Source organism: Frondihabitans cladoniiphilus (assembly GCF_039544345.1).
Lineage (GTDB): Bacteria > Actinomycetota > Actinomycetes > Actinomycetales > Microbacteriaceae > Frondihabitans > Frondihabitans cladoniiphilus.
Window position 1 is genome coordinate 167,510 of record NZ_BAABLM010000005.1, and the last position, 55,717, is coordinate 223,226.

Genomic DNA, 55,717 nt, shown 5'->3' on the forward strand with positions numbered 1-55,717 from the left:
CCCTGGTCGACGAGGGGTCGGCAGCGGGCACGAGGGTGCGGCTCCGCGCGACGAGGGTGCAACTCTGCGCGAGCGGGGTGCAGCCAGCCCGGCCACCCGCGTCGCCGGCAGCCCGGCCGGCATCCCGACCGACAACGGCGCACAGCCGCCCAGCATCGCGCGCACCGGAACCGCATCGGCACCTCACAGGTTCCCGACGGCTCAGGCCCCGGCTGCGGACAGGCGGCCCGGCGAGAGTGGCAGTCCGACGAACGGAAGGACGAGCACCATGAACCCGACCACGACGCCCCCCGACGCATCCCAGCCGGCCGAGCCGAGCATCCCCCGCTCCGCCTCGCGCACAGACCGCACAGACCGCACAGACAGCACAGACCGCACTGACCGCGCAGACCGCACTGACCGCACAGACCGCACAGACCGCACAGACCGCACAGACAGCACAGACCGCACTGACCGCGCAGACCGCACTGACCGCGCAGACCGCACCGACCGCGCAGACCGCACCACCGCGACCACCGCCCGCAGCACCGCGACCGCGCCCCGCACCACCGCGACCGCCGCCCGCACCCTCACGGCCGCCACCGACTGGAGCATCTGGAGCACCTCCGCCCGCCTCGTCGTCACCGACGCCGCCAAGCTCACCCGCGCCCGCCGCATCGCCGACCGGATCCTCGCCGACGTCGAAGGGGCGTGCAGCCGGTTCCGCCCGGACTCCGAGCTCAGCCGTCTCGGCGGCCGTGCCAGTGAGGGCGTCGAGGTGAGCGAGATGCTCGCCGCCCTGGTCGAGCGCGCCCTCGACGCTGCCGAGGCCACGCACGGCGACGTCGATCCGACCCTCGGCGGCGTACTCGACGGGTTGGGCTACGACGAGGGCGTGAGAATGCTCCCCCACCCGCAGCACGGAGACGAGGCCTCGTTCTCCCTCTCGGTCGCCACGCCTCGCGAACCGGGCTGGCGGAGGGTCTCCCTCACCGGGCGCCTCCTCACGGTCCCGGACGACCTCCGCCTCGACCTGGGAGCCACCGCCAAGGCCATCGCCGCCGACCTCTGCGCGCGGGCCATCGCCCTCGAGCTGCACTGCGGCGCTCTCGTGAGCCTCGGCGGCGACATCGCGACCGCCGGTGTCGCCCGCGACGGCGGCTGGCAGATCACCGTCCAGGACCTGCCCCACGACCCGCAGGCCTCCATCGCTCTGGCCGACGGCTATGCCATCGCGACCTCGTCCACCCAGAAGCGCCGGTGGATGCACGACGGCCGTCAGGTGCACCACATCCTCGACCCGCGGCTCGGCCTCCCGGTGCCGCCCGTGTGGCGAAGCGTGACCGTCGCCGCGACGAGCTGCCTCCGGGCGAACGTGCTTTCGACGGCCGCGATCGTCAAGGGTCGGCGTGCGACCGAGTGGCTCGCCTCGCAGGGGGAGTCGGCGATGCTCGTCGACACGCAGGGCCGCGTGGTCCTCGTGGGCGGCTGGCCGGAGTCGTCCGTCGACGAGCACCCTCGTCGCGAGCACCGGGCGGGCTGAGATGGACGAAGCGCTCTGGGCCGTCGGGCGAGGGACGGGTGTCGCGGCCCTCGTCCTGTTCACCGCGTCGGTCGTTCTCGGGATCATCACCCGCTCGGGCCGGCCGCTGCCGGGCCTCCCCCGCTTCTCGGTGACGCTGGTGCACCGCAACGTCTCGCTGGCGGCCTCGTTGTTCCTGGTCGTCCACGTCGTCACGCTCATGTTCGACCCGTACGCGCTGCTGAACCTGCTCGACGTCTTCGTGCCGTTCTTCGGCAGCTATCGGCCGGTCTGGCAGGGCCTCGGCACGGTCGCGTTCGACCTCCTGATCGTGATCGTGGTGACGAGCCTTCTGCGCAACCGCCTCGGCCCGCGGGTGTTCAAGGCGATCCACTGGCTGACCTATGCGATGTGGCCGATCGCTCTCGCGCACGCGATCGGCAACGGCACGAACGGCGTCGAGGGGTGGTTCCTGGTCCTCTCGGGCGTCTGTGTCCTCGCGGTCCTCGCGTCCTTCGGCTGGCGCCTCTCGTCGCGGTTCGTGGAGTTCCGCAGCGTCCGACTCGGGGAGATCTCGTGACCATGACCCAGACCATCCGCACCAGCGTCGCCGGCCCCTCCGGATCCCGCCGCCTGTTCGCGGCTCGCGACTCCTCGCTCGCCGCCCACCTCGAGCGCTTCGGGCCGATGCCCGGCGACTTCGACGAGGGGCACCTGATCGCCGAGGTCGAGGGCTCCGGGCTCGCAGGGCGCGGCGGGGCGGGCTTCCCCGCCTGGCGCAAGCTGATGGCGGCGTCCACCGCGTCGGCGGCGATCGCTTCGGCCACGTCCTCGCCGGCCGCGCGTCGTCTGGCGAAGGCCGGGGGACCGGTCGTGATCGCCAACGGCGCCGAGGGCGAGCCCCTCAGCCGCAAGGACGAGACCCTGCTCCGCGCTGCTCCGCACCTCGTGCTCGACGGCCTGCTGCTCGCGGCGGCGACCGTCCGAGCGACCGAGGTGTTCGTCTACACCACGGCCGCCTCGCTGCCCTCTGTCTCGAAGGCGATCGGCGAGCGGGGGGACGCGGCCCACGTCCGTCTCTTCCAAGCGCCCGAGACGTTCCTGTCCGGCGAGGCCACCGCCGTCGTCAACGCCATCGGCGGGGGTGCGGCGATCCCGCGCGACCACATCGCGCGGATGACGTCGCACGGCCCGTCGGTCGGCGGCCTCCGCGGGCGCCCGACCCTCGTGCAGAACGTCGAGACGCTCGCGCACCTCGCTCTGATCGCGCGGTTCGGGGCGACCTGGTTCCGGTCGATCGGCCGCGACGGCGAGACCGGCACCCGGCTCGTCTCGGTGAGCGGCGACGTGCCCTCGCCCCTGGTGTTCGAGACCGAGGCCGGAGCGCCGCTCTCGGACACCCTCCTTGCGGCCGGCGTCGTCCCCGATCAGCTCCGGGCGGTGCTCGTCGGCGGCTACCACGGGGCGTGGGTGCCCTCGGGAGAACTCCGGCGGCCTCTGTCGCGCGACTCGCTCGCCCCCTTCGGCGCCGCGCCCGGGGCGGGGATCCTGATGGCCCTCGGCACCGAGCGCTGCGGCCTCGAGGCTTCGGCCGAGATCGCGACCTACTTGGCCGGGCAGTCGGCGAAGCAGTGTGGCCCGTGCGCCAACGGGCTTCCCCGGCTGGCCGACGTGCTGCGGCGCCTGGCCGCCCGGGAGCAGACGCCTTGGCTACCGGCCGAAGTGGAGCGGCTGGCGCTGCTCGTGCAGGGCCGCGGCTCGTGCCACCACCCCGACGGGACCAGCCGGCTCGTCCTCTCGACGCTGACCGTGTTCGCCGCCGACGTCGCGCAGCACCTGCAGGGTCGCTGCGAGGTGCACGCGTGAGCCGCGCCGCAGGGCCCGGAGCGGCGATGCCCGGTGGGACGCTCCACATCGACTGGACGCTCTGCGACGGCCGGGGCCTCTGCACCGAACTGCTGCCCGAACTCCTCGATCGCGACGAGTGGGGGTACCCGCTGGCGGTGAACGGAGCGCGGGATGCCCGGTCCGACGTCCTCGTGCCCGCGGCTCTCACCGCCGACGCTCGCCAGGCCGTCGCGCTGTGCCCTCGGGCGGCGTTGCGCTTGCTCCCGCCGACGTGACGCGAGCCGTGCATCCCACCGTCTCTGAGCGCGGCCCGCGCCGAGGGGTCTACCGTCCACCGGACACACGACCGTCTGGGAGGACGTCATGAAACCACGCTTCATCGTCATCGCGATCATCGCGTTCATCGCCTACGTCTTCGGGGCCAAGGCGGGCACGTCTCGCTACAGGGAGATCACCGGCGCCTTCAGCTCGGTCTGGAACGACCCCAAGGTGAAGAAGGCCCGCAAGCAGGCGGCCAAGGACGTCGCCAAGGGCCGCAAAGTCGCCGCGAAGAAGGCCAAGCGCAAGTTCGGCTGAACGACCGGCCCCCGCCCATCCGCCACTGTGCACACGACAGCGGCACGAACCCACCGCCGAGGCGAGGTGTTCGTGCCGCTGTCGTGTGTTCGAGACGCGTGCGCCCGAGGGGCCCGCTCAGATCAGGTCGAGCGACACCGCCCAGAGCCGCTCGGCCGACTCGGGGTCGAGCGCGTACGACTTGACGCCACGCCCGGGCTTGGCGTCGTCGAACGGTTCGGCCTCGTTGGCGTCCTCGAAGTAGCGGCCCGTCACGCCGTCGACGAGCGGTGACCCGGCCAGCAGCGTCGACGTCGAAGCGCCCTCGGCCGGAGTCTTGAACGCTGGGTTCTGCGTGCCGTCCTCGTCGACCCAGCCGCGCTTCGTGAACTCGGCCGGGTCCATGTGGCGCTGCAGGTTGGTCATGATGCCGCCGGGGTGGACGGCGTTGGCCGTGATGCCGTCATCGGCCCACTTCTGGCCGACACCCACCGCGAAGAGCACGTTGGCCGTCTTCGACTGGCCGTACCCGAGCCACGGGTTGTACTCGCGGCGCTCGAAGGCGAGGTCGTCGAAGACCACGTCGGAGGTGTGGTGCCCGGTCGACGACAGCGAGACGATGCGGGCGCCGTCGGCTTCGGCGAGTGCGTCGTGCAGGGCGAGCGCCAGCGCGAAGTGGCCGAGGTGGTTGTTGGCGAACTGCAGCTCGTAGCCCTCGGGGGTGCGGGTCAGCGGCGTCGCCATGATGCCGGCGTTGTTCACGAGGATGTGCAGGGGCCCCGTCCACTCCTCGCCGAACGCCGTCAGCGTGCCGCGCTCGGACAGGTCGAGGTACTTCGCGTCGACGAGAGACGAGCCGGTGGATGCACGGATCTCCGCCACGGCGGAGGTGCCGGCTTCGAGGTTCCGCACCCCCAGCGTCACCTCTGCCCCGGCCCCGGCGAGGGCGCGGGCGGTCTCGATGCCGATGCCGGAGGCTCCGCCCGTGACGAGGGCGCGCTTACCGGTGAGATCGACCCCCTCGAGGACGTCGGCGGCGGGGGTGTGGGCTCCGAACGGGGTGGTGAGTCGTGTCATGCCGTCGACGCTACTCACCTCAGGTGACACGCCGTCGCCGCGCGTCCGAAACACCCCCGCAACACCCGGGCCCTAGGTTCAACACATGGGAGACCTCTTCGACGGCTACGCCGGCGCCACGAGCCGCGCGACACGTCGGCCCGGCAGGGACCCGTGGGACGAGATGTTCCGCGGACCGAACTCGCCGCGGGACATGTATCGCGAGATCCACACCACCCTCATGAGCATGACGCAGGACGAACTGCGCGGACGGACGGCGGCGCTCGCCGACTCCTATCTGGCGCAGGGCGTCACGTTCGACTTCGCGGGCGAGGAACGGCCGTTCCCGCTCGACGCGGTGCCGCGGGTGATCGAGCAGGCGGAGTGGCAGGGCGTCGAGAAGGGCGTCAAGCAGCGGGTGCGGGCGCTCGAGGCCTTCCTCGCCGACATCTACGGGCCGCAGCGTGCCGTGGCCGACGGCGTGATCCCCGCGGCACTCATCACCTCGTCGCACCACTTCCACCGGCAGGCGGCCGGCATCGACCCGGCGAACGGCGTGCGGATCCAGGTCTCCGGCATCGACCTGATCCGCGACGAGGCCGGCGCCTGGCGGGTGCTCGAAGACAACGTGCGCGTGCCCAGCGGCGTGAGTTACGTCATCTCGAACCGCCGAGTCATGGCCCAGACCCTGCCGGAGCTGTTCGTCTCGATGCGGGTCCGCCCGGTCGGCGACTACCCGAACCGTCTGCTGCACGCCCTCCGCAAGAGCGCCCCGGTCGGCGTGGAGGATCCCACCGTCGTGGTCCTCACTCCCGGCGTCTTCAACTCGGCCTACTACGAGCACACGCTGCTGGCACGGCTCATGGGCGTCGAACTCGTCGAGGGCCGCGACCTCTACTGCTCCGGCGGCCGGGTGTGGATGCGCACCACGGCCGGCCCGCAGCGCGTCGACGTGATCTACCGCCGTGTCGACGACGAGTTCCTCGACCCGCTGCAGTTCCGCGCCGACTCGGTGCTCGGCTCGCCCGGCCTGCTGATGGCTGCGCGCCTCGGCGCCGTGACCATCGCCAACGCGGTGGGCAACGGCGTCGCCGACGACAAGCTCGTCTACACCTACCTGCCCGACCTGATCCGCTACTACCTCAGCGAGGAGCCGCTCCTCCCGAACGTCGACACCTGGCGTCTGGAAGATCCCGGAGCCCTCGAGGAGGTCCTGGACCGCCTCGACGAGCTCGTCGTGAAGCCGGTCGACGGATCCGGCGGCAAGGGTCTCGTCGTCGGTCCGGACGCTTCGCGCAAAGAGCTCGACGCCCTGCGCATCACCCTGCAGAAGGACCCTCGCGGGTGGATCGCCCAGCCCGTCGTGCAGCTCTCCACGATCCCCACGCTCGTCGACGACGGTCTCCGGCCGCGTCACGCCGACCTCCGCCCGTTCGCGGTCAACGACGGCGACGACATCTGGGTCCTGCCCGGCGGCCTCACCCGGGTCGCGCTGCCGGAAGGCCAGCTCGTCGTCAACTCGAGCCAGGGTGGCGGGTCGAAGGACACCTGGGTCGTCGGTGTCGACGCCGGCACCTGGATGTCCGGCCAGAACGTGTCCGCCCTCGTCTCCGAGCAGGCCACCCCGACCCAGTCGATCCCGATCATCGCCAGCGAGCACGTGCCCGACCAGTCGCCCTACGACGGCCCGCAGCAGGACCAGCAGTCGCAGCAGCAGCAGGAACAGATCGTCGGTCCCAAGCAGGGCGTCACCACGCGCGCCACGCGCCAGCAGGAGCAACAGCAGCAACAGACGGAAGGCCTCTCATGCTGAGTCGCATCGCCGAGAGCCTCTTCTGGATCGGCCGCTACATCGAGCGCGCCGACGGCACCGCCCGCATCCTCGACGTCCACCTGCAGCTTCTCCTGGAGGATCCGTGGATCGAGGAGGACGCCGCCTGCCGCTCGCTCCTGAGCGTCATGGGCAGCGAGGCGCCCGACGACACCGAGATCACTCGCGCCGACGTGCTCTCGATGCTCGCCGTCGACCGCCACAACCCCGCCTCCATCGCCTACTCGCTCGGGGCCGCGCGCGAGAACGCCCGGCGTGCTCGCGAGATCGTGTCGACCGAGCTCTGGGAGTGCCTCAACACCACCCGCGCCCGGATGCCCCGCAAGGTGTCGAGCGACAAGGTGCACGAGTTCTTCGCCTGGGTGCGCGAGCGCAGCGCGCTTGCCGTCGGCATCATCGAGTCGGCCACGAGTCGTGACGAGGTCTGGCAGTTCTTCACCCTCGGCCGCAGCATCGAGCGCGCCGACATGACCGCGCGACTGCTCGCCACCCGCACGCTGACCGAGGCGTCCGGGCCCTCGTGGACGACGATCCTCCGCAGTGTCGGCGCCTACGAGGCCTACCTCCGCACCTACCGCGGCGTGCCGAGCGCCCGCAACGCCGCCGAGTTCCTCCTGCTCGACCGGCTGTTCCCGCGCTCGGTGCTCTTCGCTATCACCCGAGCCGAGTCGTGCCTTCGCGAGGTCGAGCCGCACACGGCGCGCACGTCGTCGTCCGACGCCGGAGTGCGTATCCTCGGCCAGATGCGCAGCGAGCTCGAGTACAAGCCGATCCAGGAGATCCTCGACGACCTGCCGACGCACATGGACGCCGTGCAGTCCGCCACCTCGGCCGCGTCGGAGGCGATCCGCCAGCGGTACTTCCCGACCTCGGCCGCACCGACCTGGGTGGGGGAGCGCTCGTGAGCCGCCTCCGCATCCGCCACGTCACCGGCTTCCAGTACGAGGGCGAGGCGAAGGCCAGCTACAACGAGGCGAGGATGCTCCCCGCGAGCACCGAGAACCAGTTCGTCCTCTCGTCCAACCTCCGTATCGAGCCGAACTCGGGCGCGCACGAGTACCTCGACTACTGGGGCACCCGCGTCTCGTCCTTCGAGGTGCTGCAGCCGCATCGGCAGCTCTCGCTGACCGCGACGTCGCTCATCGAGGTCCGGTCGGCCCCGCACCCCGAGCATTCGTTCGGGTGGGACGACCTCGCCCGGGAGGTCACCCGCCGGGCCGAGTTCGTCGAACAGCTCGAGCAGACCCCGCTCACCGCACCGCCCGCCGAGGTCGTCGAGTTCGCTCGCGAGGCCGCTGCCTCGGCGGCGTCCCCCTGCGCCGCAGCCCTGCGCATCTGCGAGCTGGTGGGCGAGCAGGTGCAGTACCTCCGCGGCGTCACGAACGTGAAGTCCACTGCGGCCGAGGCGTGGGAGGCGAAGGCCGGCGTCTGCCAGGACATCGCGCACATCACCCTCGGCGCCCTTCGGGCCGTGGGGATCCCGGCCCGCTACGTCAGCGGCTACCTGCACCCGAAGCCGACCGCCGAGCTCCGCGAGACCATCGTGGGCGAGTCGCACGCCTGGGTCGAGTACTTCTGCGGCTCGTGGAACGGCTACGACCCCACCAACCTCATCGACATCGGGGAGCGGCACGTGGTCGTCGGGCACGGCCGCGACTACAACGACGTGCCGCCGCTGCGCGGGGTCTACGGCGGGTCGAAGACCTCGAAGCTGTTCGTCACGGTGGAGATCACGCGGGAGGCGTAGGGGCCTCCCGCGCGGCGGCCGCTCAGCGCTCCGACTGCGACCAGAATAAATATACGTAATTTGCATTAAGTATGTGAGTCCAACTAGTTTGAAGGCCTGCTCAAGCAGTCATCAAGGAGGATTCGACATGCGTTTTTCATTCAGGTCCACGGCCGTTCTTGCCCTCGCCGGTGCGTTGACGGCGGGTGGCCTTCGTGCCACACCGGCGGCCGAGGCGGCGTCAGCTCAAGGAGAGCCTCAGAGGGCTGACCACACCCTCATCACAGATCGACAGGTCCACGACGCGATCGTCGAAGCGCGTGATCTCGGATACGTCGTTTCCGAGACGACGACCTCAGGGGGTGTGCCGACGGCCACTATCGATCTGGGAGAGGGATTCACGTTCGACCTGACGGACACCTCGGGCCCCTCGGGCTACCTGTCGGCGGGTTCTGACGGCTACGGAAAGTACGTGGCCTTCAACTCGTTCGATCAGGGGGCCATCATTTCTGGTTCCGGCTGGGCCCTTTCCGCCGGTCTTTGTGCTCTCAGCGCGGGAACCTTCTGCGTGGTGGTCGGCGCCCTCATGACCGCGGCTACCTACGCGGTCTCCGTAAACGGCCTCCGATGCGGCAACAAGGCGATGCGTGTCTATCCCTTCAGTGGCCACGCGCCCCGGTGCGCATAGGCCGATGAGCGCCAAGATCCTGTCCTGGTGGCCCGTCCCGGCCGTGGTCAGCCTCGCCGGAATCGCCGCGGGGAACGCCTTGGCGGTCTTGGGGTCAACCGGTCCGCAGGTTCTCGTGGGCAGGCTCGTCGTGGCGGCGACTGTGCTCGGGGGGAGTATCTGGACGGGATGGGCCATTCGGCAGCGACGGCGCCGCCGCTCCTGAGGCGGCGGCCGCTCAGCGGGCGGGGCGGCCGGGCTTCAGGGGCTGCGTCGCCTCGAGCGCCGCCGCCTCACGGCGAGAGACGGTGGGATGCCCGGCCCGGGCTCCACGCTCGGCAGCACGCCGGGCATCCTCGCGATCCTGCGCTTCGATCCAGTACTGCGCCAGAGCGGCGAGCGCCACCACGAATCCGGTCAGGACCAGCGCGACGCCGATCATCAGGAGGCCCACCACGACGTAGTCGAGGTCGCCGGAGGCGATGCGCGACTCGAGGTGGTCGAGACGTGACGCCGACCCGAAGGCGAGACCCGAGCCCACCACGATCAGGGCGGCTGCGGCGATGGCCGTGGCGGTGGCTCTGCGCATCGGGGCGCTCCTCTTCGACGGGCCGTCCGTCTCGTCGTCGAGCCGGGTTCCGTCGTCGGGGGAACTGTACCGCCGCCGCGCAGAAGGGGTACCCCTCGTCGCAGAACGGGGTACCCCTCGTCGTCTCCTAGGATTCGGGCATGAACGGGAGACGGAGCCGTACCGCAGCATGGGCGACTGCTGCGGCTGCCCTGTGCGTGGCAGGCCTCGTCGGGCTCGGCGCCTGCTCGAGGACCCCTGCCGGGCATCCCGCGCTCGCCCTTCCGCCCACGTCGGGCGCCTTCGACTACCAGCTCGGCGGCGCCTACCCGCCCGCGGCCGGAGTGACCGTCGTGTCGCGCGACAGCACGGACGAGCCCGCGAAGGGCGTCTACTCGATCTGCTACGTCAACGGGTTCCAGACGCAGCCGGGGGTGGCCTGGCCCAGCGAGCTGTACCTGCACACGGCGGACGGCGCGCCGCTCGTGGACCCGGGCTGGCCCGACGAGCACCTGCTCGACATCTCGACGGCGGCGAAGCGCGAGGCGGAGGCGAGGATGCAGGGCCAGACGATCCGGCGCTGCAAGACGGCCGGTTTCCGTGCCGTCGAATTCGACAACCTCGACTCGTACACCCGCTCGAAGGGGGCGCTGAGCGAGGCCGACGCCATCGCCTTCGCGAAGCTGCTCGTCTCGGCCGCGCATGACGAGGGCCTCGCCGCAGCGCAGAAGAACACCGACCAGTTGGGCGCCCGCGGTAAGACGGAGATCGGCTTCGACTTCGCGGTCGCCGAGGAGTGCGACCGGTTCGACGAATGCGGCGACTACACGAAGGTCTATGGCGCGCACGTGCTCGACGTCGAGTACCCGGACGATCTGCGGGGGACCTTCGCCGAGGTCTGCGGCCGGAAGGGAACGCCCGCACTCACGATCCTCCGCGACCGCGATCTGGTGCCTCGCGGCGCCGATGGTTACGTCTACCGGAGCTGCTGACGGCTGCTGCCCCCTGCTGACGGCCGGGTGAGTGTCCGCGGATGGCTGATGGCGGTGCGTTCGCATCAGCCATTCGTGGACACTCAGCGACTCTCGGCGGAGACGACGACGAGATCGGGGCGGCGGGTGCGAGCAGGAGGCGGGGCGGAAGCTACTGCCGCGCCAGGGTCTCCTGCGTCTCGAGCTCGGCCGCCACGACCTCGCGCTGCACGGCGATGGACTCGGTGGCGGGCATGCCGTCGCCGTCGTGGCGCACGTGGAAGTGCAGCCCCTGGTCGTGCCGCAGGCGGAGGTGCTGACGACGGACGAGCCACAGGATCGCGACCCCGGCCGCGACGAACCCGGCCGCTGAGCCGACGCCGATCGCCTCGCGCGGGCCGAACGTGCTGGCGACCCAGCCGACGATGGGGGCGCCGATGGGGGTGCCGCCCGTGAAGATCGCCATGTAGAGCGCCATCACGCGGCCGCGCATCTCGGGGGCGGCGCCGAGCTGTACCGTGCCGTTGGCCGTCGTCATCAGCGTGATCGACGAGAAGCCGACCGCGATGAGCACGAGGGCGAAGCTCCAGTAGCTCGGCATCAGGGCCGCGACGGCGCAGGTCACGCCGAACGAGATCGAGGCCATGACGAGGATGCGCATCCGCGGTCGTTCGCGCCGGGCCGACAGCAGGGCGCCCACCAGCGAGCCCACGGCCACCGCCGACGTGAGCAGGCCGAAGCCGCTCGACCCCACGTGGAACGCCTGCGTCGCCATGGTGGAGGTGAAGATCGGGAAGTTCATGCCGAAGGTGCCGATGATGAAGATCATCACGAAGACGACGACGAGGTCGGGGCGGCCCTTGACGTATCGGAAGCCCTCCTTGATCTGACCCTTGGCGCGGACCACCTTGGGCTTGTACTGGAGCTCTTTGACCCGGATGAAGCGGAGCGACGTCAGCACCGCGAGGAAGGAGGCGGCGTTGATGAGGAAGACGGGGCCCGTGCCGACCACGGCGATCAGCACGCCGGCGACCGCGGGGCCGATCAGCCGGGCGCCGTTGAACGACGCCGAGTTGAGCGACACCGCGTTCGACAACTGCTTCGGTGGGACGAGCTCGGAGACGAAGCTCTGTCGGATCGGGGCGTCGATGGCCTGCACGATGCCGAGGGCCAGCGCGAACGCCCAGACCATCCAGAGCTGGACGACCCCGGTGACGACGAGGATGCCGAGGAACAGACCCAGACCGCCCAGGAGCGCCTGCGTCAGCATCAGCATGCGGCGGCGGTCGTAGCGGTCGGCGATGAGCCCGGTGATCGGGATCATCAGGATCGGCGGGAGGAACTGCAGTGCCATGGTGACGCCGAGCGCGGTCGCGTTGTTGTGGGTCAGGTGCGTCAGCACGAGCCAGTCTTGAGCGGTCGACTGCATCCACGTGCCGGTGTTGGAGACGAGCGCCCCGCCGAACCACAGCCGGTAGTTGTGCAGCTTGAGCGACGAGAACATGGCGCTCATCAGCGGGCCAACTCTCGGAGGATGCGGGTGGCGTCGGCGAGCACGCGGCGTTCGTCGGCGGAGAGCTTGGCCAGGCGAGGGACGAGCCACTCGTCGCGACGCCTGCGCGTCTCGAGCACGAACGACGCCCCCTCCTCCGTCGTGGAGAGCACGACGCGGCGTTTGTCGTCGTCGTCGCTGCCGCGCTCGAGGAAGCCGAGGTCGACGAGCTTGGCCACCGTCTTGTTCATCGACGGGGGAGTCACGCCCTCGTGCTCGGTGAGGGCGCCGATGGTGAGGGGTTGGTTCTGGAAGACGTAGCCGAGGGCGGCCATCTGCGCGTCGCTGACGCCCGTGTCGGCCTTCTGTTGCCGCAGTCGGCGCGAGAGACGGAGGACGCCCTGGCGGACGTCGCTGGCCAGTTGGGCGTGGGGGATCGTGCGCAAGGCTCCGGTCGTGGCTGTGTCTGTCATCGATGGTTAGCCTAACAAATTAGTTTGGCTAACTAAAGAGCGACGGTGTACCTTGGGAGAAGAACAACACATGTTCCGTAACTTGAGAAAGAAGTACAGCAATGAGCAGGTTCGACAACAAGGTCGCCATCGTCACCGGCGGCGGCTCCGGCATCGGCGAGGGCATCTCCAAGCAGCTCGCCTCCGAGGGCGCCTCCGTGGTCGTCACGGACATCGACCTCGAAGCGGCCCAGCGCGTCGTCGACGAGATCGTCGCCGCCGGCGGCAAGGCCTCCGCCTTCACGCAGAACACCGCGAAGGCCGAAGACAGCAAGGCTGCCGTCGAGTTCGCCCAGAAGACCTACGGCGCCCTGCACCTCGCCGTGAACAACGCCGGCATCGGCGCCCCCGCCGCCACCATCGGCGACTACGACCTCGCCGCGTGGGACCGCGTCGTCGGCATCGACCTCAGCGGTGTCTTCTACGGCCTCCACTACCAGCTGCCCGCCATCGTCGCGGCCGGCGGCGGCGCCGTCGTCAACATGAGCAGTGTGCTCGGTGCCGTCGGCATCGCCGAGAACGCCGCCTACGTCTCCTCGAAGCACGCCCTCATCGGCCTCACCAAGGTCGCAGCCCTCGAGTACACGGCCAAGGGCGTCCGCACGAACGCGGTCGGCCCGGGCTTCATCGACACCCCGCTCGTCCGCAAGATGATGAGCACCGAGGCCATCACGGCCCTCGAGGCCGAGCACGCCTCCAAGCGTCTCGGAACGAACCAGGAGGTCGCGGCCCTCACGCTGTTCCTGCTCAGCGACGAGGCGTCGTTCACCACGGGGTCGTACCACCTCGTCGACGGTGGGTACTCCGCTCACTAGACCCGAGCATCCCGCGCGCTGCTGCTGCCGCTCGCGCACCGCGCGGTTCGGACCCTCGCGTGCGGCGAACGATCCTGTCCGCGGACTGGATCGCTCGCCGCACGCGAGGGTCCTCGCCGTCAGCGGGTGCGTGCGTCACAATCAGGCATGGCCACCACCTCCGTCGTCCGCGATGACGCGACCTTCGTCGACGCGCACGGCGTCACCATCCACTACTACGTCTGGCACGCCGCTGCCGCCGCGACCGATGCCCCACCCCGCGGCGTGGTCCAGATCGCGCACGGCGTCGGCGAGTACGCCCTTCGCTACGACGAGCTCGCACGGAAGCTCGTCGCGGCCGGGTATGTCGTGTACGCCGACGACCACCGCGGCCACGGCCGGACGGGCGTCGGGCAGTGGGGGGAGGGCTCCGGCCGCCTCGGACACCTCGGCGAGGGCGGCCTGCGGGCGACGGTGGATGCCCTGCTCCGGTTGACGGCGATCGCGAGGCGCGAGCATCCCACGCTGCCCCTGATCATGCTCGGGCACTCGTGGGGGTCGCTCATGACGCAGATGCTCGTGAACCACCACGCGGACGCCTACGACGGCGTCGTGCTGACCGGCACCGCCTACCGCGTGCCCGGCTCGATGAACGGCGGCGACCTCAACAAGCGGCACGCCCACCTCGGCACGACTGGCTTCGAGTGGCTGAGCCGCGATCCGGCCGTGGCTGCCGCGATGTCGGTGGACCCGCTGGTCGTCGAGGCCTCCGTGCTGAAACTCTTCGGACTGCGGGATGCCCTGCGGCTGTACGGCCGCCCCGCTCGTGAGCTGTCCCGCGACGTGCCGCTGCTCATCATGGTCGGAAGCGACGACCCGCTCGGCGGCACCCGGAGTGCCGAGAAGTTGGCGAACGCCTACCTGCGCCGCAGCGGCCTGACCGATGTCGAGCTGATCGTCTACGAGGGTGCGCGTCACGAGGTCTTCAACGAGACGAACCGCGACGAGGTGGTCGCGGACCTGGTGGCTTGGTTGGATGCGCGGTTCGCTGCGTCTGCCGCTTCCGCCTGACCTGGCTGCCTCGGCTGCGGAAGGTGGTCCTCCAGGTCAAAAGCCGACCGCCCGTAGGGGGTGGTCGGCTCTTGAGAAGGAGTCAATGTTGGCGAGTGCCTAGCTGAAGCCGATGTTGATGCAGCGGGCAATCGTGCCGCCTGTTAGACCAGCCTGGGCGGCGATACAAGGGGCGCAAAGAACTGCCGTTGCGCAGGCGACGCTGCACGCGACACTGATGACCGCGACCAAGGCCCAATTGATGCCCGCATTGTTTAGGCAGTTCTTGAATTTGGTCCAGTTCATCCCATACGGGCTCGGGGACGTGGACGACGAGGTGCCGTCGGAGTCCTGGCTCATGATGACATTCTTGGTCTGGACATGGTCTTGCCACATGGAGAACGCCACTCGGGAGTCGCTTGTCATGCCCGCCACCATTTCAACGACCGCGACATCGTCCGGCGTAACGACGAACGTGAGGTTCGTTACTTCGGGAAGGTTTGTTCCCGAAAGAGGCACGGTCAAGACCTGGGTTGATCCGATTTGAACGGCGGAGGCTGACTCAAAGTCAGGCAGAAGACCACTTTCGACGCGGACCTGGCGTGCCCGAGTGGATTCGACAAGGGCCTCAACTGCGCTGCGGCCCAGGGCTGTCGATTCTTCGGCGAATACGGCTACCTCCCGAAGCTTGCTTTCGACGGCAGGTCCAGTCGTCATCGCGGCGATCATCCGCGGAGCTTCGGCGTGACGCGGACTCGCGTGGCTTGGGGTCGCGTCAACGAGGGTTCCTGCTACTAGGGCCCCTGAGACGAACAATACGCCAAAAATAAGGAGTCGCCGGCGATGGGTGGTCAAGCCTGGGGCCTTCCCGGACTCGCGTAGCTCGCGCCGGCCCAGATAGACAAGCGCCGCAGCGAGGACGGCGAAAGCGCTGACCCAGAGCGCGATCGCGGCACCCTGCAGGCTCGGCACGAAGGAACAAGCGATGAGTGCGCTCGCAGCGGTTGGGACTGCGGCCAGCCACCGGTGTCGGAAGGGAGCGGCGACAAGTTTCATGGTGCCTCCATTGGCATCGAAATGAATATGTCACACCAGAGTATTCATCTCGGGATTCATGTCAAGTCGAGTCCGAGACGAGCGGAGGGACGACCGTCAAGCCGCCGCCGCCGGTCGTAGGCTGGCCGCATGCATGGTGAGTACAAGGTCCCGGGCGGAAAACTGGTCGTCGTCGACCTCGAGGTGCGGGAGGGGCGTATCGCCGATTTCCGCCTCGCCGGCGACTTCTTCCTCGAGCCGGACGACGCCCTCGAGGCCATCGACCGGGCCGTGAACGGACTGCCGTCCGGCGCCGACTCCGCCGCGATCGTGCAGGCGATCAAGGCCGGCCTGCCCGAGGGGACGACCATGCTCGGGGTGACCGCCGAGGGCATCGCGGTCGCGATCCGCCGAAGCCTCAGCCACGCCACCGACTGGCGCGACTACCAGTGGGAGATCATCCACGACGGCCCGGTCTCGCCGAACGTCCACCTCGCCCTCGACGAGGTCCTCACGGCCGAGGTCGGAGCCGGTCGCCGCGGCCCGACTCTCCGCTTCTGGGAGTGGAACGAGCCCGCCGTCGTCATCGGCAGCTTCCAGTCGCTGAAGAACGAGGTCGACCCCGACAACGCCGAGAAGTACGGGTTCCAGGTCGTCCGACGCATCTCGGGCGGCGGGGCGATGTTCATGGACGCCGAGTCGATCGTCACCTACTCGCTCTACGCGCCCGGCGACCTCGTGCAAGGCATGAGCTTCGCCGACTCGTACGCCTACCTCGACGAGTGGGTCATCACCGGGCTCAAGTCCATGGGCATCGACGCGTTCTACCAGCCCCTCAACGACATCACGAGCGCCAAGGGCAAGATCGGCGGGGCGGCGCAGAAGCGGCTCGGCAACGGCGCCCTGCTTCACCACGCGACCATGAGCTACGACATGGACGGCGACAAGATGGTGCAGGTGCTCCGCATCGGCCGCGAGAAGATGAGCGACAAGGGTACGACCAGCGCGGCCAAACGCGTCGACCCGCTGCGGTCGCAGACGGGCCTGCCCCGCGCCGAGGTCATCGAGCGGCTCAAGCAGACGTTCACCGGGCTCTACGGAGCGACGACGGGTCATGTGACGCCGGACGAACTCTCCAAAGCCGAAGAGCTGGTCCGCACCAAGTTCGCCACGCCCGAGTGGCTCGCGCGCGTGCCCTGAGCCTTCCGCTCACGATCACCGAGAGCGGGGGATGCACGCCCACCGCTCAGCGGCGGGTCAGCTCCTCGTACTCCTGGTGCTTCTCCACCCAGTTCGCCACGTACGAGCAGGCCGGAACGACGCGGAGATCCGTCGTCGCCTTGACGTCGTCGAGAGCCTCCTGCACGAGGATGCTCGCCAGACCCTTGCCCTGCTCGGACGGGTCGACCTCGGTGTGGGTGAACGCGATGTCGTGCCCGCTCACCTGGTAGACGGCGAACCCGACGGGGCGGCCGTCGTCGAGGATCGTGTACTGGTTCTGGCTCTTGTCATTGCGCACTTCGACGGACATGCCCAGCACCCTACGCCGCCTGGTCTCCGAGTGAGCTCGGGGCGACCACAATAGGGGGATGCCCGTCGACTGGACCCCAGCCTCCCCCGATCTGGTGGTCGAGGGCGACAATCTCGACGTCGTCGTCCAGCTTCCCGACGAAGCGTTCACGGTCATCTACCTCGACCCGCCGTTCAACACGGGCCGCAGTCAGACCCGGCACGAGACGCACTCCGTCCGTGGCACGCGCACCGGCGCCGTCGCCGGGTTCAAGGGCGTGCAGTACGAGCGGATCCGTGGCGACCTGATGAAGTACGACGACCGGTTCGACGACTACTGGTCGTTCCTCGAACCGCGCCTGGCCGAGGCCTGGAGGCTGCTCGCCGACGACGGCACGCTCTACCTGCACCTCGACTACCGCGAGGCGCACTACGCGAAGGTGTTGCTCGACGCCCTCTTCGGGCGTGCATCCTTCTTGAACGAGATCATCTGGGCCTACGACTACGGTGCGAAGAGCTCGAGGCACTGGCCGACGAAGCACGACACGATCCTCGTCTACGTGAAGAATCCCGCGCAGTACCACTTCGACTCGACCGCGGTCGATCGCGAACCGTACATGGCGCCTGGGCTCGTGACGCCCGAGAAAGCGGCCCGGGGCAAGCTGCCCACCGATGTCTGGTGGCACACGATCGTGTCGCCGACGGGGCGTGAGAAGACGGGGTATCCGACGCAGAAGCCCGAGGGGATCCTGCGCCGGATCGTGCAGGCGTCGAGCCGCGAGGGCGACTGGGTGCTCGACTTCTTCGCCGGCAGCGGTACCGCGGGGGCGGTGGCGGCTGCGCTCGGTCGGCGTTTCGTGCTCGTCGACGCCAACCCCGAGGCCGTCGCCGTGATGCGCACGCGTCTGCCCGCTGCGACGTTCCTGCGCCCCTGAGGGCCTTCTCTCAGGCCGACTTGAGCAGCTGCTTGAAGGCGCTGCCGTGGAAGACCAGGGGATCGATCTCGGAGTCGGTGAAGATGCCCGTGACCTCGAGCAGGATCAGGGTGTGGTCGCCGGCCGGGTACTCGGTGTAGGCCTTGGTCTCGAGCCAGACGGGCGAGCCGTGCACGAAGAGCGCGCCGCCCTCGCTCGTCTCGAGCTCGAGGTTCTCGAAACGGGTCGCCTTGTCTTTGGCCGCGATCTGACGGGCCGTCTGCCCGTGGGTCTCGCCCAGCACGGAGATGCCGATGCGCCCGGCCTTCTTCAGGGTCGGCCAGGTGGTCGACGTGTTCTGCACGGAGAACAGCACCAGCGGAGGCTCGGCCGAGACGCCGACGGTGAAGGACGAGGCGACGAGTCCTTCGCGGACGCCGTCGATCTCGGCAGCGAGAGCCACGACGCCGGAGGGGAAGTACGAGAACGTGGTCCGCAGGAGCTGCGAGTCGGGCGAGTAGGGCGTCAGAGCCATGGGATTTCCTCCGGAGTCGGGGTGTTCCGCCAATCGTGGCAGGTCAATGTTGCAACCAGATTGCGCCGTACGCCAGATGTCCTTGCGTTGCGTTACTTCGGCGGTCGACGACAGGTGTCGAACATGGGACCGGCCCGGTTCCGCCTGAGAGCAGGGGAACCGGGCCGGTGGCGTGGCGATGCGGGGTCAGTGGCGGGGGCCGCTGCCCCGGGTCTTCGACGAATCGGCCGACGGAGCGCCGCCGTCGGTCGACCCCACGGTGCCTGACGGCGAGGCGCCGCCGTCGACGGTGGGGATGCTGCCGGTGTCGGGTGCGATCGGCGAGCCCATCGCGTTGGCGGCCTCCTGAGCTGCGACTGCCGTGGCATCCGCCTTGTCCTGGAACGCGGCCTCGTCCATCGCCGAGCGGGTCCGCAGCGGAGCCGGGCGGAGGAAGAAGCTCAGGATGAAGGCGACCAGGACGACGGCGAGGGAGATCGTGAAGACGGTCACCGTGGCGTTCGCGAAGCCTTGCAGGAACGGTGCCTTCAAAGCGAGCGTGGCCTTGTTCAGGAACGACGTGTCGCCGTTCAAGGCACTCCCGAGCGCCGAGAAGTCGCCGGAGGACGCCTTCTTCAGAAGGCCCAGCAGTGTCGCGTTGTCCGGGTTCGACAGCACCGACGGATCGGCCAGGGCCTTCGCCTGAGCGGCGGCCAGCGTCTTGTCTTTGAAGGCGTCCGGGATGGTCGTGCCGAGGCGCGAGAACAGCACCGAGAACAGCACGGCCGTGCCCAGCGTTCCGCCGATCTGACGGAAGAACGTCGAGGACGACGTGGCCACGCCGATGTCGCGAGGGCCCACGGAGTTCTGAGACGCGAGCGTCAGGGTCTGCATGAGCTGGCCGAGGCCGAGGCCGACGAGGACCATGCCGATGGAGAGGAAGTACCAGGGCTTGTCGTACGAGACCTGCGTGAACCAGGCGAAGCCGAGGATCATGAAGCCCGTGCCGATGGGCGGGAACATCTTGTACTTGCCCGTGCGGGAGATGATCTGGCCCGAGACGATCGAGGAGATCATCAGGCCGAGGATCATCGGCAGCATCTGGAAGCCGGACTCGGTCGGCGTGGAGCCGTTGACGAGCTGCAGGTAGAGCGGCACGGTCAGCAGGGCGCCGAACATGCCGAAGCCGACCAGGACGCCGAGGAGTGTGGCCATCGAGAACGTGGCGCTGCGGAACAGCTTGAGGGGGATGAGCGCGGCGTCTTTCATCATGCGCTCGGTCATGATGAAGGCGATGATGCCCAGACCGCCGATGACGTAGCAGACGTAGGCGTTGAGCGAGCCCCACCCCCAGGTGCGACCCTGCTCGGCGACGAGCAGAAGCGGCGCGGCGGACACGATGACGAAGACCGCGCCCCACCAGTCGATCTTGATGTTCTCCTTGCGCTTCTGCCCGGGGATGTGGAGGAACGTGATGACCACGGCCAGCGCGATCGCGCCGATGGGCACGTTGAGGAGGAACACCCAGCGCCATCCGGTGATGAAGAGGATCTGGTCCGCACCGGCGAACAGGCCGCCGACCAACGGGCCGATGACGCTCGAGACGCCGAAGACGGCGAGGAAGTAGCCCTGGTACTTCGCCCGCTCCCGGGGAGCGAGGATGTCGCCCATGATCGTCAACGGCAGGGCCATGAGGCCACCGGCGCCGAGGCCCTGAAGGCCGCGGAAGGCGGCGAGCTCGTACATGGAGGTGGAGAAGGAGGCGGCGAGCGAGCCGACCAGGAAGATCACGATGGCGATGATGAACAGCGGGCGCCGACCGAAGAGGTCGGACAGCTTGCCGTAGATCGGGGTCGCGATGGTCGAGCAGATCAGGTAGGCGGTGGTCACCCAGGCCTGCTGGTCGAGACCGTGCAGGTCGTCGCCGATCGTGCGGATCGCCGTACCGACGATGGTCTGGTCGAGAGCCGACAGGAACATGCCCGCCATGAGGCCGAAGATGACGAACAGGATCTGCCTGTGGGTCATCAGCCCCTCTCGCTCGGCGGGGGCCGTCTCGGCGGCCGGTGCTACCCGTGTCATGTGTGTGTCTCTCTTGTCTGGGAGGACGCAAAGAACTTGCGTGTGACGCAAATTTACACGACTGCCAGGAGATTGGCCACGCGAGGCGAGGATCGGCCCGACGTCGGTCCAGGCAGGGGCCGGAGACGGATGCTACCGTCGAGCGTTCCTGTCCCGAGGCGAGTGGAGACGACCAGGATGCGCACAAGACTTCTCGGCGTCGCGGCCGCCGCTTTCGTGGTGACGGCCCTGATGGCGGGATGCACGTCTCAAGGCTCGACCCGTGCATCCTCGCCCGCCCCGTCGTCGTCCGCCGCGGCCTCGACCCAGGCGCCCGCCGCGACCTCCGTCAGCCCGGCCGCGGGATCGCTCGTGGCCGGCGAGAAGGCGACGATCGAAGGCGCCGACCTGACCGGCGTCACCCGCGTCACGTTCGGCGACCAGGAGGCCACCGACGTCACGGTCGTGAGCCCCACGCAGGTCACCCTCGTCGTGCCGCACGCCGTGAACTACCAGCCGGGTTCCGCCGCGGTCACCGCCTACAAGGGCACGGTCGCGGTCGCCGCCACCAAGCCGCTGACCTACACCTGGGCCGTGCAGACCGGCGTCGACAAAGAGATGCAGTACGCCTTCGCCCACTGGAACACCACGACCTACAACCCCGCCTACTACGACTTCAACGCCGTCGGCGGCGACTGCCAGAACTTCGTGAGCCAGTCGCTCCTCGCCCGCGGCCTCGCCACGACTGCCGGCTGGTTCTACACGTCGCAGTCGAGCCACAGCGAGTCGTGGGGCTACGCGCCGTCGTTCAACTCGTACCTGGCGGCGAACCCGAAGCTCGGCTTCACGAAGCTGACGAGCGACCAGCGCTCGCAGCTCTCGGTCGGCGACCTGGCCTACTTCGACTGGAACCACAACGGCGTCCCCGACCACACCATGATCGTGTCGGGCGTCTCGACCGTGAACGGCGTCACGAAGGTCACGCTCGTCGGGCACAACCTCGACAGCGACTACCGCGACCTCGACACCGCGATCACCGTTGACCACCCCGGCGCCACGGTGTGGTTCTGGAAGGTGCCGGCGAGCCTGTAGCTCCTGGCGTCGGGCACATCCGCCCGGCGTGAACCTGCTGCCTAGGCGCGGTGTTCGTGCCGGTGGGATGTGTTCGAGCGATCAGTCGAGGTCGAGGCGAGCCGGACGCAGCAGCACCGGCGCCAGCAGCGTGAGCCCGAGCACGAGGGCGGCCGCGGCTCCGACGACGCCGAGCCAGACGATGCCGGTGCCGGCCGCAGCGGCACTGCCGGCTCCCGCCGCGCCGGGGCGAGCCAGCAGCGTCAGCACCACGAACGCGACGATCTGCGCCGCCACCTGCACGGCGACGTAGCGGACGAGCGGTCGGCGCAGCACCCGCAGCTGCACTCGAGCGCCGCCGGGTAGCCAGCCGGCCAGGGAGCCGAGGGCGTGGAGCAGGTGCGTTCCCGCCAGCAGCAGCGCGAAGCGTCCCGTGTACCCGGTCGGCGATGTCAGGACCAGCGCCATGGCGAGCTGCACCACGAGCATCACCGCGAACGGGGCCCGGGGGAGCAGGGTCGCGCCGATGGTGAGGAGCAGGGCCACGACCAGCCACCCGCTGAGCCCGATCACGAGCCAGGAGGTCGCGAGGCCGACCAGGAGGGTGGCGAGGCCGAGGGTCCGTGCCGGGATCGTCGGGCCGACGGCCGGGAATCCGGGGATGCGCGATCCGTTCATCGTCGCCTCCGAGGTCTGCTGAGCATCCGGAGCTGGACCGCCGGCACCGGGTCGCCGGGGAGCGGCTGCCAGCGGACCGGCTCGACGCCGGCCGCGGTCATGCCGTCGATGCGGTCGTTCCGTTCGAGCATGACGAGGCGGAAGGCGGTCTGCTCCTCACGGGTCGCGTGCTTCACCTCGGGCTGCGGCAGGACGTCGATCGCGACCACGCGATGCCCGGTGGACGCCCAGGTGATCGCCATCGTCGCGGCGAGGTCGTCGAGGAAGGTGGAGACGACCACGACGACGGCCGAGGACGGGACGACCGGCGTGCGGACCGACTTGACCGGGTCACCGGTCGGCGCGGCGGTGGCGATGGTCGACCGCAGACGGTCGAGGTGCCGGGTGCCGCCGCCCGGCTCGACGGAACGGGCCGTGCCGGCGAGGTCGCGGAAGCCGACCCGGTCGCCGGCGTCGATGTAGGCCGAGGCGAGCGAGAGCGCCGCCTCGCGGGCGAGGTCGAGCGAGGTCGCGGTGGGGGTGCCGCCCTCGGTGCCGGTCCAGCTTGTGACGTCGCTGCCGAGCTCGTCGCGGTCGTCGACGACGAGCATGACCAAGGCGTCCGCCGTCGAGAACGAGCGGCGCACGTAGAGGTCGCCGGGGAGCTGGGCGCGCCGGGCGGTGACCTTCCAGTCGATCCGTCGGAGGCGGTCGCCGGGTGCGAAGAGCGCGACGTCGCGGAACTCGCCGCCGTCGCCGGGCGTCGCCGAACCGTGGGCGCCGGTGATGCCGACCACGCGCAGCGGCATCGGCAGGTTCTCGATGCGCAGCCGAGGCGGCGGGATCAGCCGGGTGCTCTCGGGGCCGTCGTCGGGACTGCTGAGCGCGATGCCCGCTCCGGCGAGCAGCGAGTAGTGCAGGCGGAGGATCTCCTGCGGGCCGGAGTGCGCGACGGGGATCCGGCCGGAGAGGCTGGGCGCGCCCGGCGCCCGGTCCGTGCCCGCCGCGGTCCGGCGGTCGACGGCGACCCGGTGCACGGAGTGGTCGGCGGCGAACATCATCAGCGACACGGCCTCGACCTCGGGCGGGGCGTCGATGGTCACGCGGTAGCGGACGCCGGTGGCGTCCTGATCGGGGTCGAGCACCGTGCGCACGGACACGGGAGCAAAACGGTTCGGGCGGCGGTCGTAGCCGAGGGCGACCGCGAAGAACAGGGGTGCGGCGACGAGGGCGAGTTCGGCGCGACCGAGCACCAGGGCCAGGCCGGCGAGCAGGACGGCGGCGGCGGCGCCGTACGCGATGCCCGGGGTCACCGACCAGCGCGGCACGACGGACGTGGCGTCGGAGCGGGGACCGGGATCGGGCTGTGCCGGATCGGACGGAGGCACCGTGCCTCCCCCGTCTCGGCTCTGGGCTGGGGTCATCGAGCCGAGCGCGCCTCGCTGGCGGCCGGAGCACTGCTGCCTGCGCCGCTGCCGGCACTGCTGCCTGCCCCGCTGCCCACGGCGGGCGGGCCGGGGACGCGGGCGACGATCCCGGCGATCACGGCGGCCGCGTCCACCCCGTTCGCCCACGCCTGCGGGGTCAGTGAGATGCGGTGGGCGAGCACGGGGATCGCGGCGGCCTTGACGTCTTCGGGAGTGACGAAGTCGCGGCCGTCCATGACCGCGCGGGCCCGGCCGACGAGCATGAGGCCCTGGGCTCCGCGGGGGGAGGCGCCGACCTGCACGTCGCGGGCCTCTCGGGTGGCCGTGACGAGGTCGACGCAGTACAGGGCGATGTCGGGGTCGACGTGGACGCTCTCGACGGTGGCCTGCATCTCGAGCAGCTGCGCGGCGGTGACGACGGCCTCGACCGTCGCGACGTCCTTCCGGCGGCTCACCCGGTTGAGCAGCACCTGCTGCTCGCCCTCGCGGGTCGGGTAGCCGACGGCGAGACGCACCATGAAGCGGTCGAGCTGGGCCTCGGGCAGGGCGTACGTGCCCTCGTACTCGATCGGGTTCGACGTGGCGATGACGTGGAACGGCTTCGGCAGCGGGAAGCTCTGCCCCTCGACGGTCACCTGTCCCTCCGCCATGGCCTCGAGAAGCGCCGACTGCGTCTTCGGCGAGGTGCGGTTGATCTCGTCGGCGAGGAACAGGCCGGTGAAGACGGGGCCCGGCCGGAACACGAACTCGGTGGTGGCCGGGGCGTAGAGGAACGAGCCGGTGATGTCGGCGGGCAGCAGGTCGGGCGTGCATTGGAGGCGGCGGAAGTCGAGGCCGCTCGCCTCGGCGAGGGTGCGGGCGGCCAGCGTCTTGCCGAGGCCCGGGACGTCTTCGAAGAGCACGTGACCGCCGGCGAGGATGCTCGCCAGGGCCAGTTCGAGGGGTCCGCGCATCCCCACGACCAGGTGTCCGACCTGATCGAGGATGGCGGTGCTGAGCCGGGCCACCTCGTCGATGGTCAGCGGGGCTCCGGGTGCCGTCGGGGCCGCGGGTGCTGTTGGGGCTCCGGGTGTCGTCGGGGCTGCTGCCGGTGCCGGTGCTGTCTGCTCGGGTGCTGCGTCGGTCACGGGTGCCTCTCGGTCGGTGGGGTGGTCTGCTGCCGTCGCGGCTTCTGCGCTTGCGCTTGGGGCCTCTGCGGTTGCGCTTGCGGCGGCTGCTGCTGCGGCTGCTGCTTCGGGTCTCGCGTCGTCGGGGCGGTGCCGAGGTTCTCGAGGGCGCCGAGGATGCGGGTGAAGGTGGTCAGGTCGGTGTTCGTACCGCGGTTCGACAGGAGCATCTTGACGACGGCCGGGGCCAGGACCTGCTCGATGGCCGGACGGTCTGCGGGGTCGAACAGGTCGAGCCCGTAGAGGAACAGCAGGCGGTGCCGGGCGGCCTCGCGGGCCCGAGCGACTGTCTTCTCGTGGACTCCGCCGCGGGTCTTCATCGACCAGCCGAGCTGCTGCACGTCGCGTCGCGAGCCGGGGGAGCGGCTGGTGTCGGCGGCCGGCCAGAGGATCGGCTCGCCCTCCTGCACGGCCAGCCAGGTCAGACCGACGCTGGCGACCGCCACGGCCACCAGCACCGAGCCGGGGATGTCGAGGCCGAAGAACCAGACGACTCCACCGACGATCGCGGAGAGCACGAGGAGGAGGATCGAGAGGCGACGCAGGGGTTTGCGGAACAGACGGCGGGGGGCCGGGCCGTACGGCGAACGGGGGATGCTCACGGCGCCACCTCGCTGTCGTGCTGCGCCCAGTCGTCGGCGAGCTTCTGCACGGCGGCACGGGCGCGCGCCACGTCGTCCGCAGTGGCCGTGGCATCGCCGAACCGGACGGCGAGGTACAACCGTCGCAGCACGTCGAGCGACTCGCCGTCGACGGGCAGGAGGGCGAGGATGCGCGTGGTGAACTCCGTGGGAGTCTCCGCACTCAGCCGCTGATGCCCGGCGTCCTCCGCAGCCTCCTGCAGACCCAGCCAAGCCTCGACGATCGCGTCGGTCGGGGCGCGCTCGCCGTCCATCAGGTCGAGGGCGCGGCGGAGCCCGCGGCGCAGGTAGGGCGCACTGGTCTCGATGCTGGGCTCGTCGGGGGCGAGGTCGAGGTCGAGCGGGATCTCCTCGAGCTCGGCCGCGACGGCCCGGTCGCGCCGACGGACCCGCTGGCGGAGGGCGCGGACGACGAAGAAGACGATGGCCGCGGCCACGAGCGAGCCCACGACGATAGCCAGCCAGGTGAGGTTCGGCGGGGCGCCGGTCGGCTTGGCGGCGGGAGGCGATGTGAGGGGCGCGGGCGTGTTCGTCACCGGCTGCGGGGTGGGGGTGCGGGTCGGCAGCGTGCCGCTCGGGCTCCAGCGCGGCCCCGTGAACACCAGCGGCCCGACGGTGGCCGCACCCACGACGACCAGGAGGACGAGGATGCCCGTGCCGACGAGTGTCGTCGGGAACCCGCGTGTCCCCGCTGCACCTCGAGCCATGGTCAAACGGTACCCCTTCCCGCCGAGTGTCCAATTCCTGTCCTCCTAAGCGACTGTGGCGACCGATCGTGGAGTCTCACCTGTTCTCCCCAGCCGTCGATCGAGAAAGGGCACTCCACAGATAGCGGGTCCCGTCGATGTCAGGTCTCCTTCTCGACGAGCGTGGGGTCATGAAGCCTCGCCAGTTACCCCCGCACCTGCGAGGTCGCCCGTTCAGCGTCGAGGAGGCCCTCGCCGCCGGTGAGACCCCCGGGCGACTACGGTCGCGTGATCTGGCTACGCCGTATCACGGAGCAAGGGCACCTGCCGAAGCGCGGACGACGCTCGAGCGATGTAGAGCCTTTGCCCCTCTCCTCCGCGAGGGCCAGGCGCTCAGCCATTCCACGGCGGCGGAGTTGTGGGAACTGCCTGTTCCGCCGGGCCCGCGCCAGGCTGCCACCATCCACGTGACCGCGACCCTCGGTCGGGAGCCTCGACGGCCGGGGATCATCGGCCATCGCGAGAAGAACTTGCCGATCACAATCGCGCACGGCCTTCCGATCGTCGAGCCCATCCACGCTTTCATCCAGTGCGCCGCGCTGCTTCCCCTGGACGATCTCGTCGCGATGGGCGATGCGTTGGTGGGCCGGTGGTCGTCCTTCGACGAGGCATGCCAGCAGCCTCGGGCTCGCGTGGAGGAGGCCGTTCGCGATTTCACGGGCGGGCGGGGAAGCCGACGGCTGAGTGCGGCCATGGCCCTCGTGAGAGTCGGCTGCTGGTCACCGCAGGAGACCGCGCTCCGTCTTCTCCTGCAACGCGCCGGACTCCCCGAGCCGGAATTGAATTCGGCATGCTGCGACGGCCTAGGACGATTTCTCGGCAGACCCGACATCGTCTATCGCTGGGCGCGCGTAGCTGTGGAGTACGAGGGCGACCATCACCGCACCGACGCCGATGTGTTTCAGCAGGACATCGAACGCCGAGAGCGGTTCGCCGACGCCGGCTGGCGCACCATCCGTGTGACGAAGGCCGATTTGTACAGTCGGCCGGAGGAGGTTGTCGCCCGGGTGAAGCGGGCCCTCGGGCGTCGAGTGTCCAACTAACGCCGTCTGGCAGGCACTAGCCGACAGGTCGTGGACACTCGTGAGGAGGGAACAGGGCAGAGGCAGCTAGGCGGCGACGCCCAAGCCGTCGAGAGCCTTCTCGAAGATGGTGAGGCCGCTCATGCCGGGGAGGCTCGCGATGTTCTTGTCGAGCTTCTCCATCTCTTTGCGGCCTTCGACGCCGCTCATGATCTGGCCGAAGACGAACTGCACGTCTTCGCGCTCCATGATGCTCGAACCGACGGGCGCCCAGAACTTCGACAGCAGCAGGCGGGTCAGCTTCTGTGCGCGCTTGCTCTTGCCGAGGCGCTCGCGGGCCTGCGAGACGTAGAAGGCCACGTGGCGGGTCTCCTGCTTGGCGATGCGTCGGAGCAGCTCGGCCAGCACGGGGTCGGTCTCGAGGTCGGCCATGCGCTTGTAGGCGCTCACGGCGGACCACTCGTTGGCGGCGCCCCACGACATGTGGACGGCGACGAAGTCGGCGCCGACGATCTTGCCGAGCATGGACTGCTTGATCGGGTCGAGCTTGTCGCGCCAGCCCAATTTCAGGCGGGATGCACGGAGCGCGTCGTAGTCGACCTTGATGCCGTGGACCTCGAGGATGGCGCCGAGCGCTTCGCCGTGCCAGAACTCCTCCCTGTTCCACATCGTCATGAAGGTCGAGATGTCGCCCTCTTTGTGCGAGGGCGTCGTGAGGAGATCGCGGGTGTAGCAGACGGTGTGGTACTCCACGTCGGCCATGTAGCGGAGCGTGCGAAGGGTTTCGGGCGAGAGGGGGTTCTCACGGAAGTGCTCGAGATCGAGGTCGTCCCAGCCCAGACGTTCAGAGGTCTCGGCGTACTTGTCGATGTCGAATGCCATTGTATGCAGGAAGGGGAATATGTGTCGCCGTGCGACTACTCCGTGCCTTCCACTCCCTTCGATTGTGCGGCCTTCAGCCGCGCCTGCTCCATGTACCGGGCGGTGAGCTCGTACGGCCCCCGTTTCCAGTCACGGATCCTCCACCTTCTTCGGAGCGCCTCTCGCGAGAGATTGGCGTCGGGGTTGATCGCGCTGGGGTGACCCAGCAACTCCAGCCAGACGAGATCCGCGTGACTATCACCGTATCCGTAGGAGGCTGAAAGATCGAGACCGTTCCGCTGTGCATACCGCTGGAGCCATGCAGCTCGTGCCTCGTCGACGAGCGGCGGCTGGTCGAGGTAGCCGGTGAAGACGCCGTCGCGCTGGTGCATCGTGCCGGCCACGACCTCGTCGAACAGCTCGGCCAACGGTGCCACGAGGGTGCCGATCGAACCGGTCACGAGCACGGTCCGGTGGCCGGCGGCGCGGTGCTCGGCGATGCGGGCCAGCGCCTCGGGCATCGTGTGCCGCAGCATGGTCTGGCCGAAACTGCGGGCCACGACCTCCTGCAGACGGGCCACGGGCATCCCTTCATACCGCCGGAGGAATGCACGGATGAACTCGCCCCGGTCTCGCTGCTCGGCGCGCAGGTAGCCGGGGAGCGAGGCGAGGAGGCTCGCGACCTCGGCGGGCCAGGCGGCCTTGCCGAATCCGGAGGACCGCACCCAGAGGTACTGCTCGACGATGTTCGAGTCGACGACGGTGCCCTCGAGATCGAACACGGCGACGACGTCCGAGCGGACGGGCAGAGCGGCGTCGGGCTTGGACGCCGAGGCGGCGCGCACGGTGAAGGCGCGCGTCATGGTCGTGATCGCCGGGATGTGGACGTTCTGGAAGTAGTCCTCCCAGTCGATGTCGGTGACGTCGAAGCCGATGTCGCCCGAGACCTCGGCGGGTGCCGATGCCACCAGTGCCGCCTGCAGGGCACGGGTGCGGGTGTCGTCGAAGATGATCTCGGACTGGATGTAGTGCCGGTAGAGGTCGGTGAGGCTCTGGAGGGATTCGAGGTCGGAGCGACGCTGGTCGACGGAGGCCAGGGCATCCCGCGTTCTCGTCGTCGACGGAAGGCGCATGAACACCGACTCGCGGGCGTCGTTGAGCCGGGCCTGGAGGCGCACGACCCGCTGGATCTTGCGCTCGCCGGGAAAACGCCAGGTCGGGGCCTGGATCGTGCCCTTGTCGGCGTCGGGCAGAGGATGCGCCGTGAAGAACATGCTGAGATTCGAGAACATCCGGTGGATCGGCAGCGGGTTGCCGGCCCCGGAGCTCGCATGGAAGTAGGCGGGGTCGGTGGGCGGCGAGGGGTTGGCGGCGACGAGCAGGATCACGTTCACGACGAAGTCGACGGGGATGACGTCGAGGACGCTGTCGGGGACGCCGGGGAATTCGGGGAGCATCCCCCGCCCGTAGGCCATGATCAGCGGGTCGGCGACCTTGAACCCGTCGATCCAGCCCGGGAAGGGGTGGCGCAGGGCGCTCTCGACGATCGCGGGGCGGACCACCGACAGACGGTGCCCGGCCGCCGCCCAGAGCTGCTCGGCGGCGCGCTCGGCGAAGGCCTTGGTGAGCGTGTAGACGTCGGTCCAGCCGAGGCTCTCGGCGCGCATCCGGCCGGCGTCCACCAGTTTCGCCTTCACCCACTCGCCTCGGGCGGTCTCGGCCTCGCGGGAGACCGCGAGCGGCCCCTCCTTGCCGTGTTTGGCGCGGGCCTCGGCGACGAAGCGGCGGAGGACCTCTGGCTGACGCGACGAGAGCTCGGCCCGGGCACGCGCCTCGCGCGCGGCGCCGAACTCGGCTCGCCAGTCGACGTCGTGCGTGAGCGAGGCCTCGGGGAAGAGCCCCTTGCGGAGGCCGCCGACGTAGGCGGTCGAGACGTGGACCACGTGCGGGTCGCCCCCGGAGGCGAGGAGGGCCTCGTACAGGCCGACGGCCCCGCCGACGTTCGTCTCGAACGCCTGGTCGATGGGCGGGTCGAACGAGACGCTCGACGCGCTGTGGATCACGACGTCGAGGTCGGCAGGCAGCGGCGGCACAGTGTCCAGCCCGCCGTCGAGCACCCGCAGCCGCTCGGTGACGGCCCGTTCGACCTCGTCGTCGCCGACCCGTTCGCGCCACGACTTGAACACGGGCTTGCGCAGCAGGTGACGCAGGCGATTCACGCCGGGCGTGCCGCTCTTGGGCCGGATCAGCAACCAGATCGTGGTGTCCGGGTGGTCGGCGAGCAGTCGCTCGAGGATCGCCTGCCCGACGAAACCGGTGCCGCCGGTCAGCAGCACACGGGCCGAGCCGAGGTCGTGGTTCGGAGACAGGGGGATGCTCGGGCCGGTCGGCCGGGAGGACGCGTCGCTCACGGCAGGAGCTTTCGAGCCGTGACCTGGCCGATGCGCCGGTCGAGGCCCGGCAGTGCCGCGACCTGCTCGCCGATGGCGTCGGCGGCGGCGGAGCCCTCGGGCCCGCCGAACACGTACGACTCGAAGAGGTCGCGGTCGGTCGCGGCCCGCTCCACGGCGCCGATCGGCCAGACGGCGGTCGCCAAGGCGGCCTTGGTCTGCCGCACGGCCCGGGCGGAGTCGCGCAGACGCCAGTCGGTCTCGTCGGCGAAGAACGCCTCGTGGCGCTTCTTGATGGTCTGCACCTTGGTGATCGTCTCCTGCAGCGCTTCGTTCGGGGTCGTGGCCCTGATCCGGTCGTATGCCGCTCGGAGAATCCATTCGTCGACGAGCCCGGTGACCATGTGCACGGCGACGATCGGGGCTCCGAGCCCGACTGCGATGATCGCACGGCGGATCGGTCCGCGGCGCTCGACGGCGTCCGAGACGCTGCGTCGGGGGTCGCCCTCCGGGATGGTCTTGGTGCGGTCGAGCCCATGCGCCTCGAGGACGGAGTCGAGGGCGTCGGCGATCCAGAACTTCTCGAAAGCCCAGGTCACGAGGAAGGCGGTGACTCGAGCGTCTTTGTGGGTGGCCGTGACGAGCAGGTTGCGCAGGTGCTCCATCGTGGCCGCCTCGAGGCGGGTCATGTAGCGCAGGATGCTCAGCGTGCGTTGGTCGAGAGGGTGCGTCTCGTACGCGGCCAGGTCGATCTCGCTGCGGAAGTTGCCCTGCGCGGTCCGGGTGAAGTCGCGGATGTCGAAGTGCGGGGAGCTCGACCGGAGGCCGTCGTTCAGAGGGTCGCCAGTAGTGGTCATGAAACGTTTGCCTCCGGAGCGGGTCTGAGCAGTGATCGATGCGCGAAGTTGCCCTCAGGCACCGTATCGTAAGCGGCATGGCTGTAGCGCTCGTGACCGGGGGCACGTCCGGCATCGGTGCCGAATTCGCCCGCCAGCTCGCACAACGTGGATACGACCTCGTTCTCGTCGCCCGAGACGAGGTCCGCTTGAGCACGGTGGCGGACGAGTTGCGGGCCCTCGGGCGTCAGGTGGAGACCTTTCCGGCCGACCTCTCGAACCGCGACGACGTCGATCGGGTCGCCGCTCGACTGGAAGACGAGAGCCGTCCCGTCGACCTCCTGGTGAACAATGCCGGTTTCGGCATGCACGTTCCGCTGACCCAATCCGATGTGGCCCCCCACGACCTCGGCTTCGAGGTCATGTGTCGCACGGTTCTGGTCCTCTCCGGCGCCGCCGCCCGGGCGATGCGCACACGGGGTCACGGCAGGATCGTGAACGTCTCGTCCATCGCGGGCATGCTCGCGATGGGCACGTACTCGTCGATCAAGGCGTGGGTGACGTCGTACTCCGAGGGCCTGTCGGTCGAACTGCAGGGGACGGGCGTCACGGTCACCGTCCTGCTGCCGGGGTGGGTGCGGACCGAGTTCCATCAGCGGGCCGGGATCCGCGCTTCGAGCATCCCAAACTCTCTCTGGCTCCAGCCCGAACAACTCGTGTCCGCAGCCTTGCGCGACGTCGACAGGGGCAAAGTGATCTCCATACCCACCATTCGGTACCAGGTGCTCGCCGGACTGCTCCGGCACGCGCCGAAGTCCGCCGTGCGCGCGGTGTCGGGGAAGATCTCGTCCAGCCGGAAGACGCCGGTGAATTCGTGATCGCCGACGACGAGAGGTCTGCAGAGGGCGACGCACCGGTCGGCGCCGACGCCGCCGAGCACGACTCCGTTCCCTCGACGCGTCTCCACGCCGTCGCCGACAGGGTGTCCGAGACCCGCGACCGGGTCGCCGACCGCGTCTCGGGAACGGCCGTCGACGTCCGCGACCGCTTCAACTCGAAGATGCACGCGTCCGCCCGCTTCGTGGCGCAGCGCTGGGTGATGAAGCCCACCGTCTGGTCCATCACCGACGTCACCGTCGTCGGACGCGAGAACCTCGAGGGCCTCGAGGGGGGCTTCATCCTCGTCGGCAACCACTCGAGCCACCTCGACGCCCCGCTCATCGTGGGCGCCCTGCCGCGCAAGCTGTCCCGGTACCTCGCGACCGGAGCCGCCGCCGACTACTTCTTCGACGTCTGGTGGCGACGGGGCCTCACCTCCCTCTTCTTCAACGCGTTCCCGATCCAGCGCGGCAAGCGCGGAGGCAAGGCCGAGAAGCGGGCGGAGGCGAAGGCTCGCCGCTCGCGGGGCGAGGATCCCGCCGTCAGCGCGGCCTCACTTCTGCAGCGCGGCTTCCCCGTGCTCGTGTTCCCCGAGGGCACGCGCTCGAAGGACGGCGAGATGGGCCCGTTCAAGCCCGGCGCGGCCCGCCTCGCCGGCGCCTGCAACGTGCCGATCGTCCCCCTCGCGCTCATCGGCGCCAACATCGCCCAGCCCCGCGGTTCGAGCTGGCCGCGGCCCGGGCGCCTTCCGGTCGGCGTGGCCTTCGGTGCCCCGATGCGGCCTCTCGAAGGCGAGAGCACGCTCAAGTTCTCCGAGCGCACCCGCGCCGAGGTCGTCCGCCTGAAAAACCAGTATTCGGCCGATATCCTTGGCCCTTCCACCCCGTCCAAAGGAGCCCGATCGTGACCGACCTCAAGGCAAAGGCCGGCGCGACCGACGCCGGCATCGACGTCAAGCACATGAAGTGGTGGGGCTGGGGCGTCGAAGGCGTCGCCTTCCACCACGAGGACAAGCCCGCCTTCGCCCCGTTCGTCAAGAAGGTGGTCGGCGTCGACCTCCATGGCGACGCCGTGGCGGTGGCCCCGTCGTTCGACGACCTCGACATCCCCGCCTCGCGTCTTCAGGCCCCCGTGCTGGCCGCCCTCTCGATGATCGTCGGCGAAGGCCACGTCGTGCTCGACGACATGTCGCGCGTCGTCCACACCTACGGCAAGAGCATCCGCGACCTGATCCGCATCCGCAATGGCGTGTTCCCCCGCGTGCCCGACGCCGTCGTCTACCCGGCGACCGAGTCGGAGGTCGCGAAGATCGTCGCGACCGCCCTCGAACACGACCTGGTCCTCATCCCCTTCGGCGGAGGCAGCAACATCGTCGGCGCTCTCGAGCCGCAGCCGCACGAGGAGCGCACGGTGGTCTCCCTCGACATGGGCCGCCTCGACCGGGTGCTCGACATCGACGAAGACTCGGGTCTCGCCGTCATCCAGGCCGGAGCCCAGGGCCCCGACATGGAGGAGCAGCTGAACGCCAAGGGCTGGACCATGGGCCACTTCCCGGACAGCTTCACCCACTCGACCCTCGGCGGCTGGGTCGCCACCCGCTCGTCGGGCATGCAGTCCGACAAGTTCGGCGACATCGCCGACATGACCCGGGGCCTGCGCATGGTTCGCCCCGACGGCGTCGTCGTCATCCGCGCCGTACCCTCGGCCTCCACGGGCCCGTCGCTCCGCGAGATGATCATCGGCTCGGAGGGGCGTCTCGGCATCATCACCGAGGTCACCGTCCAGGTGCACCGCATCCCCGAGAAGCGCGAGATCCTCGCCTATCTGTTCCCGTCGTGGGAGGCCGGTCTCAAGGCGATGCAGGCCATCGCCGAGAGCGACGCCACACCGTCGGTCACCCGCGTCTCGAACGAATTCGAGACCGAGATGTCGTTCGCGACCTCGAAAGAGAGCAAGGGCGCCTCGGCCCTCGTCATGAAGGGCCTCCAGCGCTTCCTCAAGGCCAAGGGCTGGAACCTCGAGAAGATGTGCCTGTCGTTCATCGGGTACGAGGGCACCGACGAGCACGTCGACCGCAACGAGAAGCTCGTCTCGAAGATCGTCAAGAAGCACGGCGGCATGGGCGTCGGCAAGGGCCCCGGCGTGCTCTACGACCAGAAGAAGTTCGACACCCCGTACCTGCGCGACTTCTTCCTCGACCACGGCGGCGCAGCCGACGTCTCCGAGACCGCTGCGCCCTGGTCGAAGCTGCTGCCGCTCTACCGCGAGGTCTACGCCTCGGCGAACCGCGCCTTCGACAAGATCGGCGTCAAGGGTCTCGTCATGGCGCACCTGTCGCACTCGTACCACTCGGGTGCCTGCCTCTACTTCACGTTCGCGTTCGAGCACGGCGAAGCGCCGCTCGAGCAGTACGACGTCGTGAAGAAGGCCATCCAGGACGCCTTCATCGTCTCCGGCGGCACCGTCTCGCACCACCACGGCGTCGGCGTCGAGCACTCCCCGTGGCTCGCCGACGACGTCTCGGTGCCGGGCCTCGCGCTGATGCAGGGGCTGCTCGATTCGGCCGACGCGGGTGCGAACTTCAACCCCGGCAAGATCACCGGCAAGTAGAGCCGCCCGTCGGGCCCGTGCATCCCCCGTTCACCATCGAGCGGGGGATGCCCGGGCCTTTGTCGTCCGAGGGCCCCGGTGTCTCGCACCTGACGGTTCGTTGCCCGGGGCTAATGTAACGACATGACCTCACTCGACGACACCTATCTCGCCTTCGCCGCCAAGCTCGACGGCCTCTCGGGAGACGACGACGCCTTCCTCGCGGAACTCCACCGCCAGGAGGCCGCCCTGCGCTTCGCCTCGTTCTCGCTGGAGGACGCCTGGACTCTCGGCCAGACGGCACGGGGCATCGCCGCCCGCCTGTCGCTGCCTGTGGCCGTGATCCTCTTCGTCGGCCACCAGCGCGCGTTCCACTCGAGCCTGCCAGGCGCCGCCCCGGAGAACGACGCCTGGGCCGGCCGCAAGATCAAGGCAGTCGAGCACGTTCTGCACTCGTCGCTCGCCATCGCCACGTCGAACGCGATCACCGGCGACTCGATCAACGACCGGCTGCCCGCGGCGGACTACGCGGCGGCCGGCGGGGCGTTCCCGTTGTTCGTGGAGTCGGGGATCCACATCGGCTCGCTCGGCGTCTCCGGGCTGCCGTCGATCCACGACCACGCGCTCGTCGTGACCGCGGTGGCCGACTTCCTCGGCCGGACGGACGCGCTGGAGCTCGGCTTGTAGCGACGGCGGCCCTCCGGTCCGGCTGCCACGCGCGCCCCGCCCGACCGCCCCGAGAACGCGCGATTTCACGGAGAACGCGCTATTCAAACGGCGCGTTCTCCGTGAAATCGTGCGTTCTCCGGCATGGCACCTTGGGGGGATGAGAATAGCTCGGGGCGCAGACCGCCGACGCGAACACTTCAGCGCACAAGAACTCGAGCTCGCGGCGATCCTGTTCGACTGGGATCCGATCGGGCTCACGGCCATGGGTGCGACCCACGTCGATGACGAGTACGACGACCTTGTGCGGCCCGTGCTTGCGGAACTCCGCCGAGGCGTGCATCACGACTCACTGGCGATGGAGCTCGTGTCGACGATTCGCCGCGACTACGGGCTCGAGCTTCGCACTCGTGACACGGCCGCTGTGGCCGTCCGCATCACCGACTGGTGGCGCGCGAGCCGTGAAGAGCCCCCGCACCCGGCCTGGACCCGTGCGCCGTGGCAGTGGTCGAACCGGATGCGGGGGCTCAGCGGCGGCGGAACGGCCGACGAGGCGGGCGCCGGAGCGACCGACTAGGCGCCGAGGGCGGCGTCGACGATCGTCTTCGCCTCCTCCTGCACACGCTTGAGGTGCTCGGGGCCCTCGAAGGACTCGGCGTAGATCTTGTAGACGTCTTCGGTGCCGGAGGGGCGCGCCGCGAACCAGGCCTTCTCGGTGACGACCTTCACGCCGCCGACCGCCGCGCCGTTGCCGGGAGCCTCGCTCAGCTTGGCGATGATCGGATCGCCCGCGAGCTCGGTCGCGGTGATGTCGTCGCCGCTCAGCTTGCCGAGACGGGCCTTCTGCTCTTTCGAGGCGGCGGCGTCGACGCGCTGGTAGACCGGGTCGCCGAACTTCTCGGTGAGCTCGGTGTAGAGCTGCGACGGGGTCTTGCCCGTGACGGCGAGGATCTCGCTGGCCAGGAGGGCGAGGATGATGCCGTCTTTGTCGGTGGTCCAGACGGTGCCGTCGGCTCGGAGGAAGCTGGCGCCGGCGCTCTCCTCGCCGCCGAACGCCACGCTGCCGTCGATCAGGCCGGGCACGAACCACTTGAAGCCGACGGGAACCTCCCACAGGCGGCGGCCGAGCGACTCGGCGACCTTGTCGATGATGCTCGACGACACGAGCGTCTTGCCGATGGCGGCGTCGGAACGCCACTCGGGGCGGTGCGTGTAGAGGTACTGGATCGCGACGGCCAGGTAGTGGTTGGGGTTCATCAGACCGCCGTCGGGCGTGACGATGCCGTGGCGGTCGGCGTCGGCGTCGTTACCGGTCGTGATGTCGAACTCGTCCTTGCGGGCGACGACGCTGGCCATGACCGACGCGCTGGACGGGTCCATGCGGATCTTCTCGTCCCAGTCGAGGGTCATGAAGCGCCAGGTCGGGTCGACCGACGGGTTCATGACGGTCAGATCGAGGTCGTAGGCGTCGCGGATCGCGGCCCAGTACTCGACGCTCGCACCGCCCAACGGGTCGGCGCCGATGCGGATGCCGGCCTTCTTGATGGCCTCGAAGTCGATGATCTTGGCGAGGTCGATCACGTAGCCGCGGAGGAAGTCGTGACGACCGGGGCTGACCATGCTCTTCTTCACCTCGGCGTTGCCGCCGGCGATGATCTCGTTGGCCCGGTTCGCGATCCAGGTGGTGGCGTCGCTGTCGGCCGGCCCGCCGTGCGGCGGGTTGTACTTGAAGCCGCCGTCGCGGGGCGGGTTGTGGCTCGGCGTGACGACGATGCCGTCGGCCTGGTCGGTGTTCTGCGGGTCGGCGTTGTAGGCGATGATCGCGTGGCTGACAACCGGGGTCGGCACGTAGCCGCCCTCGGCGTCGGCGAGCACGTGCACGCCGTTGCCGGCGAGGACCTCGAGAGCCGTGCGCTCGGCCGGGCCGGAGAGGATGTGCGTGTCGCGCCCGATGAACAGCGGGCCGGTGATGCCCTGGCCGGCCCGGTACTCGACGATGGCCTGCGTGATGGCGGCGATGTGCGCCTCGTTGAAGGCCGAGTCGAGCGACGACCCGCGGTGGCCGGACGTGCCGAACACGACCTTCTGCGCGGGATTCGTGACGTCGGGGATCAGGTCGTAGTAGGCGGCGCTGACGGCCTCGGGGTCGATGAGATCGGATGGTTCGGCGAGAGTGCCGGCGCGACTGGTCATGCAGCCATAGTGGCACCGACGCGGGGTGAGCGGGCGGGTTCTCCACAGGTCCCCGGGGAGGGGCACCGTGCATCCCCCGGCTGCCTTAGGCTCGGGGCCATGCCTGCGAACGACCAGCCCCCTGCCTACAGCTACCTCGGGCCGGCCGGCACGTTCACCGAGGCGGCGCTCAAGCAGGTGCCCGAGGCCGTCGGTGCGATCTGGCGCAGTGTCAACAACGTGGGCGAGGCGCTGGCCGACGTCGTCGCCGGCCGCAGCCTCGCGGCCATGATCGCCATCGAGAACAGCATCGACGGCGGTGTCAGCGCGACCCAAGACGCCCTGGCCAACGTGCCCGGGCTGCGCATCGTCGGCGAGTACCTCGTGCCCGTCAACTTCGTCCTCGTGGCGAGGCCCGGCACGAGACTGGGGGATGTCCGGGTCGTCAACGCGCACCCGGTCGCCTACGCGCAGACCCGGCTCTGGCTCGAGCAGGCGCTGCCCGACCACGGGCACCTGCCGGCGACCTCCAACGTCGCCGCCGCGGCCGCCCTCCTGCCCACCGGCGACGAGGTCGGCGTCCTGGCCGACGCGGCCATCGCGCCGCCCGGCATCACCGAGCACTACCCGCTCGAGGTCCTGGCAAACGACATCGGCGACAATCCCAACGCCGTCACCCGCTTCGTGCTGGTGGGGCGCACCTCGGCCGTGCCCCCGGCGACCGGCTCCGACAAGACTTCGATCATCGCCGAGCTGCCCGACGACCGTGCCGGTGGCCTGCTCGACATGCTCGAGCAGTTCGCGACCCGGGGCATCAACATGAGCCTCTTGCAGTCACGGCCCATCGGCGACGCCCTCGGCCGCTACCGCTTCGTGATCGACCTCGACGGGCACATCCTCGACGAGCGGGTCGCCGACGCGCTGCTCGGGCTCAAGCGCTTCAGCCCGCACGTGATCTTCCTGGGCTCGTACCCGCGCGCCGACCAGCAGCCGGTGACCGTCTCGCCGCGCTACGACAACGAGGCGTTCGTCGATGCGCGCGACTGGCTGCGGGCGCTGGTCGCGGGCGAAGACGAGTAAGGGCGGGCGGTGCATCCCCCGTTCGGCCTGTGATCGTCAGGTCGGCGGCTACGACCCGGGCCGGCTGCTAGGACCCGGGCGGCGGCTACGACTCGCGCGGCGGCTACGACCCGGCCGGCACCCGAACGCGCAACGCCAGCGGATCCACCCACGCCTTGATCGCCACGGCGAGGCCGTGCGAGTCGCCATCGAGCTCGAAGTCCTGCGGCGACTCCAGCCGCACCACGATCTCCGAGCCCTTCATGTAGCGGACCGTCTTGATCTCGGGCGTGTGGCGCATGATCCGGCGGCCGGTGCGGCTGCGGCGGAGCACGCCGTTCTCCCAGACGATCTTGAGCCAGATGCCGATCCAGTCGATCCGGTGCTCGGGCCGCAGCGCGACGATGTCGAAGATGCCGTCGTCGATCGCCGCGTCGGGCAGCAGCATGAGGTTTCCGGGCAGGAGGCCGCAGTTGCCGAGGATGATCGTGTGCGTCTTCATCGACTTCTTGCCGGTGCCGTCGAGGTCGTAGCGGATGGTCATGCCGTTCGCGTCCCGCAGCGAGCGGATGATGGCGTCGACGTAGGCGAGCCAGCCGACCCGCGCCTTGAGCTTGTCGTTGGTGTTCGCGAGCATCTTGGCGTCGAGCCCGAGGCCGGCCATGACCACGAACGTCTTGCGGTCGCGCGAGCCGTCTTCGTTCTCGATGTCGACGACGCCGAGGTCGATCTTGCGGTCGACGCCGCGGAAGGCCGTCTCGATGGCCGAGTCGAGGTGGTCGAGGTCCAACTTGAGGTTGCGGGCGAGCAGGTTGCCGGTGCCCGCGGGGACGAGGCCGAGAGCGGCGGTGGATCCGCGGAGGGCTTCGGCGACGTTCCGGACGGTGCCGTCGCCGCCGGCCGCGATCACGACGTCGGCTCCGGCCGCCAGAGCCTGCGCCGTGATCCCGCCGCCCGGGTCTTCGACGCTGGTCTCGTAGAACATCGTCTCGTTCCAGCCGGCGGAGAACTGGTGCTTCTTGACGGCCTTCTTCAGGTCTGCGAGGGAGACTTTCACCGGGTTGTAGACGACGGCCGCCGTCTGGGGGCGGCCGGAGCGCGAGTCGTCGGTGACCTTCTCGTCGCGACCGCCGACCGGTACTTCGGTGGTCTCGTCGGTCGGGTGCGAAGGCGTCATGCCCCAACCGTATTCGGTGTGCGCGACGCGTGTATGCCAGTCGTGTTAACGGTCGCCGCCGCTTCGTTCCTTAGGATGGTCCGGTGATCGATCCCCAGCTGCTCCGCGACGCCCCCGACCTCCTCAAGAAGAGTCAGCGCGCGCGCGGCGACTCTACCGAGGCCGTCGACGTGGCCCTGGCCGCCGACGTGGCCCGTCGCACGGCGATCGCCGCCTTCGAGGACCTCCGCGCCGAGCAGAACGCGTTCGGCAAGACCGTCGCGAAGGCTCCCAAGGAGGAGAAGAAGGAGCTGGTCGCCCAGGCGCAGCAGCTCGCCGCCCGGGTGAAGGAGGCCAGTGCCGCCTCGACCGCGGCCGACGAGACCTTCGACGTCGCGATCCGTGCCATCGCCAACCCGGTCATCGAGGGGGTGCCGGAAGGCGGCGAAGAGAACTTCGTCACGCTGCGAACCCACGGCGAGCCGACCACGTTCGACTTCGAGCCGCTCGACCACCAAGACCTCGGCGAGAAGCTCGGCGCGATCGACATCAAGCGCGGCACGAAGGTGTCGGGCTCGCGCTTCTACTTCCTCCGTGGCATCGGCGCCCGACTCGAGCTCGCCCTGATGAACCTGGCGCTCGACAAGGCGCTGCAAGAGGACTTCGTCCCGCTCATCACGCCGACGCTCGTCCGCCCCGAGATCATGGCGGGCACCGGATTCCTCGGCTCGCACGCCGACGAGATCTACTACCTGCCCGCCGACGACCTCTACCTGACCGGCACGAGCGAGGTCGCGCTCGCCGGCTATCACTCCGACGAGATCCTCGACCTGTCGAACGGTCCGATCCGCTACGCCGGCTGGTCGACCTGCTACCGGCGCGAGGCCGGTGCCGCCGGAAAAGACAATCGGGGGATCCTCCGCGTCCACCAGTTCAACAAGCTCGAGATGTTCGCCTACGTGCATCCCGACGAGGCCGAGGCGGAGCACGACAAGCTCGTCGGCTACCAGGAGGCGATGCTGCAGGCCTGCGAGCTCAGCTACCGCGTGATCGACGTGGCCGCGGGCGACCTCGGCTCGAGCGCGGCACGGAAGTTCGACATCGAGGCCTGGGTGCCCACGCAGGGCACGTATCGCGAGCTCACGTCGACCTCCAACTGCACGACGTACCAGGCCCGCCGCCTCGACATCCGCTACCGCACCGAGTCGGGCAAGACGGCTCCGGTCGCCACCCTCAACGGCACCCTGGCGACGACGCGCTGGCTGGTCGCGATCCTCGAGACGCACCAGCAGGCCGACGGGTCGGTCGTGGTGCCTACAGCGCTCCGCCCGTACCTCGGCGGCCTCGAGGTTATGGAGCCGATTGCGTGAGCGGTGAACCGACTCTCGACACCGGCGCCTCGCCGATCGTCTCCGCTGCCGGCGGCTCGGCCCCGGTCGAGTCGGTCGTCGGCGCCGACTCCTGGCTGATCGCCCTCGACATCGACGGCACCGTCATGACCGAGGGCGGCGTCATCAGCGACGCCGTGATCGCCGAAGTCGGTCGCCTCCGCGACGCAGGCCATCAGATCATGATCGCCACCGGCCGCTCCGCCGACCTGACTCTGCCGGTCGCCGCGCGTCTCGGCCTCCGGGCCGACTACGTGGTCTGCTCGAACGGCGCCGTCACCCTCGGACGCGACGACACCAGTGAGACCGGTTACCGCTCCGTCTACATCGAGGAGTTCAGCCCGCGCGAGGTCCTGACCACGGTGGCCGGCACGCTCGACGACGCCGGCTTCGCCGTGGAAGATGCGTTCGGCAACATGTTCTACAAGGGCGAGTTCCCGAAGCAGGCCATCACGGCAGTGAGCCGCGAGGTCTCGTTCGACGAGCTGCTCGACATCTCCGCCACCCGCGTCGTGGTGCTCTCGCCGAGCCACAGCCAGGAGGACTTCCTCGAGATCGTCGAGACGATGGGCCTCCACAAGGTCTCGTACAACGTCGGCTGGACCGCTTGGCTCGACATCGCCCCGTTCGGCGTGACGAAGGCGACGGCGCTCGAGCGTGTGCGCACCTGGCTCGGCATCCCCGAGTCGCGGGTGATGGCGGTCGGCGACGGACGCAACGACATCGACATGCTCACCTGGGCGTCGCGAGCCGGGCGCGGCGTGGCCATGGGACAGGCGCCCGACGACGTCCTCGAGGCCGCCTCCGAGGTCACCGGAGCCGACGTCGACGACGGGCTCGCGGCGGTGCTGCGGACGCTGTAGCGGGCGGCGGCGGGTTCGGGGCGTGCATCCCGCGCTCTCGTTCGCGCTTGTGCTGCGTGCTGAGTGCTGCGTGTTCGGTCTCGATCTCGGCGTCGGTGTCGGCGGGCGACTCCAGAACACGCTGCTCATGTTCTCGTTGGGCGGTCTGTTGTGGAGTCGATGTCGGCCACGCCGGGCCTCGACTCCAGAAGATGCGGTTCTCGGCAAAAGTGAGCGGCATGTTCTGGAGTCGGCGGCTGGTGCGGGCGTGGGGCGCGGGGCGTAGCGTGCGGGGCGCAGGGCACGGGCGCGGGGCACCGAAGCGAGCCGGGGGATGCGCGGGGCCGGTCGGATAGACTCGTCGCGGCTGCGATCCGCGAGGCATCGCCGCCGGGAGGGCTGTCCGAGCGGCCGATGGAGCTTGTCTTGAAAACAAGTGGGCAGAGATGTCTCGTGGGTTCGAATCCCACGCCCTCCGCTTCACGAGACACGGCGGCAAGCAGGGAGTGACGATGTTCGAGCGAGTCCGTCGAACGCTCCTCGGCAAGCAGTCGGCCGTCGACGAACGCAGCGGGCAGGCCGCCGGTGACGAGGGGCAGCGGCAGGCGTCCGCCCCGGGCAAGGTCTTCGCCGTCGACGCGGCCGACATGGTCGACTTCGGCCTCCCCGACGCCGCCTGCCTGGCCACCGACCGGATCACCGTCGACGGGGCTCCGGTCGGCTTCGCCCAGCGCGACCATGCCCAGCACGGGCCCGAGGACTCCGGCTGGCGCTTCTTCGCGGGAGACGAAGACGAGGCCTACCTCGACGACCCCGGTCACAGCGGCGTGTACTCGCTGAACGCCATCGCCAACTGCGACGACGCCATCGTGCCCGTCGTCGACGCACCGCGGGGCACCGCCTGGATCCGCGACGGAGAGGCCCTCGTCTCCGATCCCGACGGCTTCCAGGAGTCGAGCGCCTGACAAGGTCGAGCACCTGACACCCCGGCCGATCGGCGGCCGTCGACGTTGCTCGGCGCCGCAGCCTGGCGCCACATCCCAGCGCCACTGCCCAGCGCAACCATCCGGCGCATCCGCCCCACGACCCGCACCGTAGGCTCGACCGCATGGGCACAGTGATCCTCGTCCGCCACGGACGCACCACCGCGAACGCCACCGGCCTCCTCGCCGGGCGCACCGCGGGAGTCCGACTCGACGACGTCGGCCGCACGCAGGCGGCCCGCACGGGGGAGCGCCTGGCCGTCGTGCCCCTCGTCGGCATCGTGTCCAGCCCGCTCGAGCGGTGCCGGCAGACCGCGAAGTTCCTGCTCGACCGTCAGGTCGTCGCCGACGGTGCCGAGCCACTGCGTGTCGCCTACGACAAGGGCATCATCGAGGCCGACTACGGCGACTGGCAGGGCCGGAAGATCAGCGACCTCGCGAAGGAGAAGCTCTGGAAGGTCGTGCAGTCGAAGCCGTCCGCCGTCGAGTTCCCCGGCGGTGAGACCATGGCGACGATGCAGGCCCGGTCGGTGGCGGCGATCCGTCGGCACGATGCGGCGTTCACGGCCGAGCACGGCGCGGGAGCCGTGTGGGTCGCGGTGAGCCACGGCGACATCATCAAGTCGATCCTCGCCGACGCCTACGGCATGCACCTCGACCTGTTCCAGCGCATCACGGTCGGCCCGGCATCCGTGTCCATCGTCCGCTACGGCGAAGACCGCACCGACGTGGTCTCGACCAACACCGACGCCGGCGACCTCTCCTGGCTCAGGGCGCCGGCACCGCAGGGCGACGCTCCGATCGGCGGGGGCGCGGGTCCGGCCTGACCCGACGGGCGGCCAGACCTCGGGGCCGAAGGGCCGGGGCGAGCGGGGGATGCACGAGCCCCTCCGACCGGGCCGGCCCGTGCATCCCACGCTCCTGTCTGGGCCTCTGGCCAGCGCGCGCTCCTAGAATGAGCGCATGCCCACCATCGTCCACGGATTCGACTGGCCGGACCGGGTCGTCGTCGGCACCATCGGCAATCCCGGCGCCCGCACGTTCTATCTGCAGGCCCGCGACGGCGCCCGACTCGTGACCGTCGCACTCGAGAAGGAGCAGTCGGCCGCGCTCGCCGAGAAGATCGACGAGATCCTCGACGGGCTCATCGCGAACGAGAACACCTCGATCACCGTGCCTGCCGTGACCCCGGTCGAACTCGTCGACAACGAGCCGCTCGAACAGCCCGTCGAACCGCAGTTCCGGGCCGCGGCGCTCAGCCTCGGCTGGGATCCGTCGACCGCGCAGATCGTCATCGAGGCGTACCCGTTCGTCGAGGCGGACGACGACTCCACCGACGAGTTCGGCGAGCCCCTGCCCGACTCGCGCGCCGTCGAGTTCGAGCCGGAGGAGATGCTCGTCGTGCGCATGCCCGTCGGCACCGCCCGCGCCTTCGCCGACCGCACCCTCGAGATCGTCGGCGCCGGTCGTCCGATCTGCCCGTTCTGCGGCACGCCGATGGACCCCGACGGCCACGTCTGCGTCGTCCCCGACGGCTTCTGATGCCGGAGGCCGACCTCTCGGGCGGTGATCTCGAGATCACCGGGCGGATCACGACGGCCTCGAACGCGACGTTCCTCGCAGGCATCGGCGACACGGTCGTCGTCTACAAGCCGATCGCGGGCGAGAAACCGCTCTGGGACTTCCCCGACGGCCAGCTCGCCCACCGCGAAGCGGCGGCGTACCTCGTGTCGGAGTCGTTCGGCTGGAACGTCGTGCCGCGAACCTGGTTGCGCGACGGCCCGCTCGGCGAGGGCATGGTGCAGCTGTTCCAGGAGATCGACGCGTCTCAAGACCCGGTCGACCTCGTGGCGTCCGACGCCGTGCCCGCGGAGGGGTGGCGGCACGTCTTCGACGGCTACGACGAGTACGACCGCGAGGTGGCGCTGATCCACGAAGATACGGCGGCGCTCCGACGGATGGCGGTCTTCGACGTCGTCACGAACAACGCCGACCGAAAGGGCGCGCACATCCTCGCCATGCCCGACCGGCACCGCTACGGCGTCGACCACGGGCTCACCTTCCACGAGGAGCACAAGCTGCGCACCGTGCTCTGGGGCTGGGTCGGCGACTCGCTCACGGCGCCCGAACTCGAGGGGGTCGAGCGCGTGCGGGCCGACCTCGACGGCGAGTTGGGCGAACGGTTGGATGCACTGCTCACGCAGACGGAGATCGTCGCGTTCCGGTTGCGGTGCGAGCGCTTGCTCGCGAAAGCCCGGTTCCCGGCCCCGCGCGGCCGCATGCCCGCCACTCCCTGGCCGCTGTTCTAGGCGCTGTTCCTGGGGCTGTTTGTGGGGCTGTCTATGGGGCTGCTTATGGCGTTGTTCCTGGGGTGGGCGTGCATCCCCCTGCGACTCCAGAACACGCCGCTCACTTGTGCGATGGGCGGCATGAACTGGAGTCGTCGTGGAGTGAGGGCGGCGTCGGCTCCCGAATCTGCTTCCTAGAGCACATATGAGCGTCGTGTTCTGGAGTCTTGGCCGAGGCCGAGGCCGAGGCCGGTGCTGAGGGCGCCGCGCTAGGGGCTGCCGCGGGTGCCCCCCGTCGAAACGGCGGGTGCCCTTCGTGATGCGAAAGGGGGTGTGCCGAAACGAAGGGGGATGCGCGGCAGCCCCCGTCGAAACGGCGGGTGCCCTTCGTGGTGAGGGAGGGGGCGTGCCGGAACGAAGGGGGATGCGGGGCTGCCCCCGTCGAAACGGCGGGTGCCATCCGGGTTGCGGGAGGGGGTGTGCCGAAACGGAGGGGGATGCGTGGGTGCCCCCGGCGAAACGGCGGGTGCCCTCCGGGTTGCGGGAGGGGGTGTGCCGAAACGGAGGGGGATGCGTGGGTGCCCCCGTCGAAACGGCGGGTGCCCTTCGTGGTGCGGGAGGGGGCGTGCCGGAACGAAGGGGGATGCGGGGCTGCCCCCGTCGAAACAGCAGACCCCCTTCGTGGTGCGGAGGGGGGTGTGCCGAAACGGAGGGGCATACGCGGCAGACCCCCGTCGAAACGGCGCACCCCCTCCGGGATGCGGAAGGGGGTGTGCCGAAACGAAGGGGGACGCGGGGGCACCGCCGCGGGCGGCGAGCAGCAGAGCTACCGGCGGAAGAGACCGCCGCCGGGGCCGAAGTCGCCGCGATCCCCGAAGCCGCCGCCGCCGAACCCGCCGCCGCCGAAGCCGCCGCCGCCGAACCCGCCGAACCCACGCCCGCCGAACCCGGCACCCCCGCCGAAGCCACCGAACCCGCCGGCACGACGCGACCCGAGGTACGAACCCACGACGGCCGCGCCGAGGTCGTCGACCTCCGGCGCGACGACGGTGCCGTCGACGCGCTTGGCCATGGAGTCGATGAAGCGGGCCAGGCTCGGGTCGTCGCCGAGACGGAAGAACGTCGTGTGAGCACCGAGGCGCATGGAGGCGTCGAGCTCCCGCACCGAGTAGGCGATGGTCAGCGGGTCGGGCGGATAGTTGAAGTACACCTCGCCGTCGGGCTCGAGGTGCGAGGTCGGCTCGCCGTCGGTGACGATGAGCAGCACCGGCTGAGCGTTCGGGTGCTTGCGGAAGTGCCGGTTGGCCAGAAGCAGGGCGTGGTGGAGGTTCGTGCCCTTGTCCCATTGCGCGTCGAGCCCGACGAGCTTCTCGATCTCCATCACCTCGGCGTGGCGACCGAAGCCGATGAGCTGCAGGTCGTCGCCGCGGAACCGACTCGTGATCAGCGTGTGCAGGGCGAGCGCGGTGCGCTTCATCGGCACCCAGCGGTCCTCCATCGCCATCGAGAACGACGTGTCGACGAGCAGGGCTACACAGGCCTGGGTGCGAGCCTCCGTCTCCTGCACCTCGACGTCGCCGATCTCGATGCGGACGCCGGAGATGAAGGCGGGAGAGCCATCGGGGGAGTCGACGGGCGGCCGGGATCCCGCCGTCCGGGTCAGGGCGTTGGTGACGGTGCGGGTGACGTCCCACGGCTCGGTGTCGCCGAAGGCCCATTCGCGCGTGGCGCCGGATCGCTCGCCCGCGGCCCCGGCGGCCCGGGTGTCGCGGTTGCCCGAGCGGCCGGACAGGGTCGAGGCCACGTCGCGCAGCAGCGCTTTGCCGAGCTGCCGCATGGCCTTCGGGGTGAGCCGGAGCTGCCCGTCGGTGCCGCGTTTGAGGGTGCCGGTGTCGCGGAGGGCCTTTTCGAGCTGCTGGAGCGTTCGGGCGTCGACTGCGGCGGCGTCGCCGAGCTGGCGGGCGAGTGCATCGAGATCGAGGTCGTCCATGTCGGAGCCCTGGTACGACTGCGAGAGCTGCTCGGAGAGCGCGTCGAGGTCGGCCAGGTCTTGGAACACGCCCGTGCCATCGCCGAGGCCGAGCCCCTCGCCGCCCTCCATCTGCTCCGACCCGCCCCAGTTCTCGCCGGGGCGAGCCGCCTGCAGGTTGCCGTCGAGTTCGCCGAGAGCCTGCATCAGATCGGGGGATCCGAAGGCCTGCTGGGCGAGCGCGTCGAGTTCGTCGCGTTGCTCCTGAGTCATCGAGTTGCGCATCCGCTGCGCCGCGGCGGCGCGGGCCGCCAGGGCGTCGATGAGCTCGTCGATGTCGGAGGGGCCCTCGGGGAAGAAGTCGCCGTGCTTGGCCATGAAGTCGTCGAACTGCTCGGGGGTGTCTTCGCCTCGGTTGTGCGCCGCCAGGAGCTCGTTGAGGTCGCCGAGCATCTCGGTGATGGCCTCGCGGTCGGCGTCGGTGGCGTTCTCGAGGGCGTTCTTCATGCCGGCGAACCGCTGGTCGAGCATCTCTCGCCCGAGCAGGTCTTTGATCTTCTCGAAATCCTGCTTGGCCTGGGCGCTCTGCCACTGGTAGTCGCCGAGCTCGTTCACGGCTGCGGCGGTCGACGCCGGGAGGTTCTCGAGCTGCATCTCGGCGAGGGCGCGGTCGGTGTCGTCCATCAGGGCATCGCGCGCGAGCTGCTTCTTCTCCTCCAGCAGGGCGTGGTCGAGCAGCTCTTTGACCTCGTGCAGAGTGCCGTCGAGGTTGTGCTTCTGGGTCAGTTCGCGGCGCTTCTCGGCCACTCGCCGTGCCAGGTCGTCGAGGCCCGGCTTGTCGCGGCCGCCACGGCGCAGGAACTCGCGGATGGCTCGCTCGGGCGAAGAGCCGGCCATGACGTCGTCGCCGATGGCGTCGAGGGCCTCCTTCAGATCGACCGGCGGCGCCAGCGGATCGGGGCCGCCGTCGTACCGGGCGTAGCGCGTGTCGCGGGCGAGACGCCGGTTGCCCCTAGCCATAGACGGCCTCGCCTCCGCCCGTCTCCTTGCTCACACGGCGGGACAGGTACAGGCCCTCCAGTGCCAGTTCGATGGCGCCGGCCCGCTGACCGTCGCTGGTGGCGCCGACCCGGTCGGCGATCTCGTCGTACAGCTCGGACTCGCCGAGCGAGGGCAGCCCGGTCAGGAAGTCGCGGGCGGTGACCTGCTCGCCGGTGGTGACCATCGTGCCGCTCTCGAGCGCGTCGACGAGCACACCGAAGTCGATGCCGCGGAAGTGGGCCCGAACGGTCTCGGCCGTGGCGGTGCGGAGCAGGTGGTCGAGGATGTCGTCTTCGCGGCCCTCTTCGCCCGACTCGAACTCGATCTTGCCGCCGAGCACGTCGACGGCCGTCTCGAGGTCGATCGGACGGGCGACGGCCGCCTCCTCGCCCTGGCGGGTGGCCCGGTGCAGGGCCGCCGCGGCGATCGTCTCGGCGCCGGCGATGGCGAAGCGGGCGCTCACGCCGCTGCGCTGGTCGACGGCGCTCGACTCGCGGAGGCCCCGGGTGAAGCGGGCGAGGATCTCGACGAGGTGGTCGGGCACTTCGGCGACGAGGTCGGCCTCCTGGCGGATGACCGCCACCTCGTCGTCGAGCTCGGTGGGGTAGTGCGTGCGGATCTCGGCGCCGAACCGATCCTTCAACGGCGTGATGATGCGGCCGCGGTTCGTGTAGTCCTCCGGGTTGGCGCTGGCGACGACGAGCACGTCGAGCGGCAGCCGCAGCACGTAGCCGCGGATCTGGATGTCGCGCTCCTCCATCACGTTCAGCATCGCGACCTGGATCCGCTCGGCGAGGTCGGGCAACTCGTTGATCGCCACGATGCCGCGATGGCTGCGGGGGATCAGGCCGAAGTGGATCGTCTCGGGGTCGCCCAGGCTGCGACCCTCGGCCACCTTCATCGGGTCGACGTCGCCGATCAGGTCGGCCACGCTGGTGTCGGGGGTGGCGAGCTTCTCGACGTAGCGCTCGTCGCGGCTGCGCCACGACACGGGCAGCTCGTCGCCGAGGTCGGACGCCCGGCGGATGCTCTCGCTCGTGATCGGCTCGAACGGGTGCTCGCCCAGCTCGGAGCCCTCGATGACCGGCGACCACTCGTCGAGCAGGCCGGAGAGGGTGCGCAGCAGGCGGGTCTTGCCCTGCCCGCGCTCGCCCAGCAGGACGATGTCGTGCCCGGCAAGCAGTGCCCGCTCGAGCTGGGGGATGACCGTGTTCTCGAACCCGTGCAGGCCCGGCCACGGGTCGCGCCCCTCGCGCAGAGCGGCGAGCAGGTTGTCGCGGATTTCTTGTCGAAGGGACTTCTGGACGTGGCCCGAGGCGCGAAGCTCTCCGACCGTTGCGATGGAAGGACGCATCATCTTCCGGATGCTACGCCGAGCCTCCGACAGAACCCAGGCCCTGCGAGTACCCCCGAGCAACCCCGAAGAAACGAGCGGGGGATGCACGCCCCCCGCTGGAAGCGTGCGGGCCGGGCCGCTACGGTACTCGTGTGCCCCGCGACGAAGCCTCTCCACCGACGGTCCTCTTCGACCTCTTCGGCACGCTCATCCCGTCGGGCGACCGGACGGAGCGCGACGCCCTCTCCGCCGAGATGGCAGGGGTCCTCGGCGTCGACGAGGAGGCCTTCGCGGCGGCGTTCCGCGGCACCTTCGGCCAGCGCACCCTCGGCGAGCTCGGCGACGTCCGCTCCACGATCGGCACGCTGACGACCCGCATCACCGGCGTCGCTCCGGCAGACGACGTGCTCGACCGCGCGACCCGCTTGAGGCTCGCCTTCACGGAGCGGCTGATCCGTGCCTCGTGGGCCCTCGACGCCCTGGCGCTGCTCCGCGACCGAGGCTCACGTCTCGGGCTCGTGACCGACTGCTCGGCCGAGGTGCCCGAGGTTCTGCCCGGCACCCCGCTCGGCGACCTCTTCGAGGCGGCCGCGTACTCGTGCGCCCTCGGCACGCACAAGCCGTCACCGGTCATGTACCTCCACGTCACGGACTCCCTCGACGTCGATCCGGCCGACTGTGTCTACGTCGGCGACGGGGGCAGCCACGAACTGAGCGGCGCGCGTGACGTGGGCATGACGGCGGTGCTGTTCGAGCGTCCGGGCACTCCGCCGGTGCCGCAGTGGGACGGCCTCCGGGTCTCGTCGATCGCTGACGTGGCGCAGATCGTGCCGGCGCGCGCCTGATCGGTCGGCGCCCTGTGGCGCAGCGCGACGATCCCAGCCTGGAGGCTCACCAGGGGTTCGGGGTACACTGCCGGTCTTGCCTTCATCCGGGTCGCGGTGTGATGCCTCGTTCCGGACGACCGAAAGGACCTGCGTGAGCGACCGTTCCGACCGTCTCCCGACCCCCGCCCCCGACGCTCCGAAGCGACCGCGGGGCCCGCGATCCCGCAGACGGTCCGACGGGTCCGGCAGTGCATCCCCCGCCTTGCCCCTCGCCCCGGCGGCTCGGCACGGGCGACTGCGGCGGGGTCGCGCGACCGCCTTCGTGCTGAAGTACGTGGCCGTCGCGGTCGCCGTCCTCCTCGTGAGCGGCGTCTCGGTCGGGGCGATCGCCGTGCACCGGCTCACCAGCCAGCTCGGCCCCGGAGTTGCGCTGCAGGGCGAGAAGACGCAGATCGCGAAGGCGAAGGACGACAACATCGTCACGGGCGTCGGCGCCTACGACGGCGGGTTCAACGTGCTCATCGTCGGCACGGACAACGATGCCAAGCAGGGCGACGCGTTCGGAGTCCGCGACGCCACCCTGAACGACGTCAATATCCTGCTGCACGTGTCGGCCGACCATCAGAACGCGACGGCCGTGAGCATCCCCCGCGACCTCGTCGTGCCGATCCCGTCGTGCCCGAAGACCGACGGCTCCGGGTCGTACAGCGCCATGTCGGCGCAGCCGCTCAACAACGCGTACTCGTACGGCGGCTTGAACTGCGTCGTCCAGACGGTCAAGTCGCTCACCGGTGTCGACATCCCGTTCGCCGGACTGATCTCGTTCAACGGGGTCATCGAGATGACCAACGCTATCGGCGGAGTCCCGGTCTGCGTGAACAAGCCCATCACCGACCGCTACACCGGTCTGAAGCTCGCGGCCGGCACCACGACGCTGCAGGGCGGGGACGCCCTGGCGTTCCTGCGCAGCCGGCACGGCGTCGGCGACGGATCCGACCTCGGCCGCATCAGTTCGCAGCAGGTGTACCTCTCCTCCATGCTCCGCACGATCAAGAGCGGCGGCGTCCTCGGTAGCCCGACCAAGCTGTTCAAGCTCGCGTCGGCGGCCACGCAGAACATGTCGCTGTCGAACAGTCTCAACAACGTCAGCACGATGATCGAGATCGGCCTCGCGCTGAAGGACCTGCCGCTCGGCAACGTCAACTTCGTGCAGTACCCCGGCAGCACCGGCGGCACCGGCGTCTACTCCGGCAAGGTCAAGCCCGACACCTACACGGCCGGGCTCCTGTTCGACGCGATCAAGAACGATCAGCCGTTCACGATCCCGAAGGGCAGCACCGGCGTCGGGTCGGTGGACGAGACCGCGGGGGAGGCGGCCGGTGCGGCTGGCGGTGCGGCTGCCGGTGCGGCTGCCGGTGCGGCCACTACTTCGCCGACGGCGGGTGCCGGCGCGGGTGCCGCCACGACGACGCCGACGGACGGTGCGACGGCCTCGTCGGGAGCCTCGACCATCAGCGGACTGACGGGCCAGACCGCGGCCGACCAGACCTGCTCGGTGGCGTACAAGTTCTGAGGTGCATCCCGCGCTCGGTTTCGGGTTCGGTTTGGGTTTCGGTTTTCGTACTTCGGCCCCGCCCATCAGGCGCCTGCGTCGACTCGCACCCCTGAACGCGCGCAGGACCCCCGGTCCGGCGGGGTCTCTCGCGTGCGACGGGGTGCGGCTCCGCGGGATCGGGGTGCGGCTGCGCGGAGGAGGGTGCGGCTGCGCGGAGGCGGGGTGCGGGCGTGCGCAGCGGTGCGCGACTCCAGAACACGCCGCTCACCTTTCGGCAGCGCGGCCTCTTCTGGGGTCGCGTCGCGGGCGGGGAGTCGCTGACTCCACGAAGTGCGGGGTCGCACGAAGCTGAGCGGCGTGTGCTGGAGTCGCGTCGCGGGCTGGCGAGCGAACCGAAGCGCCCGCGGAGGAACAGGAAAAGGCCGCCCCGGTGCGAGTAACCAGCTCGCGGGGGCGGCCTCCTGCCACTCGACCGCTCAGGGGAAAGCGGGAGTGAGACCCTGCGAGGCCGGGATCAGGGGTGTTCGGCCTCGCAGGGCGCTGCGTGTCTGCGTCGTTGCAGGCGGAATGTCCGTTCTTCGACAGGCCTTCGAGCAGATTCGGGTTGCTCTGGACCTTCGGGATGCCGTGGGTGGGAACGGGCGTTGTGGCAACTCTATGGGTCCGCATAAATGAGGACAAGGGGACAATTCCACTCGGAATGGGGTGCAATTTCGCGTCCGCACTCCGGCGGACACCTCTAAGGCCGAGTCGAGAACGTGGGATGCCCGTTCCGACCCCGATCGGAACCGCCCGTCGATCCCGCTATACTCGTGGGCGTGCGTTCGCTCGTCGGGCGCGCAAGGAGCTGTCGCATAGTTCGGCCTAGTGCACCACCCTGCTAAGGTGGAGTACCCTTTTTGGGTACCGTGGGTTCAAATCCCACCGGCTCCGCGGATTTCTGGTCACTGCTTCGCAGTTCCCCGGGTCGCCTCAGTGCTTGCTGGGTCGCTTCGCTCCCCGGCTCCGCGGATTTCTGGTCGGATGCTTCGCGTCCTCCCCGGGTCGCCTCAGTGCTGGTTTGGTCCGCTGCCGCGGACAATCGCCTCACGGCTCAGAACGTCTGGCGTGTGCAAGCTCCGCTGCCGCGGACAAACGCCTTGCGGCTCAGAACGTGTAGCGCGCGCCGACTTCGGGCGCGAGCGGAGACGGGTGCGCACGGCATTCTGGGGCAAAGCACCCGCGGATCCTCGGCGGACCGCGTAGCTTGACCCCATGAGCGCAGAGCTGACGCTGGGGGCGGAAGAAGAGCTTCACCTGATCGACCTGTCGACCAGGAGGCTGTCGGCGCGTGCGCCACAGCTGTTGTCGAGGCTGCCGAGCGACCTCTACGGCGCCGAACTGCAGCGCACCACGGTCGAGACCAACGTCCCCGTCGTGACGAATCTGAGCGACCTGCGCCGCGAGATCGTGAAGCTCCGCCGCGACCTCGTCGACGTGGCCGGCCAGGACGGCCTCGGCATCGCCGCCGCCGGAACCGCGCCGCACTCGGAGTTCGAGGACTTCGAGCTCACCGCCACGGGCCGCTACGGGCGAATGCAGGAGCAGTACCAGATGCTCGTCAACGAGCAGCTGATCTGCGGCCTCCAGGTGCACGTCGGGGTCGCCGACCGCGATGTCGCCGTGCAGATCGCCGGCCGTGTGGCTCCCGTGCTCCCGGCGCTGCTGGCCCTGAGCGCGAGCTCGCCGTACTGGAACGGCCAGGACACCGGGTACGCGAGCATTCGCTCGATCATCTGGCAGCGCTGGCCGAGCGCCGGGTCGACCGGGCCGATGGCGGACGCCGCCGAGTACGACACCCTCGTCCAAGACCTCATCGCCAGCGGCGTCATCGCCGACGCCAAGATGGCCTACTTCGACGTGCGCCCCTCGTCCCACGCCCCGACGCTCGAACTCCGCACCTGCGACGCGACGCCGATCGTCGACGACGCGGTGCTCATCGCCGGTCTCTTCCGGGCCGCGGTCCGCGCCGCCGAGCAGTCGATCGAGGAGGGGCGGCCGTACACGCCCCGCGCCGCCCCTCTGCATCGGGCAGCGATGTGGCAGGCCGCGCGAGGCGGACTCTCGGCCGAACTGCTCGACCTCGCCGCGCATCCCTCGCCCCTGCCCGCGGGCATCGCGATCCGCCAGGTGCTCGACACTCTGAGGCCCCAGCTCGAGGCGCTGGGCGACTGGGACGACGTCAACCAACTCGTCGACGCGACGCTGGCGCGCGGCAACTCCGCCGACCGGCAGCGGGCCGCCTTCGAGGAGCGCGGGGAGATCGCCGACGTGGTCGACCTCGTCGTCCGCGAGACCCACGGGCCGAGCGGAGGAGCCTCCGACGGGGTGGCGCCGCTCGAGGGCTACCGTTACCGCGCCGGCGACGAGGCGGTCGGCCCCGGGCTGCATCCCCGGCCGGTGTACCGCGAGCTCGTGCCGTTCTTCCACGCCCTCGACGGCGACGCCGTCCGCGACCTGTGCCGCAAGCGCGACTCCTGGACCCGCGACGCCGGCCTCGGCTTCGTCGTCGACGGCGAGGCGCGCGGCTTCGGCGTCGACCTGTTCCCCCGCGTGATCACGCAGCACGAGTGGACCGGCCTCGAGGCGGGTCTCACCCAGCGCGCCCGGGCGATCGAGGCCTTCCTGCAGGACGCCTACGGCAAGCGGAGGGTCGTGGCCGACGGGGTCCTCCGCGAAGAGCAGGTCGTCGGCGCCACCGGCTGGCGCGACGAGGCGACCCGGCTCCCCGCGGGCACGGTCCGGGCGCCGATCCAGGGCTTCGACCTGATCCGCAACGGCTTCGGCGGCTGGCGCGTGCTCGAAGACAACGTGCGAACGCCCAGCGGTGCCGCTTTCGCGGTGACGATCCGCAGGATGCTCGACTCCGTGATCCCCGAAGCGCCCCGCCCCCACGGACTCCTCGATCCGTCGAGCGTGCTCTCGCTGATCCACGAAACCGTCCTGCCCGACGGCGGCACCGGCGCACTGCTCACGGAGGGGCCCGACAGCTCGGCCTTCTTCGAGCACCGCACCCTGGCCGAGGGCGCCGGCCTCCTGCTCGTGGTCGCCGACGACTTGACGGTCGCACGGGGTCGCGTCGTCGCTCGCGACACCAACCGGGTGATCGACTCGCTGTACCTCCGGCTCGACGGCGAGCTGATCGACCTCGCGTCCACCGACGACCCGCGCCTCGGCGAGTCGATCCTGGACGTCGCCGCCCAGGGCGACGTGTTCCTGGCCAACGCTCCGGGCAACGGCCTGGCCGACGACAAGGCGATGTACGTCGCCGTGCCCGACCTCATCGCCTACTACCTCGAGGAGAAGCCGCTGCTCGAGTCGGTGCCCACGTACCGCACGAGCGACGAGTCCGAGCGGCTCTCGGTGCTCGACCGCGTGGGCGAGCTGGTGACCAAGCCGGTCGACGGGCAGGGCGGGCGAGGCGTGCTGATCGGTCCGTCGGCGAACGCCGCCGCGGTGGCCGAGCGCCGGGAGGACATCGCGCGGGATCCCGCCGGCTGGGTCGCC

At 69.9% G+C, this 55,717-nt stretch carries 51 protein-coding genes and 2 tRNA genes (1 of these 53 only partly in view); 33 read left to right on the forward strand and 20 right to left on the reverse strand.

Going from position 1 to position 55,717, the window contains the following annotated elements:
- The first annotated feature begins 268 nt into the window (after positions 1–268).
- The 5 genes from ABEA39_RS12775 to ABEA39_RS12795 all read left to right on the forward strand — a co-directional run bounded on the left by ABEA39_RS12775 (position 269) and on the right by ABEA39_RS12795 (position 3,925).
- On the forward strand, positions 269–1,522 hold the full coding sequence (locus ABEA39_RS12775) for an FAD:protein FMN transferase (RefSeq protein ID WP_345376287.1): 1,254 nt from the start codon (positions 269–271) through the stop codon (positions 1,520–1,522).
- A 1-nt stretch (position 1,523) separates the two neighbouring features.
- Positions 1,524–2,081: a ferric reductase-like transmembrane domain-containing protein gene (locus ABEA39_RS12780; RefSeq protein ID WP_345376288.1), complete on the forward strand. Its 558-nt coding sequence runs from the start codon at positions 1,524–1,526 to the stop codon at positions 2,079–2,081.
- Positions 2,082–2,083: 2 nt separating this feature from the next.
- Complete coding sequence (locus ABEA39_RS12785) at positions 2,084–3,367, forward strand: NADH-ubiquinone oxidoreductase-F iron-sulfur binding region domain-containing protein (RefSeq protein WP_345376590.1); 1,284 nt, start codon at positions 2,084–2,086, stop codon at positions 3,365–3,367.
- Positions 3,364–3,624 (forward strand): ferredoxin, encoded by a 261-nt coding sequence (locus tag ABEA39_RS12790; RefSeq protein WP_345376289.1) that lies wholly within the window; start codon positions 3,364–3,366, stop codon positions 3,622–3,624. Before ABEA39_RS12785 ends, ABEA39_RS12790 begins: the two co-directional genes overlap by 4 nt.
- An 88-nt stretch (positions 3,625–3,712) precedes the next feature.
- Positions 3,713–3,925, forward strand: coding sequence for a hypothetical protein (locus ABEA39_RS12795; protein ID WP_345376290.1), 213 nt, complete (start codon positions 3,713–3,715; stop codon positions 3,923–3,925).
- 117 nt (positions 3,926–4,042) lie between these two features.
- Here the strand turns inward: ABEA39_RS12795 and ABEA39_RS12800 are convergent, their stop codons facing one another.
- Complete coding sequence (locus ABEA39_RS12800; protein WP_345376291.1) at positions 4,043–4,981, reverse strand: SDR family NAD(P)-dependent oxidoreductase; 939 nt, start codon at positions 4,979–4,981, stop codon at positions 4,043–4,045.
- A gap of 85 nt (positions 4,982–5,066) precedes the next feature.
- Between ABEA39_RS12800 and ABEA39_RS12805 the strand changes: the two genes are divergently transcribed.
- The 4 genes from ABEA39_RS12805 (at position 5,067) to ABEA39_RS12820 (ending at position 9,205) form a co-directional block, all read left to right on the forward strand.
- Positions 5,067–6,773, forward strand: coding sequence for a circularly permuted type 2 ATP-grasp protein (locus ABEA39_RS12805; RefSeq protein ID WP_345376292.1), 1,707 nt, complete (start codon positions 5,067–5,069; stop codon positions 6,771–6,773).
- On the forward strand, positions 6,767–7,696 hold the full coding sequence (locus ABEA39_RS12810; protein WP_345376293.1) for an alpha-E domain-containing protein: 930 nt from the start codon (positions 6,767–6,769) through the stop codon (positions 7,694–7,696). Before ABEA39_RS12805 ends, ABEA39_RS12810 begins: the two co-directional genes overlap by 7 nt.
- On the forward strand, positions 7,693–8,538 hold the full coding sequence (locus tag ABEA39_RS12815; RefSeq protein WP_345376294.1) for a transglutaminase family protein: 846 nt from the start codon (positions 7,693–7,695) through the stop codon (positions 8,536–8,538). The genes ABEA39_RS12810 and ABEA39_RS12815 overlap by 4 nt, the downstream gene beginning before the upstream one ends.
- A 127-nt stretch (positions 8,539–8,665) precedes the next feature.
- Positions 8,666–9,205 (forward strand): hypothetical protein, encoded by a 540-nt coding sequence (locus ABEA39_RS12820; protein ID WP_345376295.1) that lies wholly within the window; start codon positions 8,666–8,668, stop codon positions 9,203–9,205.
- A gap of 217 nt (positions 9,206–9,422) precedes the next feature.
- Here the strand turns inward: ABEA39_RS12820 and ABEA39_RS12825 are convergent, their stop codons facing one another.
- Positions 9,423–9,773, reverse strand: coding sequence for a hypothetical protein (locus tag ABEA39_RS12825; RefSeq protein ID WP_345376296.1), 351 nt, complete (start codon positions 9,771–9,773; stop codon positions 9,423–9,425).
- 140 nt (positions 9,774–9,913) lie between these two features.
- On the opposite strand from ABEA39_RS12825, the gene ABEA39_RS12830 reads away from it, so the two are divergent.
- On the forward strand, positions 9,914–10,744 hold the full coding sequence (locus tag ABEA39_RS12830) for an endo alpha-1,4 polygalactosaminidase (RefSeq protein ID WP_345376297.1): 831 nt from the start codon (positions 9,914–9,916) through the stop codon (positions 10,742–10,744).
- Between the two features lie 151 nt (positions 10,745–10,895).
- Here the strand turns inward: ABEA39_RS12830 and ABEA39_RS12835 are convergent, their stop codons facing one another.
- Together ABEA39_RS12835 and ABEA39_RS12840 are read right to left on the reverse strand one after the other, a co-directional pair.
- Positions 10,896–12,236 carry an MFS transporter gene (locus tag ABEA39_RS12835; RefSeq protein ID WP_345376298.1) on the reverse strand — a complete coding sequence of 447 codons (1,341 nt, stop codon included), beginning with the start codon at positions 12,234–12,236 and terminating at the stop codon, positions 10,896–10,898.
- On the reverse strand, positions 12,236–12,688 hold the full coding sequence (locus ABEA39_RS12840) for a MarR family winged helix-turn-helix transcriptional regulator (protein WP_345376300.1): 453 nt from the start codon (positions 12,686–12,688) through the stop codon (positions 12,236–12,238). The genes ABEA39_RS12835 and ABEA39_RS12840 overlap by 1 nt, the downstream gene beginning before the upstream one ends.
- A 101-nt stretch (positions 12,689–12,789) precedes the next feature.
- Here ABEA39_RS12840 and ABEA39_RS12845 point away from each other — a divergent pair, with 101 nt between their 5' ends.
- Positions 12,790–13,542 (forward strand): SDR family NAD(P)-dependent oxidoreductase, encoded by a 753-nt coding sequence (locus tag ABEA39_RS12845; protein ID WP_345376301.1) that lies wholly within the window; start codon positions 12,790–12,792, stop codon positions 13,540–13,542.
- Positions 13,543–13,689: 147 nt separating this feature from the next.
- A complete protein-coding gene (locus ABEA39_RS12850) occupies positions 13,690–14,592 on the forward strand; it encodes an alpha/beta hydrolase (RefSeq protein ID WP_345376302.1) in 903 nt (300 codons plus the stop codon).
- A 99-nt stretch (positions 14,593–14,691) separates the two neighbouring features.
- Here the strand turns inward: ABEA39_RS12850 and ABEA39_RS12855 are convergent, their stop codons facing one another.
- Complete coding sequence (locus ABEA39_RS12855; protein WP_345376303.1) at positions 14,692–15,627, reverse strand: hypothetical protein; 936 nt, start codon at positions 15,625–15,627, stop codon at positions 14,692–14,694.
- A gap of 129 nt (positions 15,628–15,756) precedes the next feature.
- Between ABEA39_RS12855 and ABEA39_RS12860 the strand changes: the two genes are divergently transcribed.
- Positions 15,757–16,806 (forward strand): lipoate--protein ligase family protein, encoded by a 1,050-nt coding sequence (locus ABEA39_RS12860; protein ID WP_345376304.1) that lies wholly within the window; start codon positions 15,757–15,759, stop codon positions 16,804–16,806.
- 46 nt (positions 16,807–16,852) lie between these two features.
- Here ABEA39_RS12860 and ABEA39_RS12865 read toward each other — a convergent pair whose 3' ends face one another.
- Positions 16,853–17,137 carry a GNAT family N-acetyltransferase gene (locus ABEA39_RS12865; protein ID WP_345376305.1) on the reverse strand — a complete coding sequence of 95 codons (285 nt, stop codon included), beginning with the start codon at positions 17,135–17,137 and terminating at the stop codon, positions 16,853–16,855.
- A 58-nt stretch (positions 17,138–17,195) separates the two neighbouring features.
- Here ABEA39_RS12865 and ABEA39_RS12870 point away from each other — a divergent pair, with 58 nt between their 5' ends.
- A complete protein-coding gene (locus tag ABEA39_RS12870; RefSeq protein WP_345376306.1) occupies positions 17,196–18,050 on the forward strand; it encodes a DNA-methyltransferase in 855 nt (284 codons plus the stop codon).
- Positions 18,051–18,060: 10 nt separating this feature from the next.
- Here the strand turns inward: ABEA39_RS12870 and ABEA39_RS12875 are convergent, their stop codons facing one another.
- Positions 18,061–18,564, reverse strand: a complete 504-nt coding sequence (locus ABEA39_RS12875; protein WP_345376307.1) for a flavin reductase family protein — start codon at positions 18,562–18,564, stop codon at positions 18,061–18,063.
- Positions 18,565–18,750: 186 nt separating this feature from the next.
- The gene (locus ABEA39_RS12880) at positions 18,751–20,625 is read right to left on the reverse strand and encodes an MDR family MFS transporter (RefSeq protein WP_345376308.1); all 1,875 of its coding nucleotides are present in this window, start codon (positions 20,623–20,625) and stop codon (positions 18,751–18,753) included.
- 177 nt (positions 20,626–20,802) lie between these two features.
- Between ABEA39_RS12880 and ABEA39_RS12885 the strand changes: the two genes are divergently transcribed.
- A complete protein-coding gene (locus ABEA39_RS12885; protein WP_345376309.1) occupies positions 20,803–21,696 on the forward strand; it encodes an amidase domain-containing protein in 894 nt (297 codons plus the stop codon).
- Between the two features lie 81 nt (positions 21,697–21,777).
- Here ABEA39_RS12885 and ABEA39_RS12890 read toward each other — a convergent pair whose 3' ends face one another.
- The 5 genes from ABEA39_RS12890 to ABEA39_RS12910 form a co-directional block, all read right to left on the reverse strand.
- Positions 21,778–22,353, reverse strand: coding sequence for a hypothetical protein (locus ABEA39_RS12890; RefSeq protein ID WP_345376310.1), 576 nt, complete (start codon positions 22,351–22,353; stop codon positions 21,778–21,780).
- Positions 22,350–23,756, reverse strand: a complete 1,407-nt coding sequence (locus ABEA39_RS12895; protein ID WP_345376311.1) for a DUF58 domain-containing protein — start codon at positions 23,754–23,756, stop codon at positions 22,350–22,352. Before ABEA39_RS12895 ends, ABEA39_RS12890 begins: the two co-directional genes overlap by 4 nt.
- Positions 23,753–24,781: an AAA family ATPase gene (locus ABEA39_RS12900; RefSeq protein WP_345376591.1), complete on the reverse strand. Its 1,029-nt coding sequence runs from the start codon at positions 24,779–24,781 to the stop codon at positions 23,753–23,755. Before ABEA39_RS12900 ends, ABEA39_RS12895 begins: the two co-directional genes overlap by 4 nt.
- 101 nt (positions 24,782–24,882) lie before the next feature.
- Complete coding sequence (locus ABEA39_RS12905) at positions 24,883–25,527, reverse strand: hypothetical protein (RefSeq protein WP_345376312.1); 645 nt, start codon at positions 25,525–25,527, stop codon at positions 24,883–24,885.
- Positions 25,524–26,273, reverse strand: a complete 750-nt coding sequence (locus ABEA39_RS12910; RefSeq protein WP_345376313.1) for a DUF4129 domain-containing protein — start codon at positions 26,271–26,273, stop codon at positions 25,524–25,526. Before ABEA39_RS12910 ends, ABEA39_RS12905 begins: the two co-directional genes overlap by 4 nt.
- A gap of 170 nt (positions 26,274–26,443) precedes the next feature.
- On the opposite strand from ABEA39_RS12910, the gene ABEA39_RS12915 reads away from it, so the two are divergent.
- Complete coding sequence (locus tag ABEA39_RS12915) at positions 26,444–27,355, forward strand: endonuclease domain-containing protein (protein ID WP_345376314.1); 912 nt, start codon at positions 26,444–26,446, stop codon at positions 27,353–27,355.
- 66 nt (positions 27,356–27,421) lie between these two features.
- On the opposite strand, the gene ABEA39_RS12920 is transcribed toward ABEA39_RS12915, so the two are convergent.
- From ABEA39_RS12920 to ABEA39_RS12930, 3 genes are read right to left on the reverse strand one after another with little or no spacing between them, the layout of a single operon-like run.
- Positions 27,422–28,216, reverse strand: a complete 795-nt coding sequence (locus ABEA39_RS12920; RefSeq protein WP_345376315.1) for a ferritin family protein — start codon at positions 28,214–28,216, stop codon at positions 27,422–27,424.
- 35 nt (positions 28,217–28,251) lie between these two features.
- On the reverse strand, positions 28,252–30,606 hold the full coding sequence (locus ABEA39_RS12925; RefSeq protein ID WP_345376316.1) for an HAD-IB family hydrolase: 2,355 nt from the start codon (positions 30,604–30,606) through the stop codon (positions 28,252–28,254).
- On the reverse strand, positions 30,603–31,442 hold the full coding sequence (locus ABEA39_RS12930; RefSeq protein ID WP_345376317.1) for a hypothetical protein: 840 nt from the start codon (positions 31,440–31,442) through the stop codon (positions 30,603–30,605). Before ABEA39_RS12930 ends, ABEA39_RS12925 begins: the two co-directional genes overlap by 4 nt.
- A 77-nt stretch (positions 31,443–31,519) precedes the next feature.
- Between ABEA39_RS12930 and ABEA39_RS12935 the strand changes: the two genes are divergently transcribed.
- The 5 genes from ABEA39_RS12935 (at position 31,520) to ABEA39_RS12955 (ending at position 36,132) form a co-directional block, all read left to right on the forward strand.
- Positions 31,520–32,299, forward strand: a complete 780-nt coding sequence (locus tag ABEA39_RS12935; RefSeq protein ID WP_345376318.1) for an SDR family NAD(P)-dependent oxidoreductase — start codon at positions 31,520–31,522, stop codon at positions 32,297–32,299.
- Positions 32,296–33,207 (forward strand): lysophospholipid acyltransferase family protein, encoded by a 912-nt coding sequence (locus ABEA39_RS12940; protein WP_345376319.1) that lies wholly within the window; start codon positions 32,296–32,298, stop codon positions 33,205–33,207. Before ABEA39_RS12935 ends, ABEA39_RS12940 begins: the two co-directional genes overlap by 4 nt.
- On the forward strand, positions 33,204–34,910 hold the full coding sequence (locus ABEA39_RS12945) for an FAD-binding oxidoreductase (protein ID WP_345376320.1): 1,707 nt from the start codon (positions 33,204–33,206) through the stop codon (positions 34,908–34,910). The genes ABEA39_RS12940 and ABEA39_RS12945 overlap by 4 nt, the downstream gene beginning before the upstream one ends.
- Positions 34,911–35,033: 123 nt before the next feature.
- Entirely contained in the window at positions 35,034–35,576 is a 543-nt protein-coding gene (locus ABEA39_RS12950; RefSeq protein ID WP_345376321.1) for a heme-binding protein, read from the forward strand.
- 139 nt (positions 35,577–35,715) lie between these two features.
- Positions 35,716–36,132 carry a hypothetical protein gene (locus ABEA39_RS12955; RefSeq protein WP_345376322.1) on the forward strand — a complete coding sequence of 139 codons (417 nt, stop codon included), beginning with the start codon at positions 35,716–35,718 and terminating at the stop codon, positions 36,130–36,132.
- Here ABEA39_RS12955 and pgm read toward each other — a convergent pair.
- Positions 36,129–37,748: a phosphoglucomutase (alpha-D-glucose-1,6-bisphosphate-dependent) gene (pgm, locus tag ABEA39_RS12960; protein WP_345376323.1), complete on the reverse strand. Its 1,620-nt coding sequence runs from the start codon at positions 37,746–37,748 to the stop codon at positions 36,129–36,131. The genes ABEA39_RS12955 and pgm overlap by 4 nt on opposite strands.
- A 99-nt stretch (positions 37,749–37,847) precedes the next feature.
- Here pgm and pheA point away from each other — a divergent pair, with 99 nt between their 5' ends.
- Positions 37,848–38,807: a prephenate dehydratase gene (pheA, locus tag ABEA39_RS12965; protein ID WP_345376324.1), complete on the forward strand. Its 960-nt coding sequence runs from the start codon at positions 37,848–37,850 to the stop codon at positions 38,805–38,807.
- Positions 38,808–38,910: 103 nt separating this feature from the next.
- Here pheA and ABEA39_RS12970 read toward each other — a convergent pair whose 3' ends face one another.
- Entirely contained in the window at positions 38,911–39,963 is a 1,053-nt protein-coding gene (locus ABEA39_RS12970) for a diacylglycerol/lipid kinase family protein (protein WP_345376325.1), read from the reverse strand.
- Positions 39,964–40,046: 83 nt separating this feature from the next.
- On the opposite strand from ABEA39_RS12970, the gene serS reads away from it, so the two are divergent.
- The 7 genes from serS (at position 40,047) to ABEA39_RS13005 (ending at position 45,464) form a co-directional block, all read left to right on the forward strand.
- On the forward strand, positions 40,047–41,312 hold the full coding sequence (gene serS / locus ABEA39_RS12975; RefSeq protein ID WP_345376326.1) for a serine--tRNA ligase: 1,266 nt from the start codon (positions 40,047–40,049) through the stop codon (positions 41,310–41,312).
- The gene (locus ABEA39_RS12980) at positions 41,309–42,193 is read left to right on the forward strand and encodes an HAD family hydrolase (protein ID WP_345376327.1); all 885 of its coding nucleotides are present in this window, start codon (positions 41,309–41,311) and stop codon (positions 42,191–42,193) included. The genes serS and ABEA39_RS12980 overlap by 4 nt, the downstream gene beginning before the upstream one ends.
- Positions 42,194–42,565: 372 nt before the next feature.
- A tRNA-Ser gene (locus ABEA39_RS12985) sits at positions 42,566–42,650 on the forward strand.
- A complete protein-coding gene (locus ABEA39_RS12990; protein WP_345376328.1) occupies positions 42,619–43,137 on the forward strand; it encodes a DUF2185 domain-containing protein in 519 nt (172 codons plus the stop codon). The genes ABEA39_RS12985 and ABEA39_RS12990 overlap by 32 nt, the downstream gene beginning before the upstream one ends.
- 143 nt (positions 43,138–43,280) lie before the next feature.
- Positions 43,281–43,982, forward strand: a complete 702-nt coding sequence (locus ABEA39_RS12995; RefSeq protein ID WP_345376329.1) for a histidine phosphatase family protein — start codon at positions 43,281–43,283, stop codon at positions 43,980–43,982.
- A gap of 136 nt (positions 43,983–44,118) precedes the next feature.
- Positions 44,119–44,697, forward strand: a complete 579-nt coding sequence (locus ABEA39_RS13000) for a DUF3090 domain-containing protein (RefSeq protein WP_345376330.1) — start codon at positions 44,119–44,121, stop codon at positions 44,695–44,697.
- Positions 44,697–45,464: an SCO1664 family protein gene (locus ABEA39_RS13005; RefSeq protein WP_345376331.1), complete on the forward strand. Its 768-nt coding sequence runs from the start codon at positions 44,697–44,699 to the stop codon at positions 45,462–45,464. Before ABEA39_RS13000 ends, ABEA39_RS13005 begins: the two co-directional genes overlap by 1 nt.
- Positions 45,465–46,269: 805 nt before the next feature.
- Here ABEA39_RS13005 and ABEA39_RS13010 read toward each other — a convergent pair.
- Both ABEA39_RS13010 and ABEA39_RS13015 read right to left on the reverse strand, forming a co-directional pair.
- The gene (locus ABEA39_RS13010) at positions 46,270–48,432 is read right to left on the reverse strand and encodes a vWA domain-containing protein (protein WP_345376332.1); all 2,163 of its coding nucleotides are present in this window, start codon (positions 48,430–48,432) and stop codon (positions 46,270–46,272) included.
- Complete coding sequence (locus ABEA39_RS13015; protein WP_345376333.1) at positions 48,425–49,810, reverse strand: magnesium chelatase; 1,386 nt, start codon at positions 49,808–49,810, stop codon at positions 48,425–48,427. Before ABEA39_RS13015 ends, ABEA39_RS13010 begins: the two co-directional genes overlap by 8 nt.
- A gap of 131 nt (positions 49,811–49,941) precedes the next feature.
- Here ABEA39_RS13015 and ABEA39_RS13020 point away from each other — a divergent pair, with 131 nt between their 5' ends.
- From ABEA39_RS13020 to ABEA39_RS13035, 4 genes are all read left to right on the forward strand, one after another.
- Positions 49,942–50,634, forward strand: coding sequence for an HAD family hydrolase (locus ABEA39_RS13020; protein ID WP_345376334.1), 693 nt, complete (start codon positions 49,942–49,944; stop codon positions 50,632–50,634).
- A gap of 133 nt (positions 50,635–50,767) precedes the next feature.
- Positions 50,768–52,189 (forward strand): LCP family protein, encoded by a 1,422-nt coding sequence (locus tag ABEA39_RS13025; RefSeq protein WP_345376335.1) that lies wholly within the window; start codon positions 50,768–50,770, stop codon positions 52,187–52,189.
- Between the two features lie 825 nt (positions 52,190–53,014).
- Positions 53,015–53,104 (forward strand) — tRNA-Ser (locus tag ABEA39_RS13030).
- Between the two features lie 321 nt (positions 53,105–53,425).
- Positions 53,426–55,717 carry the 5' portion of a carboxylate--amine ligase/circularly permuted type 2 ATP-grasp protein gene (locus ABEA39_RS13035; protein WP_345376336.1) on the forward strand. The gene runs 225 nt beyond the window's last position, so 2,292 of the gene's 2,517 nt are visible here — the first part of the coding sequence; its start codon is at positions 53,426–53,428; its stop codon lies beyond the right edge, outside the window.

What these genes read in the sequence shown, in the direction of transcription:
- ABEA39_RS12995 (WP_345376329.1), top strand. Translation starts at nt 43,281, where the DNA reads ATGGGCACAGTGATCCTCGTCCGCCACGGACGCACCACCGCGAACGCC.
- ABEA39_RS13005 (WP_345376331.1), top strand. Translation starts at nt 44,697, where the DNA reads ATGCCGGAGGCCGACCTCTCGGGCGGTGATCTCGAGATCACCGGGCGG.
- ABEA39_RS13010 (WP_345376332.1), bottom strand. Translation starts at nt 48,432, where the DNA reads ATGGCTAGGGGCAACCGGCGTCTCGCCCGCGACACGCGCTACGCCCGG.
- ABEA39_RS12785 (WP_345376590.1), top strand. Translation starts at nt 2,084, where the DNA reads ATGACCCAGACCATCCGCACCAGCGTCGCCGGCCCCTCCGGATCCCGC.
- ABEA39_RS12970 (WP_345376325.1), bottom strand. Translation starts at nt 39,963, where the DNA reads ATGACGCCTTCGCACCCGACCGACGAGACCACCGAAGTACCGGTCGGC.
- ABEA39_RS12850 (WP_345376302.1), top strand. Translation starts at nt 13,690, where the DNA reads ATGGCCACCACCTCCGTCGTCCGCGATGACGCGACCTTCGTCGACGCG.
- ABEA39_RS12885 (WP_345376309.1), top strand. Translation starts at nt 20,803, where the DNA reads ATGCGCACAAGACTTCTCGGCGTCGCGGCCGCCGCTTTCGTGGTGACG.
- ABEA39_RS12855 (WP_345376303.1), bottom strand. Translation starts at nt 15,627, where the DNA reads ATGAAACTTGTCGCCGCTCCCTTCCGACACCGGTGGCTGGCCGCAGTC.
- ABEA39_RS12795 (WP_345376290.1), top strand. Translation starts at nt 3,713, where the DNA reads ATGAAACCACGCTTCATCGTCATCGCGATCATCGCGTTCATCGCCTAC.
- ABEA39_RS12935 (WP_345376318.1), top strand. Translation starts at nt 31,520, where the DNA reads ATGGCTGTAGCGCTCGTGACCGGGGGCACGTCCGGCATCGGTGCCGAA.
- ABEA39_RS12780 (WP_345376288.1), top strand. Translation starts at nt 1,524, where the DNA reads ATGGACGAAGCGCTCTGGGCCGTCGGGCGAGGGACGGGTGTCGCGGCC.
- ABEA39_RS12865 (WP_345376305.1), bottom strand. Translation starts at nt 17,137, where the DNA reads ATGTCCGTCGAAGTGCGCAATGACAAGAGCCAGAACCAGTACACGATC.
- ABEA39_RS12835 (WP_345376298.1), bottom strand. Translation starts at nt 12,236, where the DNA reads ATGAGCGCCATGTTCTCGTCGCTCAAGCTGCACAACTACCGGCTGTGG.
- ABEA39_RS12890 (WP_345376310.1), bottom strand. Translation starts at nt 22,353, where the DNA reads ATGAACGGATCGCGCATCCCCGGATTCCCGGCCGTCGGCCCGACGATC.
- ABEA39_RS12825 (WP_345376296.1), bottom strand. Translation starts at nt 9,773, where the DNA reads ATGCGCAGAGCCACCGCCACGGCCATCGCCGCAGCCGCCCTGATCGTG.
- ABEA39_RS12955 (WP_345376322.1), top strand. Translation starts at nt 35,716, where the DNA reads ATGAGAATAGCTCGGGGCGCAGACCGCCGACGCGAACACTTCAGCGCA.
- ABEA39_RS12990 (WP_345376328.1), top strand. Translation starts at nt 42,619, where the DNA reads ATGTCTCGTGGGTTCGAATCCCACGCCCTCCGCTTCACGAGACACGGC.
- ABEA39_RS12920 (WP_345376315.1), bottom strand. Translation starts at nt 28,216, where the DNA reads ATGGCATTCGACATCGACAAGTACGCCGAGACCTCTGAACGTCTGGGC.
- ABEA39_RS12880 (WP_345376308.1), bottom strand. Translation starts at nt 20,625, where the DNA reads ATGACACGGGTAGCACCGGCCGCCGAGACGGCCCCCGCCGAGCGAGAG.
- ABEA39_RS12875 (WP_345376307.1), bottom strand. Translation starts at nt 18,564, where the DNA reads ATGGCTCTGACGCCCTACTCGCCCGACTCGCAGCTCCTGCGGACCACG.
- ABEA39_RS12845 (WP_345376301.1), top strand. Translation starts at nt 12,790, where the DNA reads ATGAGCAGGTTCGACAACAAGGTCGCCATCGTCACCGGCGGCGGCTCC.
- ABEA39_RS12820 (WP_345376295.1), top strand. Translation starts at nt 8,666, where the DNA reads ATGCGTTTTTCATTCAGGTCCACGGCCGTTCTTGCCCTCGCCGGTGCG.
- ABEA39_RS12840 (WP_345376300.1), bottom strand. Translation starts at nt 12,688, where the DNA reads ATGACAGACACAGCCACGACCGGAGCCTTGCGCACGATCCCCCACGCC.
- ABEA39_RS12930 (WP_345376317.1), bottom strand. Translation starts at nt 31,442, where the DNA reads ATGACCACTACTGGCGACCCTCTGAACGACGGCCTCCGGTCGAGCTCC.
- ABEA39_RS12810 (WP_345376293.1), top strand. Translation starts at nt 6,767, where the DNA reads ATGCTGAGTCGCATCGCCGAGAGCCTCTTCTGGATCGGCCGCTACATC.
- ABEA39_RS12800 (WP_345376291.1), bottom strand. Translation starts at nt 4,981, where the DNA reads ATGACACGACTCACCACCCCGTTCGGAGCCCACACCCCCGCCGCCGAC.
- ABEA39_RS13015 (WP_345376333.1), bottom strand. Translation starts at nt 49,810, where the DNA reads ATGATGCGTCCTTCCATCGCAACGGTCGGAGAGCTTCGCGCCTCGGGC.
- ABEA39_RS12870 (WP_345376306.1), top strand. Translation starts at nt 17,196, where the DNA reads ATGCCCGTCGACTGGACCCCAGCCTCCCCCGATCTGGTGGTCGAGGGC.
- ABEA39_RS12910 (WP_345376313.1), bottom strand. Translation starts at nt 26,273, where the DNA reads ATGGCTCGAGGTGCAGCGGGGACACGCGGGTTCCCGACGACACTCGTC.
- ABEA39_RS13000 (WP_345376330.1), top strand. Translation starts at nt 44,119, where the DNA reads ATGCCCACCATCGTCCACGGATTCGACTGGCCGGACCGGGTCGTCGTC.
- ABEA39_RS12895 (WP_345376311.1), bottom strand. Translation starts at nt 23,756, where the DNA reads ATGACCCCAGCCCAGAGCCGAGACGGGGGAGGCACGGTGCCTCCGTCC.
- pgm (WP_345376323.1), bottom strand. Translation starts at nt 37,748, where the DNA reads ATGACCAGTCGCGCCGGCACTCTCGCCGAACCATCCGATCTCATCGAC.
- ABEA39_RS12775 (WP_345376287.1), top strand. Translation starts at nt 269, where the DNA reads ATGAACCCGACCACGACGCCCCCCGACGCATCCCAGCCGGCCGAGCCG.
- ABEA39_RS12950 (WP_345376321.1), top strand. Translation starts at nt 35,034, where the DNA reads ATGACCTCACTCGACGACACCTATCTCGCCTTCGCCGCCAAGCTCGAC.
- ABEA39_RS12860 (WP_345376304.1), top strand. Translation starts at nt 15,757, where the DNA reads ATGCATGGTGAGTACAAGGTCCCGGGCGGAAAACTGGTCGTCGTCGAC.
- ABEA39_RS12830 (WP_345376297.1), top strand. Translation starts at nt 9,914, where the DNA reads ATGAACGGGAGACGGAGCCGTACCGCAGCATGGGCGACTGCTGCGGCT.
- pheA (WP_345376324.1), top strand. Translation starts at nt 37,848, where the DNA reads ATGCCTGCGAACGACCAGCCCCCTGCCTACAGCTACCTCGGGCCGGCC.
- ABEA39_RS12805 (WP_345376292.1), top strand. Translation starts at nt 5,067, where the DNA reads ATGGGAGACCTCTTCGACGGCTACGCCGGCGCCACGAGCCGCGCGACA.
- ABEA39_RS12915 (WP_345376314.1), top strand. Translation starts at nt 26,444, where the DNA reads ATGAAGCCTCGCCAGTTACCCCCGCACCTGCGAGGTCGCCCGTTCAGC.